37 protein-coding genes and 2 riboswitches (1 of these 39 running past the window's edge) are annotated in these 57,671 nt (G+C 61.4%); of the genes, 23 read left to right on the plus strand and 14 right to left on the minus strand.

Annotated features, from left to right (window positions below; translation table 11 throughout):
- Positions 1-2,077: glycosyl hydrolase (locus M9890_00455; GenBank protein MCO5175441.1), on the minus strand; the 2,077-nt coding region annotated here is incomplete at its 3' end.
- Positions 2,078-2,440: 363 nt separating this feature from the next.
- Here M9890_00455 and M9890_00460 point away from each other — a divergent pair.
- Positions 2,441-3,055, plus strand: coding sequence for an NAD(P)H-dependent oxidoreductase (locus M9890_00460; protein ID MCO5175442.1), 615 nt, complete (start codon positions 2,441-2,443; stop codon positions 3,053-3,055).
- Positions 3,056-3,137: 82 nt separating this feature from the next.
- Here M9890_00460 and M9890_00465 read toward each other — a convergent pair whose 3' ends face one another.
- The 4 genes from M9890_00465 to M9890_00480 form a co-directional block, all read right to left on the minus strand.
- Positions 3,138-3,674, minus strand: coding sequence for a hypothetical protein (locus M9890_00465; GenBank protein ID MCO5175443.1), 537 nt, complete (start codon positions 3,672-3,674; stop codon positions 3,138-3,140).
- Between the two features lie 176 nt (positions 3,675-3,850).
- The gene (locus M9890_00470; GenBank protein ID MCO5175444.1) at positions 3,851-5,509 is read right to left on the minus strand and encodes an FAD-dependent oxidoreductase; all 1,659 of its coding nucleotides are present in this window, start codon (positions 5,507-5,509) and stop codon (positions 3,851-3,853) included.
- Positions 5,510-5,556: 47 nt separating this feature from the next.
- Positions 5,557-6,984 carry an ATP-binding protein gene (locus M9890_00475; protein MCO5175445.1) on the minus strand — a complete coding sequence of 476 codons (1,428 nt, stop codon included), beginning with the start codon at positions 6,982-6,984 and terminating at the stop codon, positions 5,557-5,559.
- Positions 6,985-7,319: 335 nt separating this feature from the next.
- A complete protein-coding gene (locus M9890_00480; protein ID MCO5175446.1) occupies positions 7,320-7,916 on the minus strand; it encodes a GNAT family N-acetyltransferase in 597 nt (198 codons plus the stop codon).
- Between the two features lie 244 nt (positions 7,917-8,160).
- On the opposite strand from M9890_00480, the gene M9890_00485 reads away from it, so the two are divergent.
- On the plus strand, positions 8,161-11,331 hold the full coding sequence (locus tag M9890_00485; GenBank protein MCO5175447.1) for a glycosyl hydrolase: 3,171 nt from the start codon (positions 8,161-8,163) through the stop codon (positions 11,329-11,331).
- Between the two features lie 317 nt (positions 11,332-11,648).
- Here M9890_00485 and msrB read toward each other — a convergent pair whose 3' ends face one another.
- The 3 genes from msrB to msrA are packed head-to-tail and all read right to left on the minus strand — an operon-like array spanning position 11,649 to position 13,637.
- Complete coding sequence (gene msrB / locus M9890_00490) at positions 11,649-12,071, minus strand: peptide-methionine (R)-S-oxide reductase MsrB (protein MCO5175448.1); 423 nt, start codon at positions 12,069-12,071, stop codon at positions 11,649-11,651.
- A gap of 35 nt (positions 12,072-12,106) precedes the next feature.
- Positions 12,107-12,931 (minus strand): isocitrate lyase/phosphoenolpyruvate mutase family protein, encoded by an 825-nt coding sequence (locus M9890_00495; GenBank protein MCO5175449.1) that lies wholly within the window; start codon positions 12,929-12,931, stop codon positions 12,107-12,109.
- Positions 12,932-12,971: 40 nt separating this feature from the next.
- Positions 12,972-13,637: a peptide-methionine (S)-S-oxide reductase MsrA gene (gene msrA, locus M9890_00500; protein ID MCO5175450.1), complete on the minus strand. Its 666-nt coding sequence runs from the start codon at positions 13,635-13,637 to the stop codon at positions 12,972-12,974.
- A gap of 464 nt (positions 13,638-14,101) precedes the next feature.
- Between msrA and M9890_00505 the strand changes: the two genes are divergently transcribed.
- From M9890_00505 to M9890_00520, 4 genes are all read left to right on the plus strand, one after another.
- Positions 14,102-14,647, plus strand: coding sequence for a hypothetical protein (locus M9890_00505; GenBank protein MCO5175451.1), 546 nt, complete (start codon positions 14,102-14,104; stop codon positions 14,645-14,647).
- A 75-nt stretch (positions 14,648-14,722) separates the two neighbouring features.
- Positions 14,723-17,356 carry a S8 family serine peptidase gene (locus tag M9890_00510; GenBank protein ID MCO5175452.1) on the plus strand — a complete coding sequence of 878 codons (2,634 nt, stop codon included), beginning with the start codon at positions 14,723-14,725 and terminating at the stop codon, positions 17,354-17,356.
- Between the two features lie 223 nt (positions 17,357-17,579).
- Positions 17,580-18,467 (plus strand): hypothetical protein, encoded by an 888-nt coding sequence (locus M9890_00515; protein MCO5175453.1) that lies wholly within the window; start codon positions 17,580-17,582, stop codon positions 18,465-18,467.
- A 28-nt stretch (positions 18,468-18,495) separates the two neighbouring features.
- On the plus strand, positions 18,496-20,448 hold the full coding sequence (locus M9890_00520) for a chloride channel protein (GenBank protein MCO5175454.1): 1,953 nt from the start codon (positions 18,496-18,498) through the stop codon (positions 20,446-20,448).
- A 35-nt stretch (positions 20,449-20,483) separates the two neighbouring features.
- Here the strand turns inward: M9890_00520 and M9890_00525 are convergent, their stop codons facing one another.
- The gene (locus tag M9890_00525) at positions 20,484-20,624 is read right to left on the minus strand and encodes a hypothetical protein (GenBank protein ID MCO5175455.1); all 141 of its coding nucleotides are present in this window, start codon (positions 20,622-20,624) and stop codon (positions 20,484-20,486) included.
- A gap of 1,567 nt (positions 20,625-22,191) precedes the next feature.
- On the opposite strand from M9890_00525, the gene M9890_00530 reads away from it, so the two are divergent.
- The gene (locus M9890_00530; GenBank protein ID MCO5175456.1) at positions 22,192-25,896 is read left to right on the plus strand and encodes a PxKF domain-containing protein; all 3,705 of its coding nucleotides are present in this window, start codon (positions 22,192-22,194) and stop codon (positions 25,894-25,896) included.
- A gap of 121 nt (positions 25,897-26,017) precedes the next feature.
- Here M9890_00530 and M9890_00535 read toward each other — a convergent pair whose 3' ends face one another.
- Positions 26,018-26,602: a nitroreductase family protein gene (locus tag M9890_00535; protein MCO5175457.1), complete on the minus strand. Its 585-nt coding sequence runs from the start codon at positions 26,600-26,602 to the stop codon at positions 26,018-26,020.
- A 202-nt stretch (positions 26,603-26,804) separates the two neighbouring features.
- On the opposite strand from M9890_00535, the gene M9890_00540 reads away from it, so the two are divergent.
- The 3 genes from M9890_00540 (at position 26,805) to M9890_00550 (ending at position 34,969) form a co-directional block, all read left to right on the plus strand.
- The gene (locus M9890_00540) at positions 26,805-27,050 is read left to right on the plus strand and encodes an AbrB/MazE/SpoVT family DNA-binding domain-containing protein (protein ID MCO5175458.1); all 246 of its coding nucleotides are present in this window, start codon (positions 26,805-26,807) and stop codon (positions 27,048-27,050) included.
- Between the two features lie 3 nt (positions 27,051-27,053).
- Positions 27,054-27,377, plus strand: coding sequence for a PIN domain-containing protein (locus M9890_00545; GenBank protein MCO5175459.1), 324 nt, complete (start codon positions 27,054-27,056; stop codon positions 27,375-27,377).
- 368 nt (positions 27,378-27,745) lie between these two features.
- On the plus strand, positions 27,746-34,969 hold the full coding sequence (locus M9890_00550; protein ID MCO5175460.1) for an Ig-like domain-containing protein: 7,224 nt from the start codon (positions 27,746-27,748) through the stop codon (positions 34,967-34,969).
- Between the two features lie 12 nt (positions 34,970-34,981).
- Here M9890_00550 and M9890_00555 read toward each other — a convergent pair whose 3' ends face one another.
- Positions 34,982-35,506 (minus strand): hypothetical protein, encoded by a 525-nt coding sequence (locus tag M9890_00555; protein MCO5175461.1) that lies wholly within the window; start codon positions 35,504-35,506, stop codon positions 34,982-34,984.
- Between the two features lie 66 nt (positions 35,507-35,572).
- A riboswitch (FMN riboswitch) is annotated at positions 35,573-35,711 on the plus strand.
- A 437-nt stretch (positions 35,712-36,148) separates the two neighbouring features.
- On the opposite strand from M9890_00555, the gene M9890_00560 reads away from it, so the two are divergent.
- The 5 genes from M9890_00560 (at position 36,149) to M9890_00580 (ending at position 43,138) form a co-directional block, all read left to right on the plus strand.
- Positions 36,149-36,721 (plus strand): ABC transporter permease subunit, encoded by a 573-nt coding sequence (locus tag M9890_00560; protein MCO5175462.1) that lies wholly within the window; start codon positions 36,149-36,151, stop codon positions 36,719-36,721.
- Positions 36,722-36,729: 8 nt separating this feature from the next.
- Positions 36,730-37,827 (plus strand): ABC transporter substrate-binding protein, encoded by a 1,098-nt coding sequence (locus M9890_00565; protein ID MCO5175463.1) that lies wholly within the window; start codon positions 36,730-36,732, stop codon positions 37,825-37,827.
- Between the two features lie 184 nt (positions 37,828-38,011).
- Complete coding sequence (locus M9890_00570) at positions 38,012-38,695, plus strand: nitroreductase family protein (protein MCO5175464.1); 684 nt, start codon at positions 38,012-38,014, stop codon at positions 38,693-38,695.
- 248 nt (positions 38,696-38,943) lie between these two features.
- Complete coding sequence (locus M9890_00575) at positions 38,944-41,823, plus strand: S8 family serine peptidase (protein MCO5175465.1); 2,880 nt, start codon at positions 38,944-38,946, stop codon at positions 41,821-41,823.
- A 121-nt stretch (positions 41,824-41,944) separates the two neighbouring features.
- The gene (locus tag M9890_00580; GenBank protein ID MCO5175466.1) at positions 41,945-43,138 is read left to right on the plus strand and encodes an MFS transporter; all 1,194 of its coding nucleotides are present in this window, start codon (positions 41,945-41,947) and stop codon (positions 43,136-43,138) included.
- On the opposite strand, the gene M9890_00585 is transcribed toward M9890_00580, so the two are convergent.
- Positions 43,135-45,225: an APC family permease gene (locus M9890_00585; GenBank protein ID MCO5175467.1), complete on the minus strand. Its 2,091-nt coding sequence runs from the start codon at positions 45,223-45,225 to the stop codon at positions 43,135-43,137. The genes M9890_00580 and M9890_00585 overlap by 4 nt on opposite strands.
- A gap of 438 nt (positions 45,226-45,663) precedes the next feature.
- Here M9890_00585 and M9890_00590 point away from each other — a divergent pair, with 438 nt between their 5' ends.
- Positions 45,664-47,784, plus strand: coding sequence for an acetate--CoA ligase family protein (locus M9890_00590; GenBank protein ID MCO5175468.1), 2,121 nt, complete (start codon positions 45,664-45,666; stop codon positions 47,782-47,784).
- Positions 47,785-47,827: 43 nt separating this feature from the next.
- Positions 47,828-49,543, plus strand: a complete 1,716-nt coding sequence (locus M9890_00595; GenBank protein MCO5175469.1) for a serine hydrolase — start codon at positions 47,828-47,830, stop codon at positions 49,541-49,543.
- A gap of 21 nt (positions 49,544-49,564) precedes the next feature.
- On the opposite strand, the gene M9890_00600 is transcribed toward M9890_00595, so the two are convergent.
- On the minus strand, positions 49,565-49,885 hold the full coding sequence (locus M9890_00600) for a multidrug efflux SMR transporter (GenBank protein MCO5175470.1): 321 nt from the start codon (positions 49,883-49,885) through the stop codon (positions 49,565-49,567).
- A 130-nt stretch (positions 49,886-50,015) separates the two neighbouring features.
- A riboswitch (guanidine-III (ykkC-III) riboswitch) is annotated at positions 50,016-50,081 on the minus strand.
- 55 nt (positions 50,082-50,136) lie between these two features.
- Between M9890_00600 and M9890_00605 the strand changes: the two genes are divergently transcribed.
- Both M9890_00605 and M9890_00610 read left to right on the plus strand, forming a co-directional pair.
- Entirely contained in the window at positions 50,137-51,342 is a 1,206-nt protein-coding gene (locus M9890_00605; GenBank protein MCO5175471.1) for an esterase-like activity of phytase family protein, read from the plus strand.
- A 356-nt stretch (positions 51,343-51,698) separates the two neighbouring features.
- Positions 51,699-52,382 carry an SdpI family protein gene (locus M9890_00610; GenBank protein ID MCO5175472.1) on the plus strand — a complete coding sequence of 228 codons (684 nt, stop codon included), beginning with the start codon at positions 51,699-51,701 and terminating at the stop codon, positions 52,380-52,382.
- Positions 52,383-52,403: 21 nt separating this feature from the next.
- On the opposite strand, the gene M9890_00615 is transcribed toward M9890_00610, so the two are convergent.
- Positions 52,404-53,588 (minus strand): FAD-binding oxidoreductase, encoded by a 1,185-nt coding sequence (locus tag M9890_00615; protein ID MCO5175473.1) that lies wholly within the window; start codon positions 53,586-53,588, stop codon positions 52,404-52,406.
- Positions 53,589-53,780: 192 nt separating this feature from the next.
- On the opposite strand from M9890_00615, the gene metG reads away from it, so the two are divergent.
- The 4 genes from metG to M9890_00635 form a co-directional block, all read left to right on the plus strand.
- A complete protein-coding gene (gene metG, locus M9890_00620) occupies positions 53,781-55,544 on the plus strand; it encodes a methionine--tRNA ligase (protein ID MCO5175474.1) in 1,764 nt (587 codons plus the stop codon).
- Positions 55,545-55,690: 146 nt separating this feature from the next.
- Positions 55,691-56,482: a hypothetical protein gene (locus M9890_00625; protein MCO5175475.1), complete on the plus strand. Its 792-nt coding sequence runs from the start codon at positions 55,691-55,693 to the stop codon at positions 56,480-56,482.
- Entirely contained in the window at positions 56,482-57,297 is an 816-nt protein-coding gene (locus tag M9890_00630; protein MCO5175476.1) for an ABC-2 family transporter protein, read from the plus strand. The genes M9890_00625 and M9890_00630 overlap by 1 nt, the downstream gene beginning before the upstream one ends.
- A gap of 6 nt (positions 57,298-57,303) precedes the next feature.
- Positions 57,304-57,671 carry the start of an ATP-binding cassette domain-containing protein gene (locus M9890_00635; GenBank protein ID MCO5175477.1) on the plus strand. Its footprint extends 655 nt past the window's final position, so 368 of the gene's 1,023 nt are visible here — the first part of the coding sequence; it begins with the start codon at positions 57,304-57,306; the stop codon falls past the right edge of the window.

The raw sequence follows: 57,671 nt of genomic DNA on the forward strand, positions 1-57,671 counted from the left end.
AGCGCCCGTGGGTGCCCACGACCAGCTCGTCGCCCTTGATGATGAGGTCGTGGACCGGCACGACCGGGAAGTTGCCACCCAGCCGATGCCACGAATCACCGGCGTCCCACGACACGTAGATGCCCGTCTCGGTTCCGGCATACAGCATGTTGGGTCGCTTCGGGTCCTCGCGGACGACGCGGGTGAAGTCATCCAGCGGAATGCCGTTGGTAATCTTCGTCCAGGTCTTGCCGCCGTCCGTCGTGCGGAAGAGGTATGGGGCGAAATCGTCCAGCTTGTAGCGCGTCGCGGCCAGCCAGGCAGTCTGGTCGTCGTGCGGGCTCGCGTCGATCAACGAGCAGAGCGACCAGTCCGGCAGGCCCTCCGGCTGGACAGCCTCCCATGTTCTGGCGTTGTCGCGGGTGACATAGACGAGGCCGTCGTCCGAGCCGGACCAGATCACCCCTTCGGTCACTGGCGATTCGGCGATGGTGAAGACGGTCCCGTAGACCTCAGCACCGGTGTTGTCCTTGGTGATCGGGCCGCCGGAGGGGCCGAGCGTTTCGGGGTCTCCGCGAGTCAGGTCGTCGGAGATGACGTCCCAGGACTGGCCCTCATCCGCCGAGCGAAAGATAACGTTCGCGCCGGTCATGAGGATGTCCGGGTTGTGGACGGAGAGAATTGTTGGCGAGGTCCAGTTGAAGCGGTATTTCATGTCCGCTGCGGCATTGCCGAGGAAGTTCTCTGGCCAGACGCTGATGTTGCGCAGTTGACCGCGACCGTGGTCGTAACGGGTCAGGAAGCCCTGGAACGAACCAGCGTAGATGACGTCCGGGTTGTCGGGCCGGATCGCGATGTAACCTGACTCGCCACCGCCGATCTCGTACCAGTCGAGAACTGTGATCGCGTCGTAATTCGAGCGACTGGGCAGCGACATTGTCGTGTTGTCCTGCTGCGCGCCATAGATCCGGTACGGCGATCGGGAGTCGGTGATCGTGTGATAGAACTCGCCGGTCGGCTGATTGTAGAGCGTCGACCACGAGACGCCGTTATTGAAGCTGACCGTCCCGCCGCCATCGTTCCCCAAAATCATACGGTCCGTGTTGTGCGGGTCGATCCACAGATCGTGGTTGTCACCGTGCGGGGCCGGCACGGTCTGGAATGTTTTGCCGGCATCGACTGACCGCCACATCTCGACGTTCAGCACCCAGACGGTATCGGCATCGCCCGGATCGGCGACGACGTGCGAGTAGTACCAGGCGCGCTGCCGCAGGTTGCGATCGTCGCTGACGCGCTCCCAGGTCTCGCCGTTGTCGTCGGAGCGGAAGACGCCACCGTCCTCGTGCTCGACCATCGCGTAGATGCGTCCCGGCTGTGGTGAGACGGAAACGCCGATCTTGCCCTTGATGCCGGACGGCATGCCCGGTCGATCTGACAGGTCCTCCCAGTTGTCGCCACCGTCGATGGAGCGGAACAGCCGCGAGCCGGGGCCGCCGGAAGACAGGTAGTGTGGACCGCGGTCCGCCTCCCACGACCCGGCGAAAATGATGCGCGGGTTCGAGGGATCGAGCGAGACGTCGTTCACTCCGGCGCGGTCGGAGACGAACAGGACGTTGTCCCAGGTCTTTCCGCCGTCCTTCGAGCGATAGAGGCCGCGCTCCGGGTTTGGCCCGTGAGCATGGCCGAAAGCAGCGACGTACACCAGGTCAGGGTTCGTTGGGTGAATCCGCACCTTGCCGATGTTGAGCGTTCGCTCCAGCCCGCAGTGCTGCCAGGTCACGCCGCCATCGGTTGATTTGTAGACGCCGTCGCCGTGCGAGACGTTGCCGCGAATCGTCGACTCGCCCATGCCGACGTAGATCACGTTTGGATCAGACTCCGACACGGCCATCGCGCCAACCGACGCACGCTTGAAGTAGCCGTCGGAGATGTTCTTCCAGTACTGGCCGCCGTCGTCCGACTTCCAGATGCCGCCGCCAGTCGAGCCGAAGTAGAACGTCGCCGGACTGGTTGGATGGCCAGCGACCGCAACGACGCGCCCACCGCGCGTCGGTCCGATGCTGCGCCACTCCAGCCCATCGAGCAGATTGCGATTCATTCCCATCCCTCTCGTGACCACCTCAGTTCGTTCCGGGGAGTATAGGCTGGCGATGCGGTGCCGGATATCTCGCAGCGCGAGAGATTCGCGTTGGCGACCGCGTCTGGACTCCGTGCTAAGGTGTCACAGGTCAGTTTCAGTCCGCGCATGTTCTGCGTGGTTTCAGGGGTGCAGTCCAGTCGTCTGCTCATGATCCATCCCGGGCAGCGCCAATTGATTCCCGCCTGCTGACAATGAGATCTCCGGGCCACAGAAGCATCCTGCTCGTCTTCGGGAATAGTTGGCACGCAAATGGCGTCTTCACCCGTAGCCGGTACGAGGGACCCGGCTTTCTTGTCGTTTGCACATGGGAGGACGTCACGCATGACGGATAACGGAAGCTCAATCGGCGGGAGCCGACCGCGGTTGCTTGTTGTCATTGGTAGTACCCGGCCGGGGCGTATCGGCCTGCCTATTGGCCAGTGGTTTACGGTCCAGGCGGAGGCGCATGGCGGGTTCGATGTTGAGGTTGCCGACCTCGCCGAAATCAACCTGCCGCTTCTGGACGAACCGGCGCACCCGCGCTTGCGCCAGTACACCAGGCAGCACACGAAGGACTGGAGCGCAAAGGTCGAAGCCTCCGATGCGTTCGTCTTCGTGACGCCGGAGTACAACCACGCTCCGCCGGCCCCGCTGATCAACGCCATCGACTATCTCAACGCCGAGTGGGCTTACAAGCCGGTCAGCTTCGTTAGCTACGGTGGTGTCTCGGGCGGCACGCGCTCGGTTGCGATCCTCAAGCAGATTGTCAGCGTATTGAAGATGGTGCCGCTGGCTGAGATGGTGAATCTCTCGTTCGTCGCGCAATTCATGAAGGACGGCGAACTGCACCCGAACGACGTGACTGAAGGTGCCGCGACGACGATGCTCGATGCGCTCCTGCGCTGGGCGACAGCTCTGGAGACGCTGCGTGTAGAGACGGCTGCTACGGCAGGCTGATCATCGTGATTGAAGACTCTGGTTGCACAGACGCGCCGCTCGCTCGCATCGCGGTTGAGCGGCACATCTGTGTCCTGGGACGCTACATCGTCGGCACAACCTCCAGCGCAGCGGCAATGTCTTGCGCCCAAGCTTCGATGTCCGCCCAATCGCGGAAGTCGCCTTCAGGCAGGAGTTTGTCACTGCCGGGCATCGCGGCGATCAGGCGTTCGCTGAGGCCGAATCCTGAGCGGTCGAGGGCACCGAAGAAGATGCGGTGCTCACGCGGACGGAGCAACGCTTCGAGCTCAGCGTGCTGCTTCGGTCTGGTCGTCTCGCGCAGGTCGTTACCCTCGTCATCGGTCGTGCCACTCCCGAGCGGGCCGCTGCTGAACAGCCACAACGGCCGTGCAGAGAGTACTGGGGCATGTTGCTGGACGAACTTAAGCCCCAGTTTCATCCACGAACCAACGTAGACAGCGCTGCCGATGACATAGGCGTCGTATTGCTCGACTGCGCCGACTTCGTCGATCGGGAGCACGTCAACATCAGATCCGGCACAACGCAGTTCCATGCCGATTCGATCGGCGATCCCGGCAGTTGCCCCATGTTTGCTGGCATATGCGACAAGGATGCGCATCGGTGACCTCCTGGTACGCACCGGTATCGACGCAGAGCCTAAGTTGGCACTGAGCATCGATCCTCTGCGCACAGGCTAGGTCGTGTCCTGTTACAGGCGCATCATGCTGCGGAGCGCGATCGTCGCAGTTTCGTTACATCTGCTAGCGATGGGCAGCGATCGCCAGTGGCTCGCCGCTAGATGCCGCCGAGATACTGATGAACGAAATGAATCGCCATGGCACCCTCGCCGGTCGCCGAGGCGATCCGCTTGATTGACCGATGGCGCACGTCTCCGGCGACAAAGATCCCCGGCACGCTCGTCTCCAGCCAGAACGGCTGACGGCGGACTGGCCACGGTGTCGGGATGGTGCGCATCCGTTCGATGTCCGCACCGGTGGCCACGTAGCCCTGCGGATCTACGGCCACCAGGTCGGCGATCCAGTCGGTGTATGGCTTTGCACCGATGAAGATGCAGAGTCCCTGCGCCGGAACCGTCTCGACTTCGCCAGTATCGTCGTGGCGGATGGTGAGCGCCTCAAGGTGGTTGTCGCCAAGCGCTTCGATCACGTTCGACCGTAGCGTAACGTGGATGTTCTCAATCTGATCGATCTGATCAACGAGGTATTGCGACATACCGCTGGCGAGGTCTCTCCCGCGCACAACCATCGTGACCGTCCGCGCGTACTTGGAGAAGTGGACCGCCGCCTGCCCAGCGGAGTTCGCACCACCAGCGATGAAGACGTCCTCGCCCTTCAGGCTGACGGCCTCGGAGAGCGCGCCGCCGTAGTAGACACCTGCGCCGGTGAGCCGATCGATTCCCGGGACATCCAGCAATCGGTACTGCACACCCGTTGCGACGACAAGCGCTGAACAGCTCAATTGTGTGCCATCTACGAGATCGACGATCCGATAGTTGTCGTTGGTACAGACAGACTTGACTTCACTCGACAGGAATTCGGCCCCGAGTCGTTGCGCTTGGGCGACAGCGCGTCGCGCTAGATCCGCCCCGCTCAGGCCGGACGGAAACCCGAGGTAGTTCTCGATGCGCGAGCTGGTGCCGGCCTGTCCGCCCGGTGCTTCGCGTTCAATCACCAGCGTCTGCAGACCTTCGGATGCGCCGTAGACAGCTGCGGCGAGCCCGGCTGGCCCGCCTCCGACGATGATCAGATCGTAGAACGGCAGGTCGGCTCGCACACGCGAGCCAATCTTCTCGGCGATGTCATGGATCGCCGGCTGCACCAGCACACTGCCATCAGCGAAGACTAGTACTGGTAGTGCCGTGCTGTCGACGCCGGCCTGCGCCAGCAGCGCGACAGCTTCGTTGTCGCGCTCGACATCCAGCCACTGGTAGGGGATCAGGTTGCGGGAGAGATACGAGCGTGTGTCGTACGCAGCGGCCGACCAGCGATGGCCGATCAGCCGAATGCCCTCGAACGGTGGGAAGTAGGTCGCTTCCCAGTCTTCGAGCACATCATCAATCACTGGATAGAGGTTCTGCTCCGGCGGGTCCCAGGGCTTCAGGAGGTAGTGGTGCAACTGCACCTCGTTGATCGCCCTGATGGCCACTTCGGTGTCTGCGTAGGCGGTGAGCAGGACGCGGCGCGCGTCGGGAAAGAGTGGGCTCGCCTCGGCAAGCAGCTCGACACCGGTCATTCCCGGCATGCGTTGATCGACCAGCATGAGCGCGACCGGGTCGTTGGAGAGCTTGACTTCGCGCAACAGCGCCAGTGCCCGCTCACCAGAATCAACCGGGATCACGCGGAACCGCGCACCGTACTTGCGCCGCAGGTCGGACGCGATTGTCCTCAGGACCTCACGATCGTCGTCAACGGTCAGGATAATTGGCTTCTTCATCTCAGCACTCTGCTCCCTCTGTGTGGAATTTCCCTGCCTCTTCCGTGCTACTGGGATGCGGGACTGAACGGAAGACGCACGCGGAACACGGTCTTGCCGGGCTCGGACTCAACCTCGATCGTGCCGTGATGCTCGTCGGTCACGATGTGCCAGACGGACTCCAACCCAAGGCCAATGCCGTTGCCCTGTGTTTTCGTGGTGAAGAACGGCTCGAAAATGCGGGTCAGGTGCTCCGGAGGTATGCCCGGTCCGTTGTCTGCGATTTCGATCGCGACTTGCTCCTCATCGAGGTAGGTGCGGATCGAAACGACCCCGTGGCCATCGGTCGCGTCAATGGCATTGTCGAGGATGTTGGTCCAGACCTGATTCAGGCCGCTGCCAACCGTCCGAATCGGCGGCAGGTTGCGATCGAACTCGCGACGGATCGTCACATCGCGCAATCGATGCGCGAGGATGATCAATGTGTTCTCGATCCCTTCGTGGACGTCAGCGACCTGATCCAGGCCGCGATCCATGTAGGAGTACGCCTTGATCGCGTTGACCAGATCGGAGATGCGCTGCGTGCCGCGATCAATGACATCTGCTGCGTCGCGCAGCGCAATAGAAGAAGACACGCACTTCAGCGCAGGGCCGAGTGTTCCGGACGGCACCCGCGTTGCCACAGATTCAAGTTGAGTGCAGGTGATACCGGCAGAGACCAGCTCGGGAGCAAGATTCCAGCAGTCGGTCACGCCCTGGTCGGCCAGCCAGTTTTCCATCTCTTCTTCGCGGGCACTCACAGCGAGCGGGTCGTCGTGATCGTCGCTGGTCGCTGACCGTTGCTGTCCAGACGCCAGACTTGCCAGCAATTGCCACGCGTCGGCCGAGAGGCCCTGCGCTACGAGATCGACCAGGGCGGCGTCGCGCGAGGTGATGCCCTCGTCCAGGCCGGAGTTGGCGCGGCGGACGGCCGCTGCCGGCTTGTTCAGCTCGTGCGCGAGTCCGGCGGCGAGCTTGCCGAGCGCGGCCATCTTCTCCAGGTAGCGCGCCATGCTCTCGCGCTCAAGCTCCAGGTTGCGAACCTCAAGCTCCTGCGCACGAATGCGCTCGGTGATGTCGCGGAAGAATGCGTGGGTTGCGACGATTTCGCCGTCCACCTCGCGGATCGTGACGCTACCCTCGGCTGGTACCGGATCGCCGCTCTTCGTTTTGAATACGACGTCAACGTCCGTCATGGCGTTGCCTTCCATCACCTTGGCAAACATCGTTTGGCAATGTTCGAGCGAGGAGGGATGGATGACGTCCCAGATGATGAGATCGTCGACTTCTTCGACGGTGTAGCCGAGCTTGTTCAACCAGGATGGATTGACGAACTCAAAGCGGCCATCCGGCAGGACGCTCTGAACCATGTCCGACGCGTTCTCGATGACCGCGCGATAGCGAGCTTCGTTCTCAATCAGATGGGGATCGTTGTGGCTGGCGGGTTCGGCAAACACAGGCACCTCCACGGGTACGCGGGCGGATACGATCTACAGGTTTCAGTTCCCACCCCGGAATCGGCACCTATTGCGACTACATGTGTCATCGGCGGAGCGAACACACCTCGGAGGAACGCGTCTGCCTGTGGCACGAGCACGGCGGCGATGCGGGCGGGCGTGCAAAGACGTGCGCAAGAGCGCCCGTTTCCACAGTTGGACCCGAGTGAGCGAGGTCGACGTCTCATTCCCGCACACATGCTGTTCACCGTTGAAGGAGTTACAGTCCCGCAGCCGTTGACTGCGGGACAAACTAACTGAACTTTCATCCTGACCTGCGCTGGAGTGAGGGCTTGCTAACTGCTTGCGCGACGGCGCTCCCATTCGGTGCGGTCGAGAGCGTACTCAACGTCCTCACCGGGGAATGCCGCGACAGATGTCGCCATGTCGTAGATGCCGTCCTCAGACAATTCCTCGGGTGTCATCCGGTAGGTCCGCGCGAGCGTCATGCCGACCTTCTCCATGACGCGCCGTGAACCGGCGTTGTCCTGGTATGTGCTGGCAACGACGCGCTGAATACCGAGATCGCGAAAGCCACGATCGATCAACGCTTGTGATCCCTCGGTTGCGTAACCCTTCCCCCAAGCGCTCTGCCGCAAGCGGTAGCCGAGTTCGACAACATCATCTTCGTCGGTCGCTCGAAAGTGGAACCAGCCGAGGAAGTCGCCAGTGTCCTTCTCGATCGCCGCCCAGAAGCCGAGATCATTGCCACGCTCGTAGTGCCGCAGCCATGCCGGCAGAATCACCTGCTCGATTGCTTCTCGGGGTGTCGCCGGCCCACCGCTGATGTAGCGCATCACTACCGGATCGCTATCGAGCTGAACCAGCAGATCCAGATCGTCTTCCGTAAACCTGCGCAGGATCAGTCGGTCAGTCTCCAGGTAGACATGCATCGCGTCGCCTTCCGTGTGATGCCAGTCAACATTCATGATGTGAGGATGGTGAATGATACTGGGTTGGGCGGTCAAAGATTCCCGTATGTGGTGGTGTTGCATCGACCGGGTTCATAGCGAACAGCGCGATCTCGCGTCCCCATGAGCCCGCGCGACCGGGCCGATGTATTTGCTCTTTCCGCATCGCTCGACAAGAATTGCCGTCATAGCCCAGGACCTCGGACTGCAAAGACAGGGGAGTGAGATGAGCAGCCCAACAATCGATCCGAAGCTGTACGGTTCACTGGAGTACCGCAACATTGGGCCGCATCGTGGCGGGCGCGTCGTCGCCGTCGCGGGCGACGCGCACGACCGCAACGTCTTCTACTTTGGCTCCACCGGCGGTGGTGTCTGGAAGACGAGGGACGGCGGGAAGAGCTGGCGGAATGTCTCTGACGGCTTCTTCCAGTACGCCTCGGTCGGCGCACTGGCGGTGTCGCAGAGTGACCCGAACGTGGTTTTCGCCGGCATGGGCGAGACCAGTATTCGCGGTAATGTCTCGCGCGGCGACGGCGTCTACAAGTCCACCGACGGCGGCCGCACCTGGCAGCAGATGGGGCTGGCTGAAACGCGCAACATCGGCGAAATCCAGATCCATCCTTCCAATCCCGATATCGTCTATGTCGCGGCGCTCGGCCATGTCTGGGGGCCGAACGAGGAACGCGGCGTCTTCCGCTCCACCGACGGTGGCGCGACCTGGACCAAGGTGCTGTTCAAGAGCGACAAGTCTGGTGCCGTCGACATTTCGATGGACCCCAACAATCCACGAATTCTCTATGCGACGATCTGGGAGGCCGGGCGCGGTCCGCATTTCCTCTCAAGTGGCGGTGAGGATTCCGGCATCTGGCGCTCAACCGATGGTGGCGACACGTGGGAGGACATCTCCCGTCGACCGGGCCTGCCCAAGGAGGGGATTTACGGCAAGATCGGCATTTCTGCCTCTCCCGCCCAGCCGGGTCGCGTCTACGCGATCGTCGAGCATGAACAGGGCGCACTCTATCGCTCCGACGACTACGGCACGACCTGGACGAAGGGCAGCGAAGACCGCAACCTGCGCACGCGTGCCTGGTACTACCATCACATCATTGCCGACCCGCAGAATGCCGACACGGTCTATGTTCTGAACGTGAGCTTCTGGAAGTCGATCGATGCCGGGAAGTCATTCAGCGAGATCTCCGTCCAGCACGGCGATACCCACGATCTGTGGATCGACCCGCAGGACAATCAGCGCATGATCCTCGGTGACGACGGAGGCGCAGAGGTGAGTTTCTCCGGCGGACAGGGGTGGTCGACCATCTTCAATCAGGCGACCGCCGAGTTCTATCACGTCGTTGCTGACAATCAGATCCCGTATCGTGTCTATGGAGCCCAGCAGGACAACACGACCATGAGTGTGCCGAGTCGCTCTGTCAGCGGCTTCATCGGCATGACCGAGTGGTATACGGTTGGCGGTGGCGAATCGGGCTACATCGCCGTCAAGCCGGATGACCACAACATCATCTACGCCGGCTCGTACGGCGGTCTGCTCACGCGCTTCGATGCCAGCTCACGGCTGGCGCGGGCAGTGTCAGTCTGGCCAGAGATGACGCTCGGTTCGCCGACATCAGAAATGCAGTTCCGCTTCAACTGGACCTCGCCGACCGTCTTCTCGCCGCACGATCCGAATGTCCTCTATACCGGTGGCAACCACGTCTTCCGAACGACCAACGAGGGCAAGAGCTGGGAGAAGATCAGCGATGATCTGACCCGCGCCGATCCTGAGACGATGGTCGCGTCGGGTGGCCCAATCACAAAGGACAATACTGGTGCGGAGACATACGCGACCGTCTTCGCTATCGCCGAGTCGCCGGTCGAGGCCGGTGTCATCTGGACCGGATCGGATGACGGTCTCATCTACCTGAGCCGCGACAACGGCAAGACCTGGCAGAACGTCACACCCGGTCCGAACCTGCTACCGGAGTGGAGCCTGATCTCAATCGTCGAGCCGTCCCCTCACGACGCCGCCGCCTGCTACGTCGCTGCGACGCGATACAAGTCGGCCGATGAGACGCCGTACCTGTTCAAGACCAGCGATTACGGCGAGAGCTGGACACTGATCACGAACGGCATTCCGGAGCACGACTTCACCCGGGTGATCCGCGAGGACCTGGAAGTGCGCGGCCTTCTGTTTGCTGGAACCGAGCGCGGACTGTATGTCTCGTTCGATGATGGTAGCAACTGGCAGCCGCTGCAGCTGAATCTGCCGGTCGTGCCGATCCACGACCTGATCATCAAGGACAACGATCTCGTCGTCGCTACCCACGGTCGAAGCTTCTGGATTCTCGACGACATCACGCCGCTGCGGCAATTGGCACGCGGAGATGTGCAGCAGAACGGCACAATCCTCTACCAGCCACAGCCAACGCGTCGCTGGGCGTCTGCGCCGGGCTTCGGCGGTGGTGCCGTACCGGGTCGCAACTATCAGTCGGCTGGCGGTGTCGCGATGAGCGCAGAGCAGGTCACAACCGCTGAGGGTAAGACGAAGTCGATCTCGCTCGATGCGGGAGACAACCCGCCTGACGGTGTTGTCTTCCACTATTATCTGACGGCCAAGCCGAAGGATCCGATCTCCCTTACGATCAAGGACAGCGCCGGCAACGAGTTGCGCTCGTTCTCCAGCGCGGAGATCAACGAGGCGGACTACAAGGACAAGCCCGGCCTGAGCAAGCCGCAGGTCTTGCCGGCCGCGGTTGGCGGTAACCGCTTCGTCTGGAACTTCCGGCTGCCAAACGCGACGGAGGTGCCGGACGACACTGGGTCGATGGGCTTCGCACGCGGGCTGAATGGGCCGAAGGTGCCACCGGGTGACTACACGGTTAACCTGAAGATCGGTAGCAGCACCCTCAGCCAGCCGTTCGAGATCCTGCCCGACCCGCGCACTGGCTCGACGCAGGAAGAGTACGAGGCTGGTTACGAGCTCGCCAAGCAGGTGCATGCCAAGCTCTCGGAACTCCACGAAGGGGTAAACACGCTGCGGCGCGTTCGTAAGCAGATTGACGCCTGGTCCGATCAGCTCAACAAGGACGAGGTGACTAAGGCAGCCGACGAGCTGAAGTCCAAGCTGCGTGAGGTGGAAGACGGGCTGATCCAGTGGCGGGCCAAGGCTGGTCAGGACACGCTCAACTTCCCGGTCATGCTCAACGCCAAGCTGGCGGCGCTGATCGCCGGCATCAACGGTGCCGAAGGCAAGCCGACCGACCAGACGCGCGACCTGTTCGCGGACCTCGCGAAGCGCACCGATGCGCTGCTCGCTCGACTCAACGATGTCCTGAAGACAGACATCGCGCCATTCAACGCACTGGTGAAGCAGTCCGAGAGCGACGCGATCGTCGTTTGATCGAATGAGTCTTGCATGGGGGCGGGGCACGAAAGTGCCCCGTTCGCCGTGTGCGATGCGTCCTTGTTTCGCCGATCGTAATGAGTACTTCAGCCGGCGCGCCGCCGCCAAGATTCATCAAAGCCGCCGTCATCCGGTACGGGCGTCGCCAGGGCCCGAGTGAATCTTGGGCGTTGGAGTCCGGCGATGACAAGTCCCTACGAAGATGTCGGCGGCGACCGTGACCTGAACAGGCACCAACACCGGAGACACAGAGCGCGGCACCCAGTAATGGGTGCCGCGCTCTGCGCGATTGAGTTATCTGCAAACCGACGCGGTTAGTCGCCGGATGCACCGCGATTGAAGTCGAGCGCGACGCTGTTCATGCAGTAGCGCTGGCCGCCAAGCTCGGCTGGCCCGTCATCGAAGACGTGGCCGAGGTGTGAGTGGCAGCGGCCGCAACGCACTTCGGTGCGGATTCTGCCGAACGAGCGATCTTCGAGGTACTCGACCGCGTCCGGCGTGACTGTCTCGGCGAAGCTCGGCCAGCCACAGCTGGAGTGGAACTTCGCGTCGCTGTTGAACAGCAGATTGCCGCACGCGGCGCACCGATAGGTGCCGTCATCGAACACCTCGACGTACTCGCCGGTAAACGGCGCTTCGGTGCCGGCCTGGCGCAAGACGTTGAACTGCTGTGGTGATAGCTTTTCGCGCCACTCATCATCAGTGGTTGGAATGTCCTTCAACTCGACGTCTGCCATGTGCTCCTCCAATTCATCGCTTGCGCGATTCTGACTCAGCCTCGTCTCATATACGATAACGCCTCGGTGTGGGGTAACGCTCGCGAAGCGTAGGTGAACGTCCCCTGTTCGAGCACTTCACGGGCCGATCTGATGAACTCACCGAGCGCGGAGCGCGCCATCGAGCCACCGACGCTGATGCGTGTCACACCCACTTCGGCGAGTTGCTCCACTGTCCAGGTTGGGCCGCTGAGGCCCATGACGACGTTCACCGGGCAGGGCACCGATGCGCAGACCTCGCGGATCGCTTCCAGGCTCGGCAGTCCCGGCGCGTAGACCACATCCGCGCCCAGATCGGCGAACGCGCGTAGCCGCCGGATTGTGTCGTCCAGATCCGGCCGACCGTGCAGGAAGTTCTCCGCACGAGCGGTCAGGAAGAACCGACTCTGCTTGGCTGCTTCGACTGCCGCCGCAACCCGCTCGACGGCCGTTTCGAACGGGTAGATCGGGTCGGCTTCATTGCCGGTTGCGTCCTCGATCGACCCGCCGACGAGCCCGGTCGCCGCAGCCAGCCGAATCGTCTCTGTGCATGATTCTGGCGTGCCGCCGAACAGATCCAGCATGTCGGCTGAAACGGGCAGGTCGGTCGCCTCTACGATATCGCGAGCGTTCGCCAGCACGCCGTCGCGGGTGATCGATTCGACGTCGTCCGTGCGGCCAACCGAGAACGCATAACCGGCGCTCGTTGTCGCAAGTGCTTCAAACCCGAGCGCAGTCAATATGCGCGCGCTCCCGGCATCCCACGGGTTCGGGATGACGAACGCGCCGGGTCGTTCGTGCAGCGCCTTGAACGCCTCAAACTTCTCGTCACGTGTTGGCATGCCGCCTGGTTCCTCGTTTCCTTTACACTCTGCCCGAAGATCAGTCAGCGACCGCGTCGACAGCTGTCGGCAGCGGGCAGGTGACACCGGTGCCGGCCAGACCACAATAGCCATTCGGCACCTTGTGCAGGTACTGCTGATGGTACCCCTCGGCATAGTAGAACGGGCCCGCCACCTCGACTTCAGTCGTGATCGCCTGATAGCCGGATCGCACAAGCTCGGTATTGTATGCGCTGCGCACACGCTCGGCGGTTCGCTTCTGCTCGTCGCCGTGGGCGTAGATCGCCGATCGATACTGCGAGCCGATATCGTTGCCCTGCCGCAAGCCCTGCGTTGGATCATGCGCCTCGAAGAAGACGCGCAGCAGGTCTTCGTAGGAGATGGCCTGCGGGTTGTACACCACCTGGACGACCTCCGCGTGGCCGGTTCGTCCGCTGCACACCTCTTCGTAGGTCGGATTCGGACTGTATCCGCCAGCATATCCGGACGCGGTCGAGTAGACGCCATCAAGCTGCCAGAACAGCCGCTCCGCACCCCAGAAGCAGCCCAGCCCGAAGTGCGCAACCTCGAAGCCATCCGGGAAAGGTGGCTGGAGCGGAGAGCCAAGAACATCGTGGCGTGGTGGGATGGCGTATTGAGGCTTATCGTGGCCCGGCAGCGCCTCGGCACGCGAGATCATAGTCGCCTTCTTGCGTTGAAAGAACATGGATATCCTCTCAGTATGCGTTCGTCCGTTTCGGAACTCGGAGTCGAAGACCCTGCATGGAGTTTGCAGCACGTTGGATGCCGTCGCACACAGACTCATCTGGCTTCCGGAGCTACCACTATCTGTAACACACCAATCGCTCTATAGTTCCCCGATCCGGGGCGAATCTCGGATGACGATAGACGCGCTCGCGCGCCGCACACAGGCAATTGTGGTCGCCCAACCGCGTTGGCGTAGTTCTGCAGCATTTCGCGCTCCTGGGTGAGACCAGAACGCATATGGTGCCTACCATTCACAAGATTTGCGCAACGATTCAGAGTGCAATGTCATATTGACAGATTGCGTAGTCACGGTGATAGTAGGCGGCCTAGACGCGAGATTGAGAAGTCAGTTCTTTGCATGTTCGAGAGCCGACCCTACGCATTGATGTGCAAAGTTGTGAAGGCTTCTGGATGGATTCGATGATGTTCGGCCAGCGAATGCCACGAGGTGTGCTGCTACTTGGCGCAGGGATTGTCTTGCTGATCGGCACGGCCGCATGCGGGGGTGCGGAGGACGCATCACCGTCTGCTGACGGCGTGCCAACGCAAACTCCACGTGCCGCCGCGTCACCAGCGACTCCATCACCCGCACCGATGACGCCGTCGCCGGTTGCATCTCCGGTCGTCATCGACGATGCACTCTGGAAGCACGTGCAGGCCGAGGGGACGGTCATGGTCATCGTCACGCTGAGTGTCCCGTTTCAGCCGGAATCGCAGTTGAGTGGACAGGCGGCGATTGATGCACAACGTGTCGCCATCGCGAATGCGCAGGACGAGCTGGTCGCCTCACTGTCTGGGGGGCAGGTCGAGGTTGTCACGCGGATGAATGTGCTGCCGCAGATGGTGCTGATCGTAGACGAGTCGGCTCTGCAGCAGCTCGCATCTTCGCCGTTGGTCCTGGCGGTACAGGAGAATACGCAGGATTCGCCAACTGGTTGGCGAACAACCCATCAGGGAGGTCGCCCATAAGCGCCATCTATCCAACCACGAAGTGAAGACCCTACCCAATCTCACTGTGCGCACTCGAATTGTGGGGGTAGTTCGATGAGAAGGTTGATTCTTCCGTATGTTCTCCCGGCGTTGCTTCTTTTTTCGCTGCTGACGCCGCTCGCTGCTTCCGCGGGCGATGTGGCCATCAGCGGTCCTGACGCTGCGCTCATCGCCAAAGCAAATAGCGAAGGACCGCTGCTGGTCATTGCCACGCTGACTTCAGTTGCGGCGCAGCAATCGGTGCTTGATGCTCTCGATGGACAGGATGCGACGCTGCGCGTTCGCTATGAACTGTTCCCGTTGTTGGCACTGACTGCTGGCCCGGATGCGCTAACGACACTGGCGCGATCCGCTGACGTGGTGTCCATTACTGAGGATGTCCCCCAGGATCCGGGCCTCGCGTCAACAATTCCCGTGATCAATGGGGACGACGTTCAGTCGTTCGGCTGGACCGGTGCTGGGCAGACGGTTGCCATTCTCGATACTGGGATTGATGCAAACCATCCCTTCTTTGGTGGGCGTGTCGTCGAGGAAGCCTGCTATTCGCGCGCTGGCGGCGCAGGGACGGGCGTCTCATTATGTCCGGACGGTAACGACGCCCAGACGGGCAGCGGTGCTGCTGATGCCAACACAGCGCAATGCCTTGACGGCGCGACGAACATCTGTGACCACGGCACCCACGTCGCCGGGATCGCCGCCGGTAATGGCGCTGGCGTGAGTGGCGCACCGGGGAATGGTGTAGCACCCGGCGCGAACATCATTGCAATTCAGGTCTTTACCCGTCACAACACCGTTGCCGAGTGCGATCCGGATGATCCGAATTCGGCCCCGTGCGTCAAGACCTATTCATCGGATCAGATCCTCGGCCTGCAGCGAGTGCTAGCGCTGTCTGCATCGCGAACGATTGCCGCTGTGAACATGAGCCTGGGCAGCGGAATGAACACCACGTCTTGCGACACTGATGCGCGGAAGACGGCCATTGACGCGCTGCTTGCGGTTGGAATTGCCACCGTTATTGCAGCTGGCAATGAAGGCTATATTGATGCAGTGGGCACACCGGGATGTATCTCGACGGCGATCACCGTTGGCTCAACGACTGACGCCGACACAGTGTCGGGTTTCAGCAATCGTGGCCCGTTGCTCGATATCTTTGCTCCGGGTAGCGGCGTCGATTCCTCTGTCCCGGATGATGCCTGGGGCAATATGAGTGGCACTTCGATGGCCACGCCACACGTCGTCGGTGCGTTCGCAGTTTTGCGCCAGGTCTATCCGACGGCCAGTGTCGCGACGCTGCTCGAATACATGAAATCCACTGGCGTTCCGATCACGTATGCAATCGATACGGCGAATCCGACCACTATGCAGACGACTCCACGGCTGGATCTGCTCGGTGCAATCCAGGCTGGCAACGCAGCACCGATACTCACGGTGAACTCGTCATCTGTCACGACCAATGAAGGCAGCTCGGCAGGGAATGCAGGGACCTGGTCCGATGCCGACATTGACCCCGTAACGTTCACCGCGTCGGTTGGCAGCGTCACAGGGATTTCCGGCAACATGTGGATCTGGTCGTTCACGCCGGACGATGGGCCATCAGATAGCCAGGTCGTGACGATCACCGGCACGGACAACAAGGGCAGCACCGGCACAGTGACGTTCCAGCTGAATGTCGTCAATGTCGCACCGACAGCCTCAATTTCGGCTGCACCGACGACATTGAATGAGGGTGATCCGTTCACGGTCTCACTGACGAATCCAGCAGACGTTTCGGTGGCGGACACGACGACCGGGTTTACCTACTCGTTCGACTGCGCGACCGGCGGCGGCTATAGCGCGTACTCCGTGACCGCAAACCGTGTCTGTCCGACGACTGATAATGCGGTGCTCAGTGTCGGTGGTCGGATTCAGGACAAAGACGGCGGTGTTTCAACGTACAACACCACCGTGACTGTCCTCAACGTGCCGCCGACGGTCGGCGCGATTACTGCTCCAACCGGACCGGTCTTCGTCGGCAGCCTTGTGTATGCAAGTGCGCCATTCACTGATCCCGGTATCGACGACACGCACACGTCGAGCTGGAACTGGGGCGACGGCTCGGTCACGACGGGCACTGCTGGTGGCAATCTGGCGACCGGTAGCCACGTCTACACGTCTGCCGGGCTGTTCACGATTGTTGTGACGGTCACTGACGACGACGGCGGCTCGGGATCCTCCACGTTCCAGTATCTGATTAGCGTTGATCCGGCGGCCGGAACACTGCTTGGTGCCGGTAAGTTCATGTCGCCGACTGGTGCCTGGACCGAGCGGCCGACATCGATGGCTGGCGAGTTCCGCTTTAACATCTGGTATCCACGCGGTGCCACGGTACCGACCGGCTACTTTGAATATGAGCTCGGCGGTTCTGCGCGCTTCGAGTCCCCATTCCACTTCCGGTCCAGCACCTTCGATTGGCTGGTCCTGACGCCTGATGTCGGCTACGTCTCCGGCAGAGGCACGCTCAATGGGCGTAGCGGATTCGGGTTCTGGTTTGGCGCTAGCGATGGTCCGGACAAGTTGCGGGTCAAGATCTGGAACCTGTCGACCGGTGTTGTCATCTACGACAACCAGCCGGGTGACGACATCGCAGCAAATCCGCAACTGCCACTGAAGCTGGGCACGATCGTCATCACGCGCTTGCGCCTCTGGTAGCGTAGGAGCGAAGACACATGCGACCGGCCAGGGATCCACTCACGGATCACTGGCCGGTCCGCTTTTGTTGTCGAATCGGGTTTGGTGCGTTAGGTGACGGTGCCCCACCAAAATTTGACACGGTCCTGATACGAATCAGGCTTCGCTGTAGCCACCATTGCGACTAATAAGGCGCATGCTCACTGTGGGGCAGATCTACGCACTGCCTCGTAGGGAGTTGGACATGCGCACCGACCGACTGGCCGGTCTTGCATCGATGGCACTCGGTATTGGTATTGCCGCAGTCGCGCTCCTCGGACCGCTCTGGCTGGGAAAGATCCGGCAGCACGTCTCGGCCAATGTCGAGAACCAGGTCGTCGGCGCGGATGCCATCTCGCTGCTGCTCGTTGCGCCTCTCGCGGTCCTCGGCGGTCTGCTCTGGTGGCGAGGTCACCCGCTAGCTTCCTCGCTGACGTTCGGCCCAGCCGCATACGCGGTCTACATCCATTTCCAGTACATGGTCGGCTCGGAGTACGAGCGGTATCCCGGAAACAGTGAGCGCTACTTCGTGCTCTTCTACGCCATCGTCATGCTCGGCCTGCTCGTCTCCACCTTGTCGTGGTCGCAACTCAGCACACCGGCGCTGCCCTCACGGCGCGTCCAGGTGCTTGCCGCTGGACTGCTGATCGGCGTGAGCGCGCTGCTCGGTCTGGCGTGGATCACGGCGATCGCCGATGTGATCGGCGGCACGAGGACAACCGAATACCTCGAAGCGCCGGGACTGTTCTGGATGGTCAAGACGATGGATCTCGCGTTCGTCATTCCGGCTGCGCTGGCCACCGGCGTCGGTCTGCTGCGTCACAGCGCCCTCGCAGCGCGCGTCGCTGCCGGCCTGACCTGCTGGCTCGCGCTGATGATGGCCTCGGTCGCAGCGATGGGTGCTGTGATGTGGAGAAACGATGACCCGTCGGCATCGCCGCGCTTCGTCGTCGTGCTGGCACCGGTCGCCGCGATCATGGCCGTACTGACGACCACCTTGTGGAGGACGCGCGGAGCGTCGCCGAATGGCACGCCAGATCTGGCTCATCAGCACCGCCCGGAGCGGATGCCGCAATTGCGCGGTCGCGGATAGCTGCCGTATTCTTCCTTGAGGGGGGAGCATGGCACAACAATCTGACGACCCGGAAGATTCGCGCAGAATGCGAGCGATCCACTGGCTGAATTGGGCTCTGTTTCGCCGGTTGCTGCCGCGGAGCAGCGGTTTCGAGAGTACCCGCTACCTCGGTAAGTGGCTTCTTCTTGGCATTGCTGTCGGCATCGTCGCCGGACTCGGTTCGGTCCTCTTTTATCGCGCGCTAGAATTCGCGACGCAAGTCTTCCTCGGCGATATCGTCGGCTACACACCGCCGCTTCCGGTTGGCGAGGGCTCACCGGTGCGCGAGGCGATGGATCGGCCATGGCTCCTGCCGGTGGTAACTGGTCTCGGCGGACTGCTCTCCGGCCTCATCGTGTTTACGCTTGCGCCGGAGGCTGAGGGGCACGGCACCGACGCCGCGATCGAGGCGATTCACTACAAGCAGGGGCGGCTACGCGCGCGAGTCCCACCGATCAAGCTGATTGCTTCGGCGATCACGATCGGCTCCGGCGGCTCGGGTGGCCGCGAAGGACCGGCGGCGCAGATTTCGGCCGGCTTCGGCTCGATCCTCGGCCTCTGGCTGAAGCTCGATGCCCAGGATCGCCGCATCCTCGTGGCGGCAGGCATGGGTGCCGGCATCGGCGCAATCTTTCGCGCGCCGCTTGGCGGGGCGCTGATGGCGGCCGAGATTCTTTACCTCCACGACCTGGAAGTCGAAGCGCTCATTCCCAGCCTGATCGCGTCTATCGTCGGATACAGCGTCTTCGGCTCCTTCGAGGGCTTCACGCCGATCTTTGGCGCACAGCCGGGCATCGCGTTCGGGAATCCGCTGACGCTCGGCTACTACGCACTGCTTGGACTCCTCTGCGGCGCGGTCGGCATTCTGTACGCGCGTACGTTTTACGGCGTGACAGGCGTGTTCCATCGGTTCCATATCCCGCGGTTCCTGAAGCCGATGCTGGGCGGGGTGCTGGTCGGATTGATGGGCCTGGCCGTGACGGGTTCACTGCACACCGGCTATGGCTGGATTCAGATCAGCATGACCGACGAGTTGAAGACGTTGCCGCTCTGGCTGGTGCTGGCGCTGCCGTTCGCCAAGATCCTCGCGACATCGCTGTCGATCGGCTCGGGCGGCTCGGGCGGCATCTTCGGACCCGGCATGGTTATCGGCGGCATGCTCGGCGCGGCATTCTGGCGCATCGGCGACGGCTTCCTGCCGCTGCTGCCGACCAGCCCAGCGCCGTTCGTCATAGTCGGCATGATGGCGCTGTTCGGCGGGATCGCCCATGCGCCGCTGGCAGTTATGCTGATGGTCGCCGAGATGACTGGCAACCTGTCGTTGCTTGCCCCGGCGATGGTCGCTATCGCACTAGCCACGCTGCTGATCGGCGATACGACGATCTACACCAGTCAGCTACCGAACCGCGCATCCTCGCCGGCACACCGTCTGCGCTTCAGCTTTCCGTTGCTCTCGTCGCTCTTCGTCCGCGACGCGATGTCACCGGTGTCGTTTGGCCAATCATGGTCGCAGACCGAAAGCGCAGCGTCGCTCGAGCCAGACCAATCCCTCGATAGCGCGCTGGAGCTGCTGGTCGAAGGTGGGGTGTCCACTATTCCGGTGGTAGATCAGGGCGTGGTCGTCGGGCAGATCACGCATCGCGACATCGTCGCGACCTACAAGGCGATGCTGGCGCGCGGGGTACATCGGGCGCGCTCGTTGCCGGAAGAGACGGCACTGTTCGAAGTGCGGCTCGGCCCGACCTCACCGTTGGTCGGTCGCACACTGCGTGATGGCGGCATGCCACGCGGCACGCTGGTCGTATCGATCATCCGCTCCGGTGAGACGATCTTTCCCAGCGCCGCAACCGAGCTGGAAGCCGACGACGTCGTCATGGTCGTTGCCAGCCCCGAGAGCGAGGCAGGGCTGCGCTCGTTCCTGGCGGGCGACGAGGCGACGAACGACGATGGCGAGGCGTGAATTGCAGCGTTGGCTTTCACGCGCGTGTAATCCGGTCAGGCATTGCTCAACGCAGGCGGTCGCGGATTGAGCGGGATCGGCGTTGCCTCGATCGTCTTTCCAGATCGGTCGAGCATGCGGATGATCGCCTCGCCAGACCAAAGCACCGGTGATCGAAGTGGCGCGTAGATGAGCACGCTCCTCAAATCCTCTCCATTGCTGCCTCTGATCAGCGTGCAAGAACGTGGCTCTGCGGCATAAACCACGATGAATCAATGCATACGGATCCGCAAACATGAATGTACTGATCTGAGTCTCCTCTTGCTAACGGACTACAGATGTACAGAGCGTCATGTGGGAATCCTGCGTGTAGCGCCGACTTTCTGACGCAAAGATGCGTCGCGTTGCTATACTACGTCTCAGGATTCCTGTCATAACTGTCGTTTCAGCGTCGCCTGTGCGGTCAGCATCGCTGATGACCAGGAGAGGTGCCCGGACGGGTACCAATCTTGACTCGTGGCGAGCGTTGCGCTCTGGCTGATCTCAAACGATTCGTGTGGCTGGCTGCACGTAAGCAGATTGGATTCTTGACACCGATTGTACAGGGAGGCATGTACCATGCTCGGTTTCGCGATCCGCACCTCAGCGATGCTCGCGCTGCTTGTGAGTATCTTTGTTTGGTCAGCGAGACCTGCCCATGCCGCAACGATCGACATATGCCCGGCAGACTGGGTGGCTCTTGATACTGCAATACGGGATGCTGGACCTGGCGGCGTCGTACGGTTCACCTGTTCCAAAGCACTCGACTCAGGGGCTCAGATCGAGTTGGCGAACGTTACGATTGATGGCAACGGGTTCTCGGTGATTTTGCGAGCGGTAGCCGGAGATCGGCTGTTTCGGATAACATCTGGCGTCGTCGCATTGAACGGCTTGACTCTTCTGGGTGGACTCGCCACAGAAGGGGCCGCAATCTATGTGCAGACAGCAGCCAACCTGTCGATCTCGAACAGCACAATCGGCAATAGTTCCTGGCCCTTCAATGATTCAACGTTTGAAGGAGGGGCGATTTATAATCGTGGGACGCTACTGATTAGTGACAGCGTGTTCACCCAAAACTACGCTGCATACGGCGGGGCGATTTCGAACCGTGACGGGAATCTCAAGATTCGCCACAGCACGTTCTCCCGGAACGATGCGAGCACCGGTGGCGCGATCTATTCGACGGGTGGAGTCCTCGATATCGAACGAAGCAGCATCACACGTAACACCGCCGGGAACGGTGGCGCAATCGAGAGTAGCAGCACAACAACGCTAGTCAACAGTACTGTTAGCAACAACGAATCCGATATCTACGGCGGAGGAATTCGAACGATTGGAGGAACCTTCGTCAGCATAAACAGTACCATTGCATATAACAAGTCGATTTATGGCGCAGGCATTACCGTCATGGGCGATTCAAACGTGTTTTTTCTCAACACTATTCTCGCAAACAGCGACGGTCCCAACTGTACCTTACTATCCCCACCTGAGTCCGACTATGCCGTATTTCTCGGTGGGAATCTCTCGACAGACGCCACGTGTCCCAATGTGACCGAGGTCACGTTAGCCGATCTCAAACTGGGTCCACTGCCAGACCTCATCACTCAGGAGCTGATCCATAAACCTGGGGCTGGTTCAGTAGCGATCCGTGCTGGCGTCCCAGGTGTTTGTGCAGCGCCGCCTGTGAGCGGTATGGATCAACGTGGCAAGCCGCGTGGAACTGTGGTGTGCGACAGCGGCGCGTACGATACAAACAGTGGGCCGGCCTTCACTCCGCCGATCATTACGCCACTACTCAACCCCGCGCTACCATCCGGGGCAAACGGCTGGTACACCGGCGACGTCACACTGAACTGGATAGTCACCGAGCCCGACGTACCCGAAACGCTGGCAATGACTGGTTGTGAAAGCCAGTCGGTCTTGACGGATCAGGTCAAGGTTGATTATTCGTGTCAGGCCAGTTCCGCCGATGGCGATACGGGGCCAGTGGTTGTGACGATCGGCCGAGACACGACGCCGCCGGTTGTCGCCGTCACCGGCGTTACTGATGGTGCGACCTACGCGCTCGGCGCAGTCCCAACGGCGGGTTGCTCGACAACCGATGCGACGTCCGGCGTCGCGCTTCAGGCACGATTGCTGACAGATGGCGGCCCCCTCGGAGAGGTGACTGCGACCTGCGTCACTGGCGTGGACTATGCCGGGAACATCGCCTGGGCATCGGCGACCTATACGGTGAAAGAGAGTGGCACTTCTTCTCCAGAAATTGAGTACACGCTGGATCCCGCGACACCAACGGGCAGTAACGGATGGTACGTCGGTGATGTCTCGCTGCACTGGACGATACCTGATGTCGATTTGCCAGACTCCGTAGTGCTGACAGGGTGCGAGGACCAGACGATCACCGCTGATCAGGTGAAGACAACGTACACATGCGCTGCTACGTTCGAAGGTGGCGCTGCGGGGCCTGTATCCGTCGAGATTGGCCGTGACGCGACTCCACCTGCCGTCACGATCACCGGAGTAACCAACGGTGCGACCTATCCGCTACTCGAAGTCCCGTCGGCTGGTTGCGAGACAGCGGACGCTACGTCCGGTGTGGCGACCGAGGCAACAGTATCGACACAGGGCGGGCCGTTTGGCGTGATCACGGTGCGTTGCAGCGGCGCGACCGATCACGCTGGAAACAGCGGCTCAGCGGAGATGACGTACACGGTCGTGGATGGCACGCCGCCGACAGTTTCGTATTCGCTCGATCCAGGCAGCCCGACCGGCAGTAATGGCTGGTACACGGAGGATGTGACCCTGACGTGGATCGTCACTGAGACTGATACTCCGGACACTCTAACGCAGGTCGGATGCGCAAACCAGGCAATCACGGCGGACCAGTCGAAGACGACGTATTCCTGTCAGGCTACCTCGGATGGTGGCTCTTCGAGCGTGGTCAACGTCGTCATTGGCCGTGATACCGTGCCGCCTGTCGTCACGGTAACTGGCGCGACCGATGGAGCGACCTATACGGTCAGCTCTGTTCCGACCGTCGCCTGTACGACGACGGATACGACCTCCGGCGTGTTGTCCGAGGCGACGATGACACACAGTGGCGGTCCGCTCGGTATGATCACAGTCACGTGTGCTGACGGTCAGGACGATGCTGGCAACCTCAGTTCGGCGACAATCAGCTATTTCGTCACCGATGACACGCCCCCGGTCATCACCTCGACGATCAATCCAGAGACTGCAACCGGCGCGAACGGTTGGTATGTCGACGATGTCACGCTCTCCTGGACGGTTACGGAGACTGATTCGCCGGAGTCGCTCGTTCTGAGTGGTTGCGCGGATCAGGAGATCACGTCCGATCAGCTGAAGATGACCTACACGTGCGCTGCTACGTCCGATGGCGGTGTCGCGGGGCCAGTATCCATCGAGATTGGCCGTGATGCAGCGCCTCCGGTTGTGACCGTTACCGGGGTGGCTGATGGGGCAACCTATCCGTCCGACGCTGTGCCGGTTGCTGGATGTGCAACGAGTGACGCGACATCTGGCGTGGCAACCGAGGCAACATTGGTAATCACTGGTGGCTTGATCGGTCAGGTCACCGCGACCTGTTCAGGTGCGCTCGATCTTGCCGGTAACACAAACACCACATCGGTCACCTATACCGTTACCGATGGCACCCCACCAACCATCAGCTATCATCTCAGCCCCGAGACGCCTGACGGCAGCAACGAGTGGTACACCAGCGATGTGACTCTCACCTGGAGTGTGAGCGACCTCGAATCTCCCACATCGATTGTCCTCGACGGTTGTGAAGATCAGACGATCGTTGCTGACCAGGCGGAGACGACATATTCGTGCGGCGCCACCTCTGATGGCGGTGTGGCTACACTGATCGTCGTCGAGATTGGTCGAGATTCGACCCCGCCGACCGTCACAATCACCGGTGTGAATTCCGGCGCGACGTATACCTCGGACGCCGTCCCGTCCGCTGGTTGCACGACCAGTGACGCCACGTCCGGCGTCGCACACGAGGCTTCGCTATCGACGAGCGGAGGCCCAGTCGGCCAGGTGACAATCACCTGCTCGGGTGCCCAGGACGTTGCGGGCAATATTGGATCTGCCACGTTGACCTTCACAGTCCTGGCGGCCGATACCACAGCGCCAGAAGTCAGCTTCACACTCAACCCTGTCGCGCCCGATGGTAGTGAATCCTGGTACGTCAGCGACGTGACGTTAGGCTGGATCATCATCGAGCCGGAATCGCCAGACACGCTGAGCCTGGAAGGGTGCACCGATCTGGTGGTGTCGGCTGACCAGCAGAAGACGTCATACTCATGCATCGCAACCTCTGCTGGTGGTTCGTCGCAGCACGTCAGCGCCGTTATTGGCCGTGATGCGACGCCCCCGACAGTGACAGTAACAGGAGTCGAAGATGGAGCGACGTACACGTATAGTGCGGTTCCGGCGGCTGGCTGCACAACGACTGACGCACTGTCCGGCGTTGCGGCTGACGCGACGCTGTCACTCATCGGCGGACCTGTCGGGACGGTGAGAGCGACATGTGCCGGAGCGGCTGATCACGCTGGCAACTCTGGATCAGCTGAGGTGACCTACAACGTTGTCGATGACACACCGCCGACCATCAACTACTCGCTGAACCCCGAGACACCGAAGGGCAGCAACGGTTGGTACACCAGCGATGTCCTCCTCCATTGGACGATCTCCGAGTCACAATCGCCTGACTCGGTCATCATCACGGGCTGTGAAGACCGGACGATCAGCCTCGATCAAGTGAAGACGACCTACTCCTGTAGCGCGACTTCCGACGGTGGCACGGCTGCACAGGTTGATGTTGTCGTTGGCCGCGACACGTCGCTGCCAACAGTAGTCGTCACCGGCGTTGAGGATGGTGCAACGTACGTCTACGGTGCGGTACCAACGGTCGGTTGTTCTACCACCGACGCTACTTCAGGTGTTGCAGTCGATGCGACGCCAACGAGTGTTGGTGGACCAGTCGGTGAAATCACGGTCATCTGCGACGGAGCTGTCGATCATGCCGGCAACCCGGGATCGGCAACAGCCACCATCACCGTACTCTATGACTGGCAGGGTTTCGCCTCTATATCGAATGGTCCGCGAGGCCCGCGCAAGGTTCTGGCCGGGCAGGCTATGAGTATTGTCTTCACGATACGCGGGAATGTTGGGTTGGACGCCGTGACGAGCATCACGACGATCGCCTGCAATGCAGGACCGACTGTTCAGCCGGTGCCCGCACAGCCTGCCGGGAATCGCGGCGAGCTCCAGACAACCGCTAATGGTCAATACCTGTTCCAGTGGCAGACGTCACGGGCCTGGGCTGGATCATGCCAGATTCTGCAGGTGAATCTGACTGACGGTACTACCCATGAGATGCGCGTAGAGTTCCAGCGGTAACCGCGCCAACGCAACAGCCATCCGTCCAGACGGATGGCTGTTGCGCGTATACGAGGCGGTACGGAGCATTGATCCAAGAGCCTGCCGACTTCGAATGCAGTTGTTGTGTTGCCCGTTGATCCTACCAGCGTCCCCAGTGCACGACCTGATCCGGCTCCTTGCGGCCTCGGCGGGCGGGCTTGGATGGCACCGGGTAGCCGACCGCGATCGCGCCAATCGGGTCGAAACCGTCTGGCACGCCGAACGCTTCGCGGAGCGGTGCAGGATCGCGGACGCTGAAGAAGATCGCGCCGAGACCAGCGTCGACGACGCTCAGCAGCATGGTCATCGAGGCGTACGCGGTGTCGACGTACCAGTGCGGTATGCGCCAGCGTGCCTCGTAGTTTGCCGGGAAGCCCTTGTCCGGCTCGGCGTAGCGGTCGAGATACGCCTGCTTGTGGGCGAAGGGTACGATGATGACCGGCGCGGTATGCATCGATGGCGAGCCGGTTTCCTCTTCCTGGCCCGGAAGGTTCGTAACCTTCCAGAACGTTGCACGGTCCTCCGCCGACTCCAGCACCAGAAAACCCCAGCCCTGACTGTGGCCAGCCGACGGCGCACGCGTCCCGTTCCTTACGATCCGCTCAACGACTTCACGCGGCACTGATCGCTCCGGATCGAACTGCCGGTGCATCCGTCGCTTGCGGACAACTTCCTGAAATTCCATTGCCTCTCCTCGCAGCATGGATGCGTCTTGGCTCGAGCATTGTAGTGCGCTCGCTCCGGATCATCGCAGATGTGCGAGCGCAGGTTAGCTGAACAGGTACCTGGTTGATGCCATATGCGCCGATTGAATCGCGCCAGGTGGATGAAATCCTTACACTGCATTCAGTGCCTACCAAAGGTAGAAAGTAAGACAGGAGGGGCGGATGCAGACGGCAACACTCTCGTCCAAGGGGCAATTGACAATCCCGAAGCACATTCGCGATCAGTTGAGTCTCCGAGAAGGTGACCGGGTCATCGCGACAATTGAGGACGGCAAAATCGTTCTCTATCCGGTCGCGCGGGCTGGAGTTCGCGGGTTGCGTGGAGCGTTCGCCGGATTGCGGCCGTACCCCGGTCGCGAGGTTAAACACGAGGCTGCGAGCGAGGCTCGGCGACCCGTGGGGGAATGACGCATGCCGACGGGTCTCGTTGACGCCAATATCATCCTCCGCTATCTCACAAACGATCCGCCTGAAATGTCCGACCTTGCTACTGCGCTTTTCGATGCCGTTGCAGAGGGTCGCGAGTCCGTCTGGCTTGAGGACGCCGTACTGGCCGAGGTCGTCTGGACGCTGCGGTCGTCTTATCGTGCCGACCTGCGCGACATCGCAGACCGTCTGCTGGATCTGGTGGCGGATGACCACGTCCTCAACCATGACTCCTCGACGCTGATGGCAGCGCTCACGCTCTATAAGGAATTCAACATCGGGTTCGCCGATGCCATCCTTGTAGCATGATCGCTCACTCACGAGGATCTTGACGTCATTTCGTTCGATCGTGGCCTCGACCGCGTGCCTGGTATGCAGCGCCGTGAACCCTCCTGATGGATCAGCGACCACCAACTGTTTCGGCGTTTGCTCTCTGCGCTGGTGCGCGTACCCCCATCAGTCTTCCCAGATCTTTGCCCAACTTACTCGCAATCTTGCCCTGTACATATTTTGTCACTCGTGGTAGTCTGAGCCAGCGATATTTCAATGAGGTCAATCGGTACGGGGGATCCAGCGAAGCTGCGAGCACGCGCGGCTGCGGTGGTGCGCACGGGGGATGACTATGCCCGCCACGCGGGATAGTTGCCTTCGCCTGAACACGAGTTGGGGTGCTGTCGATGGTGGAGACCAGATGGAGCTCGCCGCTCGTCGGCGCTGCATTTCGTGTGCTGCTTGTTGCTGCGATGGTTCTACCGCTGCTGAATATTCACGCGGCTATCGCAAGCGCTCCGATCGTCGCATTTCAAGCGACATGGCAACGCACTGATCTTCCAGTTGCAAACGGAACTGTTCAACGGACATGGATGTGGGGGCCAGACGCACATGGCGATGCGATAGCCGAGCCGTATCTCGAAGCGGACGGGGCAAGCCGCACGGTCCAGTACTACGACAAGTCACGCATGGAACTGACCGATCCAGACGCAGACGTTACGTCACCGTGGTACGTGACGAACGGACTCCTCGTCGTTGAGCTGATCTCTGGTCGGATGCAGATTGGCGACAATACATTTGTCTCGATGACACCATCGTCTGCAAATGTCGCCGGTGATCCAGATGATCCAAATGGCCCTACCTATGCATCTCTGGCTGGAATTCTCTCCGCACCGCCAGCAATGTCGAACACTATGTTGACCGATCGTCTCCTCCGTGATGGTTCAGTCGTTCCAGATGATGATTTGGCTGCTCAACGTGTCCGCGCAGCGTTCGTTGATGATGTGACGCATCACGCCATAGCCGAACCGTTCTGGACGTTCATGACCTCGACCGGAACCATTTGGGACGGCAATCTGGTTGAAGATCAGCTCTTCGAGAGTCCGTTCTATGCGACCGGACGACCGATCACCGAAGCGTATTGGACGACTGTTCGGGTGGGCGGGGCGGCGCGCGACGTGCTGCTGCAGTGCTTCGAGCGCCGCTGCCTGACCTACACTCCGGACAATCCGGCTGGCTGGCGAGTCGAGGCCGGCAATGTTGGCCTGCATTACTACTCGTGGCGCTATGAGTCGGGACATGACGTCACGATCGAGTCGATCGCGCGCGATTCTGCTGCGTTGGTCCAGCACCCTGGTGGACCAACGCTATCGATCCCAGCGTTTGCAACGAGTGCCAACGGCATCATCACGATTGCTCAGTCGCTGAATGCGCAGCCACAGCCTGACTATGCGCTGGTCGGTAGCGCCTGGGATATCTCGCTGATCGGCGCGTCAGTCGACGCACCGATTGAGCTGGCGCTTGGAACGCACCTGACCGGCAGCGACCTCGATGATGCGCTGGTGGCGTATTTCGATGAAGATGCCGGAGTCTGGCAGCCGGTGCCGACCACGATTAATGCCGAGACCGGTCAGGTCCGCGTCATCACAACTCACTTGTCAACGTGGGGTGTCTTCGTGCCTGCCGATGACTCGGAAGTCACTCCGCCAACTCCACCCGATCCACCGTCTCCGCCTTCACCGCCATCTCCTCCGGACGAATCGCCGAATGTGCCTCCGACGATCGACCTGAACGGGCCGGACGGTGCCGGTACGTCGGTGGCACTGGGCGTAGTTGGTGGGGCAGAAGCGGCGCTCGTTGCTCCGGGTGCGACGCTGTCCGACGAGGACGACACGTCGTTGGAGTCGATGGTCGTCAATCTGCTGGACGCGCAAGATGGCAGCGAAGAGCAGGTGTCGGTGGACGCAGCGCCGGGCATTGTCCTGAGCCGCGATGCCGACGGTCACTCTTTACAAATTCAAGGCCCGGCCACGATCGGCACATTCCAGGCGATCCTCCGCACGCTCACCTATCAGCACGCCAGCCGCGATGCATCGCCCGGCGAGCGTCGCATCGTCGTGCGCGTTCACGATGGTAGCGACGAAAGCGAGACTGCTTCCGCAATCGTGACGGTTGAGCCGGATCCTAACCACGCTCCGGTTGCAGAAGGCGATTCGGTCACCACCGATGAAGATACAGCCGCGAGCATCGCGCTTGTTGCCAACGATCTCGATGGCGACACGCTCACCTGGTCGATTGAGAGCCCGCCTGCTCATGGTGTCTTGAGTGGCGTGGCACCAGACCTGACGTATACACCAGCAGTGGATTTCCACGGCGTGGATTCGTTTACCTGGAGCGTCAGTGACGGCGAGTTCTCGTCGGAGATCGTCGCTGTCTCAATCATGATCACCTCGGTGAACGACGCGCCGGTCGCGCATCCGCAGTCGGTGGCGACGTTGGAAGACGAGCCAGTTCAGCTCACGCTGACCGCTGAAGACGCGGACGGCGACGCGCTGACTTATGCGACGGTTGAACCGCCAGCCCACGGCACGCTGCTGGGAAGTGGACCGGAATACACGTACGTTCCAGCTGCCAACTTCGCCGGCGCGGACCTGTTCTCGTTCAGTGTCAGTGACGGAACCGTGCAGTCTGAACCGGCAATTGTGACGGTTACCGTGTCCGCAGTCGATGATCCGCCGGTAGCGCAGAGCCAAGTGATCACGACCGACGAAGATCAGGCGGTCGACATTACGCTGAACGCGGTCGATGACAGTGAGACGCTGATCTTTCGCATTGTCGCGTCGCCGAGTCACGGTGCGTTGACTGGCGATGGGCCGACCGTCACCTACACGCCAGCTGAGAACTATTTCGGGGACGACGCATTCTCCTTCGTGGCCTTTGATGGTGTCGCGGATTCAGAACCAGCGACTGTTGCGATTCAAATCGCGCCGGTAAACGACGCTCCGGTCGCGTCGTCACAGCACGTGACGCTCTCCGAAGATGGCTCGGTCACCATCACGCTGGTGGCCACCGATGTCGACGGCGACGCTCTTTCGATCGCGCTGGGCGACGAACCGCCAACACTTGGAGTCGTGTCTGGTATAGATGACGTTGCCTGCTCTGTTGCGGGTGCAGTCATGATGTGCTCGCTGCAGGTCAACTACGTTCCGAACGCAAACCTGTTTGGCGATGACGCGTTCTCGTTCACGGCGAGCGACGGTACGCTGACGTCTCAAGCGCAGATTGACATCACCGTCTTGTCGGTGAATGATCCGCCAACGGCGCGGGATGACTCCATGGAAGGCGTTCACGAGGATGCCGCAGATGTCGAAATTGACGTACTGGCGAACGACTCGATTGAGCCGGATCAGGGCGAAGCGCTGACGATTGTCGGCTTCTCGGAGTTCAGCGCGGGAGGAAGTGCGCGCATATCCGGTGGTCGCGTGCTGTACACACCAGCGGCGGACTTCTTCGGAACCGAGACTTTCCGCTACTCCATATCGGATGGCAATGGCGGATTGGACAGCGCCACAGTATCAGTCGAGGTTCTTGGCGTAAACGATCCGCCGACAGCGGTTGACGACGCCTATGAATTGAACGAAGACGGTGGCCCACTCGTTCTCGATTTGATGGCGAACGACAGTATTGCTCCGGATGTCGGCGAGACACTCAGGGTCTTCTATTGGGAGACGCCGTGGTTGGGAACGATTTCGGTCGATCCGGATACCGGCGAAATGCTCTACACACCTGAGCCGAACGCCAATGGTGTTGATACGTTCAAGTACGGCATTGAGGATAGCAACGGCGCAATCGCCGATGCGCGAGTAACGATCACGCTAGTCCCGGTGAACGATCCGCCGACAGCCTCCGATGACACAGCGCAGATGAATGAAGACAGCGACACGATCAGCATTGACGTACTGGCCAACGATACCTTTGCGCCCGATCAGGGCGAGACGCTGATTATAACGCTCGTTGGATCGGCGACACTCGGCACGGCTGCCATCGCGGACGATGGCCTGAGCGTGTCCTATACGCCGATCGTTGACGCGTTTGGAACTGACTCATTCACCTACACGATCACTGATGATGGTGGCGCGACCGCTGAGGCGACCGTCACGGTCGAGATCGCGCCAGTCAATGATGCCCCGCAGCTCGCTCAAGCCACCTCCGCCGTAGCGTACGTTGAGAACGCACCGCCGCTGGAGATCGCCGCTGACCTTACCGTCATCGACGTTGATTCACAGATTGTTGGGGCGACAATCTCCCTCGCTGCGCGACCGGACGGCGCGTTCGAGGTGCTCTCGATTGAAGCAAGTGGCGGGATCGCCAGCAGTATGAATTCGACAACCGGGGCTATTACGCTGTCCGGCTCGGCGTCGCCAGAGATGTATCAACAAGTCCTCCGGACGTTGCGTTATGTCCACGAATCGGACGTGCCGACATCTGGGGATCGCACCGTAACGATCTCCATATCGGATGGCGAGCATCAGGCAGCGATATCTGTTATGGTCACGGTCACGGCGGTCAATGATCCACCGGTGCTTGGGTTTGGCGGGACGGTCGTTCTCGACGGCGCGCCCGTCGTCCTTGATGACGACGCGACGGTCATCGATATGGATTCGCCCGATCTGGCCAGTGGCCAGCTCACAGCCACGATCTCCATCGGCTTTGCGACCGGCGATGTGCTGACGATCACGCCGTCAGGACCACTCAGTGTTTCCGGCGACACGCTCACCTGGAATGATGATGCACCAGTTGCCGTTGGCACGATCACTCGGTCGGCCGAACAGTTGGTAGTGACGTTCACGGACAGCGCAACGCCGGATCGTGTTGCGGCAGTCGTCCGCGCACTCACGTTTTCCTCGACGTCAGCGACGAGCGCCAACCGCGCTGTGGCGGTTGTAGTTACCGATGGCGACGGCGGCACCAGCTTGACCGGCGTCGTGACGGTCGGCGTCAATCGCGCCCCGGACGACATCTCGGTCGACGGCACTGCGCTCACTGAGGGAATCCACGACGCCACCACAGTCGGTGTAGTGACCGGCTACGATCCAGATGACGATGCTCTGACGTTCTCGCTCGCAGCGGGAAGCGATTCGCGCTTTGTGCTGGTCGATGTCAACGGCGATTGGTCGCTACAAACGACAAGTGCCGCCACGTTTGATTTTGAAACCGAACCGTCAATTGATGTCGAGATCGTTGCGAGCGATCCGTTCGGTCGCACCTACTCCGAGGTCGTGACGATCTCAATTACTGATATGAATGAAGCGCCGACGCTTGTCATGCCGGCATCCGTTGAGCTTCCGGAGAACAGCCCGATTGACACGATTGTAGCGACAGCAGGTGTCAGCGATGCGGACGCGGGACAGACGCATACGTTCACGATCACCGCAGGAAACGACACTGGCGCATTCCAGATCGATGTGACAACTGGAGAGATAACTGTCGCTGACTCGACCCCGCTGGACTACGAATCCGTGACGAGCTTCGTTCTGACTGTCTCAGTAACCGATAGTGGCGCACCGTCACTAAGTGCTTCGGGCACACTGACCGTCGTCATTACCGATGTCGATGAAGTGGTCGCTGATACGCAGCCACCGACGATCGGAGCGCTTTCGTATGGGCCGCTGCTGGGGAACCTGCGATTGACAGCCACGGCCGCAGACGGATTTCTGAGCACATCAGTTGATCCCGAAGGATCGCCTGTCTCGCTGGTTGCGGCTGAACCGCTCTCTGGGGCAAATTCCGGCTCACTGACGTGGGACGCCGATGGGAGTTTCACGTATCAGCCGAAGACCGGCCTGCGCTCAACGACCGTCACCTGGCAGATCACGGTTTCCGATGTTGCCGGAAACACCGTCTCGGCGAATGTGAATTTCGAGATCTCTAGCAGGCTCGTCTGGTACGTGGACCAGACATACAGCGGCGGCGCGTCGGATGGCTCCTGGAGCTCACCGTATGTCGCCATGTACGAAGTCACCAACAACTCGGCGGTCAAGGTGAACGACATCATCTACGTCGCCGCCGGAGTGTCGCCGTACGCTGGACCGGTTGAGCTGAAGCCGGGGCAGACCCTCGTTGGACAGGGCGCTGTGGCCGATAGCTTCGCAGCACTTGTCGGTGCGCCGGAGCTTACGTGCGGCACCTATCTGGCACCGGCGATCAACGGCGCTCGCCCGACGATCACGGCGACCGGCGGAGCCGGCATCAAGCTGTCGACCGGCAACGTTGTCCTTGGCCTGACAATTGGAGAGACACGGGACGCGGCGATCCAGGGTGCCGGAGCGTCGAACGACGTTGGACCGACAATCCGCGATGTTGAGATCACGGGCACTGGCGCGAATCTCGGACCGGCTCTGTATGTGACAGGTTACAGCAGTGCCTCCATGTCGTTCGTCAGCATCGAGCGCAAGACATCCCGAGCCTCGGGTGCGCTCGGAGTCGTCCACATAGCTGGCCGATCGGGCGCGGACTGGACGTTCATCGTCGAGGGAGATCTATCGCTGACAAGCTCGGCCGTGCGCGGATTGATGCTCGAGCGCCTGAGCACGGTAGATCTGCGTGGCGCAGTCACGATCAACACTGAAAGCTACGAAGGCATCTACATCAACGCGACAGCACTTGAGCTCTCGGGTGCGCACACGCACTCGGTGACAACCGCGAACGCTGCCGGTGTTTACGTGCGCAACGAATCTCTATTCGCCGTAACAGCAGGTAGTCTGGCCGTATCAACCTCGAACAGCAACGCACTCGACGTAGCCGAATCGCTAGTGGAAATGCCAGGCCCGGGCAACACGCTCAGCGCAACCTACGGCGCAGCCCTGTGGTTCTATGGTGTGGCTATCGGATCGGCCGGCGCGACCTTCGACAGCGTCAGCGCCGCATACGCCACGAACGGCATTGCGATTGACGGGTTGACCAGCCTGGGGCCGCTTGTCATTGGTCCAGCCGGGGGCGCGCACGCGTTCGGGGATGGTGGCGTCATCACGTCGATGAGCGGACCAGCCGTGCTGCTCAGGTACGCGAGTAACGTCACGTTGCGACATCTGGTGATTGGTGAGTCCAGTGCAACGGTCGATGAAGCGGCTTCGAAGTCCCGCGCGACGGACGGCGCTGGTATTGATGCCTACTACGTCTCGAATCTCACACTCGATCACGTCAAGATCGCGCGGACCGGCAGCCACGGGATCCGCGGTCGCGAAGTCACGAATTTCGCGATGCGCGATAGCCAGATCATCAACGCTGGTGACGTAGGTGGCGAGCATGCGTTGTCATTCCAGGGCGGCGACGGAGACTCGCTGAACGGTGCTGCGGGAACATTCACGATCACCGACAGCATCATCGCCAGCTTCTGGGACACGGGCATCTACATGGCCAACTACCCGGATGCCGCCACGGAAATGGCCGTCACCATTACCGGAACGAGATTCTCCGGGAACGCGGTCGCTGGTGGAGGGGTCTACATCCTGGCTGCCAGCAACTCGACGATCCACGTGGACGTGGCAGATTGCACATATGTCAACCTGCAGGGGCAGGAGCTTGTGGCGGCTTCGACCGGGACTGGCGCGATCGTCCTGCCAGAGCCATAGGTTGGATCGACATCAGGATGCGACGATGGTGAGTCCGGCAGGTGTTGTTCGCACCTGCTGGATTCGCGTTTCCCATTCGAGATCGATGTTCCTGGCTTGCAGCAGTGCGCTGACATCGATGTCGATCGACCGCGGGCCGGATTGACGCAGACCCGGCTGTTGATTGACTGCACTGAGCACGAAATCCAGCAGCCAAGCAGCCCCGAGTCGCCCGACCCGCAAATCGCTGATCGTTGCGGTCAGATCGCCGGAGCTGGATGGACTCAGCTCGACACGGGCGGTGACGTTCTGATTGATGATCGATCGCCGGACGCGCATGACCATCTCCAGCGCCCCGTCGTCGAGGCTCGCCGAGACGTAGGTCAGGGTCGCGCCGCCGATTTCGAGCGGTTCGGACAGCACGTGCTCGATGATGCGAATGAGCCCCGGGCTTGTCAGCGTCACCTCGCCTCCGACGATGGCAGGTCGCAGCTTGTCACCTGCTGCCCGCAGCTGGATAATCGCGTTCGTGATGATGATGTCATCGGTGCTTCGCATGCGAGTCTCCTGTCATGTCGATTACTCCTTGAATGTTTGCAGGCGTCGTATACTATGGACGATAGCGAGGTCCTTCGGGGCAGGGTGCGGGACGTGTAGTCTCAATTCCCGATCGGCGGTACAGCCCGCGAGCGACGTGTGTAACGTTGCATGACCCGGTGTAACTCCGGGGCCGACGGTATAGTCCGGATGAAAGAAGGCTCGCGGTAGTCTCAGGCTATGGTGTCTCCGACCCTGTCGATTAATCGACGGGTGTTGAAGGCCAGCCACCTGACACTGCTTACCCCGAAGGCATACCCCGCCTTCGGGTTTGTTGTGTCTGGGGAAGACTGCATGGAGATCAGCCGCACCTCTCAATCCATCACTGATGTCCCACCTGCTGAGTCTCTTCGCCCCGGCGAGGCGGCTGAGCCTGCGGAAGCCAGTCGTTCTCCCCGACGCTCGACTGCCCTCCGACCCCTGCGCTCGTTTGTTGGCTGTATTCCAGCTGTTCTGCTGGGTCTTTCAATCTTGCTGGTTTGGGACCTGCTGGTTCGCACCGGCAGTGTCTCATCATTCCTCCTGCCTTACCCAGCCGATGTCGCGCGCTCGTTCTGGAACTCTGTGCGAGGCGGGCTGTTCTGGGAATATGCGCGGACGACGCTGACCGAAAGCATGCTGGGGTTCGGCGCGGGCGCGGCCATCGCGCTCCCGATCGGCTACGGGATCGCGCGAAGCCGCGTTCTGGCGCGGACTCTTGAGCCGTATCTGGCAGCCAGCCAGGCGATGCCCTCGGTTGCCATCGCGCCCATCCTCGTCATCTGGCTCGGTTACGGGCTGAAGGCTGTCGTCGTCCTCTGCGCGCTAATCGTCTTCTTTCCGATCGTCGTCAACACCGCGCTGGGTCTGCGCACGATTGATCGCGATGTCATCGACGCCGCGCGGGTCGATGGTGCCCACGGCTGGTCGATGTTGCTGCACTTCGAGGCACCGCTCGCGATGCCTGCTGTGCTGACCGGCCTGCGCACCGGTTTGACGCTCTCAATCATTGGTGCCGTCGTTGGCGAATTCATTCTCGGCGATCAGGGGTTGGGTGGATTGCTGACGATCGCGCGCAGCAATTTCGACACGCCGCTGGTGTTTGCCACGCTGTTCATGCTGATGCTGCTGGCATCGTCGCTTTATGGGGTTGCCCGGTTTATTGAGGCGCGCTTGCTGCGCATATTGGGGGAGTGATCCAAGGTATGGAGACGATCGAGTCGCTGTTTTCGAGCCGCCGGGGCCGCGGTTCATCTCGTTTGGCGCTGCTGGCAGTCGCGCTGCTGCTGTTGCTTGTGCCACTGCTGACGGCGTGCGGAGGCGATGACGACGGAGCACCTGCCGCCGCGACATCGACGAGCGCTGAAACTTCTACGTCGCCCGATGCATCGAACAGCGCTGAGCCGCGCGATACGACCATCGGTCTTTCATTCGTTCCGAATATCCAGTTTGCACCCTTCTACGTCGCGATTGAGAAGGGCTTCTATGCTGATCACGGGCTGAACGTTGACCTGAACCACCATCAGGCCGGCGCGGACCTGTTCGGCGCGTTGGTTGCCGGGCAGGAAGACGCCATGATGGCTGGAGGGGACGAAGTCCTCTCCGCACGGGCGAAGGGTGCCGAACTTGTTTACGTCGCGGAAGTCTTCACCACCTACCCGATTGGCCTGATCGTTCCTGCGGATTCCGGCATCGAGTCCGTTGCCGACATCAAGGGCAAGAAGGTCGGCATCCCGGGACCATATGGTGCGACCTACATTGGGCTTCTCGCACTGTTGGCAGGCTCGGGCCTGACTGCGGACGACGTGCAGGTTGAGAGCATCGGCTTCACACAGGCGGCGGCGTTGTTGGCCGGGCACGTTGACGCGGTGATTGGTTACGTCAACAACGAACCGCTCCAACTGCAGAAAGCCGGCATGGAGACCCGAACGTTCCCGGTTTCGGAGGTACGACCGCTGATCTCGAACGGCATTGTCGTGACTGAAGCGATGCTGAACGATAATCCGGACGTTGCGCGCGCGATCGTTGCCGCGACTCTTGAAGGCGTGCAGTACACGCTCGATCACCCCGACGAGGCGCTGGAAATCGCCAAGAAATTCGTGCCAACCCTGACCGATGCCCAGCAGGTCGCCGACGCCAAGGCCGTGCTCGAAGCGTCGCTGCCGCTCTGGCAGCCGACGACCCCGCCGGGCGCGAGCAATGCGGACGACTGGCAAAGCATGGCCGAATTCCTGACCGAGAACGGCCTGCTGGATGGCGAGGTTGACGCCTCAGCGGCATTCACCAACGACCTGGTTGAGTAGGTCGCCGCATTGTCCCAAACGAAGTGTCAACGGTACGGCGTCGAATCAGCAACGCCCCCTTGTGACGGCCATTATGAGTGCGTTGTCAATGGCAGGTTGGCTGCCGTGGGAACAACTTGACATTGACAGCGCACTCACAGCGTATCCTTCTCCCGAACAGGTTGTATGAACGCGGAGAAGCATGATGATCGACGATCCGGATTGGATTCCAGCACCCGAATCCGCGCCACGCGAGCCGCTCGATCCTGGGTCGCTGGCTGACTTTGTCGAGCTCGTACGCGGCAGGCGGTCGGTGCGCCGTTTCGGGTCGGAACCTGTCGCCGACGAGATCATCAATCGCGTGCTCGATGCCGGGTTGTGGGCTCCGTCTCCCCACGGCACTCAGCCCTGGCGCTTCGCCGTCCTCCAGTCCCTTGAGACGCGGTCGCGTCTGGCAGTTGCGATGGCGGCGAGCTGGCGACACAACCTGGCAATGGACGGAGACCCGGAGGACGTCATCCAGGCACGGCTCAGCGGATCGCACCGTCGCCTCGTTGAGGCTCCGACGCTCATTCTGGTTTCGCTCTACACTCAGGATCTGGATCGTTACCCCGATGCTGAACGCGCCGCAGCCGAGCGGACGATGGCTGTCCAGAGTCTCGGTGCGTGCGTCCAGAATATGCTGCTGGCTGCCTACGCAAACGGCATCGACGCCGGTTGGATGTGTGCCCCGCTCTTCTGCCCCGAGGTCGTTGTTGCTGCCCTTGATCTGGATGAGGCGCTCGTGCCGCACGCGCTCATTGCGCTCGGACACGCAGCCGCCGATCCGAAGCGTCGCCCGCGTCGCTCCCGAGACACATTGATTGTCTTTGATGACCGCAGGCAATGACGACTCAATCAGAGAATCCATATTAACCTGTACAAACTGTCATGTATCGCGTATGATGTGCATGCTTGCTGTGCATGTCTGATTTGCGGGTGTGACGCACCTGACAACGTACGCCATTTTGCTGGGTGACGGAGTGTTGCCGGGCGGATGTGGTGTGCCTGGTGTGCGCGCGAGCGTGCGTCAGTTGAGGGGAGAACGGGCGGTCGGACCTGTTCCGCCGAATCTCTCCGTCGTGTCAGGATCGTCGCATGCCACGAGGTGTTGTGCTGGTATCGGTGGTTGTCCTTGTCGCGTCGCTTTTTGCAGCGCTCACACCGACGCCGACAAGCGCGCGAAGCTCGCAGGCCGAGTACGTGTCTGGTGAGCTCCTGGTCAAGTTCCGCAAGGGGACAGATAGCAAGCTGATGACAGACGCGCACCGCAACGCACGTGGAGTGCTCAAACGCAGCATTTCCAAAGTCGGTGTTGATGTCGTCGCCGTGACTCCCGGGCAGGAAAGTGCGCGGATCGCTGATTACCTGCGCAATCCCAACGTTGAGTTTGCTGAGCGAAACGGGATCTATTCCGCAGTCGCAACGCCAAATGATCCGCGAGTCAGCGAACAGTGGCATCTGGAGAATGGCGGACAAGGCAGCGGAATTGCCGATTCGGACATTGATGCCTACGCGGCCTGGGATGTAACCAGTGGCTCCGTCGCAATTGCGATTCTCGATACGGGCATCGACACGTCACATCCGGACTTGTCCGGAAAAATCTCGAAGTCAGTGAACTTCAGTAGCAGCCCGTCAGCCCTGGACGTTAACGGGCACGGGACGCACGTGGCTGGCATTGTTGCTGCCAGGACTGGCAATGGTGTCGGTGTGGCCGGCGTCTGTCCAGGCTGCACCATCTTCAATGTGAAAGTCCTGGCCGACAATGGTAACGGCTCGTGGGCCGGTATCGTCGAAGGAATCTATTGGGCTGTCGACAACGGTGCCAAGGTCATCAACATGAGCCTCGGCGGGACCGCGTCGTCGTCATCACTGTCGTCAGCGATCAATTACGCCTGGAGTCGTGGCGTGGTCGTCGTGGCCGCTGCCGGTAATGAAAGCTCGACCTCCGCGTTCTATCCTGCCTATCTGCCGAACGTCATCGCTGTGGCGTCAACCAACAATCGCGATCAGAAGTCGAGCTTTTCGAACTACGGCACCTGGGTCAGCGTGGCTGCACCTGGCGAGTCCATCCTCTCGACGGTACGCGGCACCTCCTACGGACTGAAGAGCGGCACGTCGATGGCCTCGCCGGTCGTCGCCGGACTGGCCGGACTGGTCTGGTCAACACCCTACGGAACCAGCAATACCGCCGTGCGCAACCGAATTGAACAGACCTCCGAAGCGATCAGTGGCACCGGCTCGCGGTGGCTGAACGGTCGTGTCAATGCATGCAAGGCCGTCGGTGGTGTCTGTGACGGCGTCGCTGGTGGGCCGGAAGTGACCCTCGTCTCGCCGCGTGAAGGCGCGGTCCTGACGGCTGACGGCTCGACGCAGCGGCTGCAGCTCCGTGCGGTCGACCCGACGACGCCGGAAGGATCGCTGAATGTCCAGTTCCGCATAGATGGCGGTAGCTGGAATGCAGCGACCTACAACACTTCCCGGCAACTCTATGAGTGGAACTGGGGACTCGATGGCGTCAGCGTCGGCAGCCACCAGGTGGAAGCTCGCGCCACGAACGGATCGGGCGGCTCGACGCTGAGCGCGCCGTCGGGTGTCCGCGTCACGCATCAGTTTGCGCTCCCCGGCTCCTTCGAGGCCGAGGACTACCATCGCTACTTCGACACGACAGCCGGAAACAGCGGCGGCGCGTACTGGGTCGACGATGTCGACAAGACGACGTGCGCAGACGGTTCCGGCTGTATCTCCGTCACCGACATTGAGTCCGCCGAGTGGCTGTCCTACAAGGTCAGTGTCCCTGCAGCAGGTGACTACGTCTTTACGTTCCGCACTGCCACGCCGCGAACCAACGCGACGCTGACTGTGCTGGTCGACGATGTCGATGTGTCCGGCGCGGTTTCAATTCAGCCGACTGGCGGCTGGAGCACCTGGGGCGACACGACGTCTGCGGCAATTCGTCTGCAGTCTGGCGCTCAGATTGTGAAGTTCCTGTTCGGTCACACCGGCACGAACCCGGGGAGCTTGCTGAATCTCAACCGCGTCAGTGTTGCGCTGGCCGGTGATCCGATCCCGAGCGAACCGACTGATGCGCCGCCGACGGTGGCGATCACGAGCCCGACGCATGGAACGACGATCGTCGGTTCTGCCAGCCTCGTCGCGAGTGCAGATGATGACAACGGCCTGACGCAGGTCGAGTTCTTCGTCGATGGTGCGTCGGTTGGCAAAGACACGAGCTCGGCCGGCGGTTGGGCTGTCTCGTGGAACTCCGCCGCTGTTGCCGATGGGTCGCACGTCCTGACGGCGGTGGCGACGGACTCCGCCGACCAGACGACGATCTCAGCTGCCGTCACTGTCAATGTCGACAACATCAACGAGCTGCCGGTTCCGCAGCTTGGCGCGACCTGTAACGAGCTCGCTTGCTCGTTCAATAGCAACGGCTCCGCCGACCCGGACGGCCAGATCGTCTCGTATGCATGGACATTCGGAGACGGCGGAACGGCGGTCGGGCCGAGCGCGACCCATGTGTATGGCGGGTCCGGCTCGTTCACGGTCACGCTGACCGTCACCGACAATCGCGGTGGCACGGCGACCAAGAGTCAGAGCGTGAACGTCACGGCAGCACCGCCACCGCCGCCGCCGCCGTCGACACTCAACATCGCCGATCTGGATGGCAAGCTCACCAGTTCGCGATCCGGTGCAAGCGTCACGATCACGATTCAGGTCGAGTCATCGACCGGCGTGGCTGTCGCAAATGCGACGGTCACCGGGACAGTGTCATATGGCCGCTCGTCAAAGACGCTGTCGTGCCAGACGAGCTCGTCCGGCGTCTGCACGGTGTCGATCCCGTCGTTGACACCGAACGCCACTGTCGTGACGTTTGAGGTGACCAACGTCACACATGCGACACTCGCCTACGCGCCAGCAAACAACCATGATCCCGATCGTGATAGTGATGGGACAACGATCACCCTTCGCTAGCTCACTACCGTAGGAACGAACGCGCCAGCCGCCCGGAATCTCTCGGGCGGCTGGCGCTCGTTCGATAGACCCGTATAATGTCCCCCCGCCGACGAAACGGCGTGGTTGGGGAGGGGTTCATGTGAGCGAGGCCGAGGCGGCATCACTGAGCGACCGCACGCGCGGTCGATCGGCGCTGATGGTCACATCTGGCATTCACCTCACCAACGACGCCTGCTTCGCCCTCCTCTATCCGTTGTTACCGTTCATCTCAGATGACCTGGGACTGTCGTACGCGCAGGTCGGCTTGATGAAGGCGGTCTTCTCTGGTGCGTCGAGTGTGCTGCAAATCCCGGCCGGCGCTGTGGGTTCGCGGTATGGAGAGATGTTCGTCCTCCTGCTCGGCAATGCCTGGGTTGGCCTGGGCTTGATCCTGATGGCGCTGACCGGCGGCTTCTTGACGTTGCTGGTTGCAGCCGGGCTGGGCGGGATCGGCGGCAATGCCCAGCACCCACTTGCGTCGTCGCTGGTCTCTCGCGCTGTCCCGCCACGGCAGATGGCGACTGCGCTCGGAACGCTGAACTTCAGTGGCGATGTCGGCAAGCTCATCGGCCCGTTCGTCGCCGGCATTGTCGCGACACAATTCGGTTGGCGGATTGCGTTGGGAAGTGTCGGCGCATTCACCGTGCTGTTCTCGCTGGCGTTGCTGTTGCGCGGACGCACCAATGGACAGCAGCGTGAACGCCGCAAGACGACGGGCGAGGCAGAGATACGGAGTCCGTTCAAGCGCGGCTTCACGAATGTCGTCGTCGCGGGCGCGCTGGATACGGCGACACGCGGCGCGGCGCTGACCTTCCTGTCCTTTGTGCTGGTCAACAAGGGCTTTAGTGCTGCTGCAGTCAGTGCGCTGTTCGCCGTGATCTTCGCAGGTGGTGCGGCGGGCAAGTTCCTCTGCGGCTGGATGACCGATCGCTGGGGCGCGTTGACGGTCATCGTCCTGACTGAGTCGGTCACGGCTGTGGCGCTGATCGCCATTTATCGTGGCCCGGTCTGGTCGACCATTCCGCTGGTTGCTATCCTGGGATTCATGCTGAACGGCACATCGTCGGCGCTCAACGTCAGCGTCGCGCAATTCGTTCCGTCGACTGAGCGTGCGCGCGGCTACGGCGTCTACTTCACTGCTGCGCTAGTCAGCTCGTCCGTCTCTCCATTGGCGTTCGGTGTGCTCGGCGATGCCGCCGGACTGGGTGTCGTCTTCGCGGGCATCGCGCTAATGACGATCGCGGTTATCCCCGCTGTCCTGCCGGTGCGCAACGGTCTCGATCCCGTGATCTAACCGACGTGAACCGCCGGCCGACGCTCCGGATCAGGCTCGGCCTTACGCAGAATTTCGTGTGTGAGCGGTGCGATATCACCCTCACCAAAGAGAATAAACCGCGCCAGATATTTCAGCGGGTTCCCCTCCGTCCAGCCAAAATAGACGTGCGGGATTGAGCCGGTACGATCTCGCGCGTAGAGCGAAAACGCGGCGATTGCGTTCGGCACTGCTGCCGCACGGGCGCGCAGCACGTGGTAATCGCCGATCATCTCGCCGCGTATATCGAGCGTTGGCGCGAACTCGGAAGCGTCGCCGATCTCAACCTCAAGGAAGAGCGCCGCTGCCCCGCCGGGGATGTGGTGGTCGGCGCGCTGCTCGCGTAGCTTGAGCAAGTAGGCGCGCGGCGTGCGGGCGTCCGGGTGGTTGGCGATGAGACGTACCGGTCCGTGCATTGCCGCTTCCAGCAGCATGCGCTCGGCGGCAGCGTCCAATTTGACCTCATCGACACGCAACTCGGTGGCTCGGAACACACGCGAGAGGAGCGACGTCACGATAATCGCGCCGATGAAGAACGAGGCGATCTTGACGCCGTCTGGTCGCTCGAACACATTGACGATCGTTGTGTAGATGAACACGATCATGATCGCGCCGAAGACGATCGTGCGTGGACGCGAGGCCTTTCGCAGCTTCAGCAGGAACACGGCAATCGCACCGGAAGACATCAGTACCAGCACGCCGGTGGCGTAGGCACCGCCCTGGGCATCGACGTCGGCACGGAACCAGATGGTGACGGCGAACGCGATAGCGGTGAAGACCACGACGAGCGGGCGGATGGTGCGCGCCCAGTCGGGTGCCATGCCGTAGCGCGGCAGATAGCGCGGCACGATGTTCAGCAACCCGGCCATCGCCGATGCGCCGGCAAACCACAAAATCAGGATCGTGCTGATGTCGTACACGGTGCCAAAGCCGTTGCCGAGGTACTCGTGCGCCAGGAATGCCAGCGCTCGACCGTTCGCTTCGCCGCCGGCTTCAAACTGTTCTTCCGGGATGAGCATGATCGTCGTGAAGCTACTGGTGATCAGAAAGAACGTCATGATGAGCGCCGCCGTACGCAGCAGCTTGCGCGTATTGCGAATGCGCCCAAGCGGGCGTTGTTCGGTGTCGCTCGGATCGCCCTTGACCAACGGCATCACGGCCACGCCGGTCTCGAAGCCGGACAGGCCAAGCGCCAGACGCGGGAACAGGATGAGCGCAATCGCAATCATCATGAGCGGATTGCTGTGCTCCAGCGTCAGCCGATTCCACCAGTCGTTGACCAGCGTCGGATGATCGAGCAAATGCATCAGGCTGACCGCAATGACCACGACATTCAGCGCCAGGTACGCAACGACAAGAACGACCGCGATCCCGATCGCCTCAGTGAAGCCCTTCAGGAACACCGCGCAGAGGACTGAGATGAGCAGCAGCGTGATCAACACCTGATGCCCGGCAAACACGTCGAGCATGTAGGGGTTCTCGCGGATGTGTGCTGTTGCGTCCGCTGACGACAGCGTGATCGTGATGATGAAGTCGGTCGCGGCGAATCCGAGAAGCGCCAGAACGAACAGCTTCCCCTGCCACCAGGCGAGCAATCGCTCCAGCATCGCAATCGAGCCCTCGCCGTGCGGGCTGCGCTCAGCGACGATGCTGTAGATCGGGTACGCACCGAGCAGTGTCAGCAGGATGAGGACGAGCGTGGCGAAGGGGGCCAGCGCCCCGGCGGCCAGTGCTGCGATACCGGGCTGATAGCCGAGCGTAGAGAAATAGTCCAGACCGGTGAGGCACATGACCTTCCACCACGAATGGATTTCCTCGGCGGCGGTTGTTGAGCCTTCCTCAGCGGCGGGCGATTTCAGCAGCCAGCGACCAATACGCGTCTGCCGCGGACCTTTGCGCGTTCGGAGAAAGGTTCTGTTGCCCTCCTGCACGACAATGTCGTCGGACCGCAGTACACGAATGCGTCGGTCGCCTGGCCGTGTTCCTTCGCGCTCAATGTAGTGAGCCTTCCGCTTGTGGCGGAAGTCGTGTGGTGAGTTCGATAGGTCCGGTTCGTCAGCGCCGTTCATGTCGATAGCGCCCGTACTCGATGCCCCCGGCGAAATTGCGGCAAAGCGGTGTCACGCATCGATGTAATAGCGACGACCTTCGCAACCATCATGTTTACCCCCCCACGCGCACACATATATCGCAGAGCGATATAGACCAGTAGTATACGCGCTCTGTCATCGATCGGACGGCACCATGGAAACGCAGGCTGGCCCACGTTGAGATAGCCACATCCTCGTCCCGGATGATCCGACAATGGATGCGGAGTGTTGCACCAGCCATACACAGCGTCAACTGTCCTTTGACACATTCTGCGGGCGTTCACCGGCGTTGCTCGTTGACGATCTGCATCATCGTTGTTACCTTCTGCAGCCAGCGTACCAACGCGAAACTGAGGCTGATTCGGTCGCTCCATCTGCGGCCGAGGACGTTCTGTGTGGAAAACAAAGAGGACAAGAATGAGCCACCGGCTGCAGCGGTTGTTTTCTCCCGTTTCGGTTGCGGTTGTCGGCGTGTCGCCGAAGGGTGGTTATGGGCTGGGCACGGTCAGCAACCTTGAGCGGTTTGGATTCCCAGGCCGCATCTATCCAGTCAACCCGCGCTACGACGAAATCGACGGGCGGCAGGCGTGGCCGAATCTGGCGAGCTTGCCCGAGCCAGTTGACGCAGTCGGGATTTCCGTCCCTGCGCTGGCAACCCCGTCGATCATTCGTGAGGCGATTGAGGCGGGTGCCGGTGGGGCGGTTGCGTTCGCGGCCGGATTTGCCGAGGTCGGTGAAGAAGGCGCAGCGCTCCAGGCTGAGATCGCCGCAATGGGTCGCGAGACTGGCTTCCCGGTGATCGGCCCGAACTGCCTCGGCGTCGTGAACTACCTTGATTGCGCGCCGCTCTGGAGCATCACGCCGGGTGGTCGCACGGAGCCCGGCTCTGTCGCGCTCGTTGGGCAGAGCGGCAACATCCTGCTCTCACTCATGTCGTCGATCAATTGCCCGCCGCTGGCGTACGCTGTGTCCTGTGGCAACCAGACTGTTGTCGACGCGGTTGAGATCATGGACTACTTCCTCGAAGACGCGCGCGTCCGCGTCATCGTCGCTGTGCTGGAAGGCATTCGTGACGTGCCCGGATTTCGGCGGATGGCCGCGCGGGCGGCTGAACGCGAGGTGCCGATCGTTGCGCTGAAGCTCGGACGCTCCGAGCGCGGCAGTCGCGCGGCCATCGCCCATACCGGCTCGATGACCGGCGCGTCGCATCTCGTCGAAGCGCTGTTTGCGGAGTGTGGCGTCATTCGCGTGGATGACCTCGGCGAGGCCGGTGCCACCGCTGCCCTGCTCGCGGCTCCTCGGCGTCCGAACGGCATGGGTCTGGGGGTGACGGCGAGCTCGGGTGGTGAGTGCGGTTTAGTCTCTGACCTGGCAACTGAGGCCGGACTTGTCCTACCCGAATTGCAGGCTGCGCAGCGTGAAAAGGTCGTGCCCCTCCTGCCATCATTCGCGCGTCCATCCAATCCACTCGACATTACCGCTGTCGGTTGGGGTGTCCGCGAGATCTCGCGTGAGACGGTGAGTGCCCTCGTGAATACGCCCGGCGTCGATCTTGTCGCCAGCATCGGACAGGCGTCGACCTACTCGGGTCCGATGGCCGATATCGGATGGGAACCGATGGTCGCTGGCCTTGGCGACGCGGCAGCCAACGGTAACGTGCCGGTTGTCCTGATTAGCACCATCACTGATGTTCAGGTGGAACTTGCGCAGGCGTTGGCCGAACACGACATTCCGGTTCTGGCTGGAACACGGACCGCCATTCGGTCGATTGCGAACGCCGGGCGCTACGCCGTCTGGCTCCGCGAACGTGCTGCGCCAGCCGAGCCACATGCGATCGACGAGCAGCGTCGAGCCAGGGCGCTCAAGCTGCTACAACCTGTCGGCAGCGGTGGCGTTTCGGAATCGGTCAGCAAGCAGATTGCAGCACTCTACGGCATCCCGATTCCGGAGGGCGAGCTGGCGATATCGCCCGAGGCAGCCCGCGACATCGCCGAGCGGATCGGTTTTCCGGTAGTTCTGAAGATCGAGGCTGAAGACCTGCACCACAAAACCGAGGTCGGCGGTGTTGTTGTTGGTGTCTCGACGGGTGACGAAGTCATGGCAGCGTATGAATTACTCACGCAGCGCGTCGCCGTTGCGCGTCCGGACGCGGCCATCACCGGCGTCAGGGTCGAGCGGATGGTTGGCGGCGGCGTTGAGCTCGTCGTCGGTGGTACTCGCGACGAGCTGTTTGGCCCGGTCGTCGTCATCGGAGCTGGCGGCATTCTCGTCGAGGTGCTGCACGATACCGCCCACCATCTCGCGCCGGTGGACGCGCCGACTGCGAAGCGCATGTTGCAGGGCTTGCGCAGCCGAGCGCTGCTGGACGGCTATCGCGGTGCAACACCAGCCGACGTTGACGCTGTGGCCAGCGCTATCGCCGGAGTGTCTGCGCTGCTGACCGAGCTGCCGGAAGTGCGTGAGCTCGACATCAACCCGCTCGTTGCGCTTGAGAGCGGGAAGGGGTGCGTTGCGCTCGACTGTCTACTCGTTGTGTAGTTTTCGCGTCTTGAAGGGCTATACTCTTCCGCTGGGAGGGAACATGGTTCGTTCAGGATGGGAAAAGCGCGACGAGCGGCGTATCGCTTCGCGAATCGCATACGGCCTGATTGCACTCGCGCTGCTCGCTGGTGCGCTGAGCCCATTGACGACACAAGCAGCCGGGATCAGCTTTTACGATCCGACCGGCCACTCGCTCAGTGGTCCGATCCGCGATTACTGGGAGTCGCGCGGCGGGTTGTGGCTGTTCGGCTATCCGATCTCCGAGCCGTATGAAGCAGTGTCCGAAGACGGTGAGTCGATCGTCGCTCAGTATTTCGAGCGAGCCCGACTGGAATACCATCCCTCGCTCGATGCCACGCCGTATCGCGTGCTCGGGGGGCGGCTTGGCTACGACCTGACACTCGGACGGCAGTCAGAGCGCTCGTTCCTCCCGATCAGTCGTTCTCAGGCCAGCTCCGGTTGCGAATTCTTTGAGCCGACTGGCCACAGTCTCTGTGAACCATTCCGTGATTGGTGGTATGCCAAGGGCGGACTCGCTATCTTCGGCTACCCATTGTCAGAGGTCATGACCGAAGGCGGCTACCAGGTTCAGTACTTTGAACGTGCCCGGTTCGAGTGGCATCCCGAAAACATCGGAACCGACTGGGTGGTCGAGCTCGGCCATCTGGGCGTCGATGCAGCGGGTCGAACGGGAGTCGCAAGCACTGCTGCATTCAAGAATAGTCAGGCGCTATCGACATCGTTGCGTGTTGACATCACCGCTGCTGACGGGCCGAACGGATCGCCGGTCGGCACGCTCACTGCCGGTGAGATTGTTCGCGTCGTGGACGGTCCTCGCAATGACTGGTATCTCGTTTCAACATCACGGTTAACCGGCTGGGTGCCGTTCTCAGCGCTGAACTGGACCCGCACTCCAGACCCTCGGGCTGCGTCGGTCGAATCACTCGAAGCGTTCGACTCTGACGTAGCGGCGGCTGTGCGTCAGAACGACGCCTGGATGACAGTTGGCATCTATGACACGTCAACCGGCCGGCTGTATGGCGGTGGTTCGGGCGGGCTGATCGGCTCGGCGAGCCTCTCGAAGACCGTCGTGCTGGCGGTTGCGTTGCATCAGGTCGATACAGGACGCATCAGCCTGGACGATATTCGCGGTCTGATCGAGCCCATGATCATGTACTCGGACAACGACGCGACCAACACGATGTGGCGAATCATTGGGCAGGACGTCGGCGTCGTGGATGCGCTCAATGAGATGGGCGTCAGTGGATTCGCTATTCAACACCCCTGGGACTGGGGCCAGACTGCCGCCAGCGGTGCCGACTGGGCGCGCTTCCTGGCGCTGTTCGGTAGCGGTCAGCTCGTTTCCCCGGGTCTCACATCGCTCGCGCTGGGGTTGATGCAGGATGTCACGCCCGCCCATCGCTGGGGCGTCAGTACGCAGGGGAGCGACCGCCTCGCGATTGGGAAGAACGGTTGGTACGTTGACGACGATCCGTACCAGTGGCGCATCGCTAGCGCAGGGTTTGTCTCAGGGCGTGAAGGCGCGCCGGGAGTCGCCCCGCTCGTCGTTGCGATCATTACGCGCTATCCCGCCGAGCTCGGCGAAGGCTGGGGCATCGCGAACGCAACCAATCTGACGCAACAGATCATGGATCGTAGCGGCTTGATCTGGTCGACGCAGTACCTGGTCAACACGCGTAACCTGAGCGCGCTGCCCCGCAACGGACGTGCGCTTGGCGTTGGCCCACTCCCGTAGGCGCTGACAGCAAACCGGCGCCTATTCGCCGCCGGCGAGCCGTAGCAGCACAACGCCACCGATGATCAGGATGATGCCGCCGAGCCGAGCGAGATCACGCGACTCGTTGAGGATAAGCATCCCCAGGATCGCCGTCCCGGCAGCGCCGATGCCAGTCCAGACAGCATAGGCCGTACCGACCGGCAACGTCCGCAGCGCCATCGAAAGCAGTGCAAAGCTCGTAATGCCCAGCACGAGGAACAGTGCGGTCGGCGTGAACTTCGAGAATCCCGCAGATTCCTTCAGCGACAACGCCATACCAATTTCGAAGCAACCTGCCAGCACCAATAGCAACCACGCCATAGCATCACCTCAGGTTGTGGTCGGCGATTGCGCGCACGACAATGTCGAGTGCGGCGTCGATTCAGCCGATCTCACATTCAGTACTGATACCAATTGGTGGATTGCGGCAACAGCGTGCACGGTCCACCCGGGTGCGTCGTCTTTGCGTCCCGGGTACGGCGCACGTCTCGTCCGGAGCTGACCGGCGTCAACTGTCGCAGATTTTATCATCGCTGATTCTGCATGGCTCGCATCTGGTAGGCTCCTGCGTCATGTGCCACCTGAGCGCTGCGCGTCTGCGCCCCTGTTTCCAACGCCTCGTTTGTCTGCTCGTCCTGTCGACGATTCTGCTGATCGGCTGTAGCGGACCCGATGCTTCGCGCCCCGAGGCAACCGGCACTGCTGCTCCAGACACCACGCCGCTGGAGTCTGCGACGGCGACTGCTGCGCCACCCACGGTCACGACCGCGACTGATGCTTCCACGCCGACAGAGCCGTCTGGGGCGTCATGTGCTCCGGGCGTCGACATCCTCGGTTTCTCGGACGCGCTAGATAAGCTGCCGGTCGGCGATCACACCGTTGGAAACATCTCGGCCATCGCGTGGGCCGGTGGCGACAGTTACCTTGGCGCTGCTGACCGTGACGGCGTGATCTACCGGATGACGTTCCCGCTTGACAGTTCACCGCAGGTTGACGATCTGTTCCGCCTTACTGACGAGAACGGCCAGCCGTGGTCGGGCGATGCGATCGACGTTGAGGGCCTTGCCATCGACGGCGACGACCTGCTGGCCGCCTCCGAGGTCGGCCCGACCATCCGGCGATTCAATGCGTCTGGCCAGCTCCTTGACGAGTACGACGTGCCAACCCGATTTCGTGTCGCGTCGGAAGGCGATGGCGGGTTGAACGAGACATTCGAATCCCTGGCAATCGATCCGGCTGGCGCAAGCCTCTGGACGGCGAACGAGAAGCCCCTCGGTTCAGACGGCTTCGACAGCGACGGACGCGGTCGCGTCCGCCTGCTGCAATTTCAGCGCGACGACAGCGGATTCATCGCCGGCACTCAGTTCGCGTACCTCACCGAGCCAGAGCAGGGATTGTCCGAATTGCTGGTCGTAGACAACACTCACCTGCTGGCGCTGGAGCGTGGCTTCTCCCTGCTCGTCGGCTTCACCGCCAGGGTCTATCTGGTCTCGCTCGACGACGCTACGGATGTCAGCGCGATTGACAGCCTCAGCGATGCGGATGTCGTGCCGGTGACGAAGCGCCTGCTCGTCGACCTCGGGCAATGCCCGGTGACGCCGGACGGTGGTCCGCCCGGCGACTTCAGCCCACTGCTCGACAACTTCGAGGGCATGACGTTCGGCCCGACTCTGCCCGATGGACGACGTTCGCTGATCCTCGTCAGCGACGACAACGGGCAATCGCTGGAAGTCACACGTCTGATTGTGCTGGCAGTCAATCCGGATTCGCTGCACTGAGCTAAGGCGATTGTCTTCAGATGCTGCCTCATCGTATCATTATTTCGGTGAGGGACGAAATAATGGAGCACGTGGTGGACACCGTTTACCGGGCGTTAAGCGATCCAAATCGGCGCGCGATTCTGCGGATTCTCCGGCGCGGGGAGATGAGTGCCGGAGCCATTGCAGATGAATTGCCGATCGCAAAGTCGACGTTGTCAGACACTCAACGTGCTCAAGATGTGAACCCGTTATCGCCGAACGCGATGGAACGACGATCTGGTACAGGCTGAATATCGCAGCCTACGAAGAGACTCTATTGCCGCGATCCTCGACTTGTTTGGTGTCGGCGAAGATCAACGGACGGGAGGCGATTGATGAACTTCCGACTGCGCTACGAAGTCCCGCAGTGGATTATGCTGGCAGCAATGTTTCTCGCCAGCGGCATCATCTGGCCGTCGACTCCGGACCGCGTCCCTGTACACTGGAACGCCGCTGGCGAGGTTGATCGCTATGGCGGCAAGCTTGAGGGCCTGTTCCTGCTGCCATTGATTTCAGTTGGTCTGTATCTGCTGCTGCTCTTCTTGCCGCGCATCGATCCCGGCAAAGCCAGCTACGTGCACTTCTCGGGCGCGTATGCAGCAATGCGCATCGGCACGACAGCGCTGATGGCGGGCATTCACGCGCTCGTCCTGCTCTGGATCAAAGACATCAAACCCAACGCAACGCTGATCGTCATGCTCGGGGTCGGACTGCTGTTCGTTCTGCTTGGCCTGGTGATGGGGAAGATTCAGCCCAACTGGTTCGTCGGCATTCGCACACCCTGGACGCTGTCGAGTCGTCGCTCCTGGACGCGTACCCATCGTCTTGGCGGCTGGCTCTTCATCGCCACTGGCCTGTTGATGATGATCGGCGGCCTGCTTCCACCGACCTGGTTGGTCCCACTGATCCTCGGTCCGACCATCCTTATGAGCTTGGTCCTGATCGTGTACTCCTACCTGGAATGGCGCAAAGACCCGGACCGCAGTCGGCCTGGAACACGGATCAGCAACGAAGGCTAGGATCACTGACTGATCAACCGGTTAGCGCGAGATCGTCTGCTGGGGCAGATCGTAATCGTGCTCATCTCGCCAGAGATTGCCCTCGGCGACCCGCGATGGCCGGAACGGCGTCAGGTCGACGGTCGATGATTTGCCCTCGGTGATCAGCTCACTCAGGCAAAGCCCGATGGCTGGTGCAGTCTTGAAGCAGGTCCCGCTGTCACCGGTCATCGTAAAGAGGCCGTCATATTGCTCGATCTTCCCGATCAGCGGCCGACCGTCCGGGCTCATCGACAGCACACCGGCCCAGTTCCCGCGCATCGTGCTGTGACGCATGATCGGGAAACGTTGCACGAGCTGGCCCCGCGTGGCATCAATCTGCGCTTGCGACAGCGACTCGTTGATGGTGTCGAGGTCGATCTGGCCGGTCTGCGCGACTTCGGCACCGCCGAGCGTCGAATTCCCGTCAGTCGGGCGTGCCCAGGTGCCGTTGATGTGGTCGATGTAGGTGAGGTGGCTCGGCGAACGATCGTACGCCCAGCGGAAAACCGCCACGCGCGCCGGGATCGGCCGCAGTCCAAGGTCGATACCAATCGGATCGAAGAGCTGGTTTGACCACGCACCGGCGGCGACGACAACCGTCGATGCCGCAATCTGCTCAGTCGCGGTCTGGACGCCGGTGACCTTGTCCCCGTCGATCAGGATGCGCTCGACAGGCGTATCGAGCAGCAGCTCGACGCCCATCTGTTCCGCCGCGCGGGCGAAGCCGAAGGTCGTCGCGTTCGGGTCGGCGTAACCGGACCCTGGTTCCCAGGCGACGGCGTCCACATCATCGACATAGAGCGACGGATCCATCTCCAGCGCATCGGCTGCGCTGATCAGACGCGTATCAACGCCGACTTCCTGTTGCATGGCCAGGTTCGCCTCAAGGTCGGCACGCTGGTCGCGAGCGACGAAGACAAGCAGGCCGATCGGCTTGAACCCGCAGTCGCCGCCAACGAGATCGCTCCAGTTCTGGAAATAGTCGAGGCTGACGCGAGCGAGACGAGTTTCGGGCTCGTTGGTGTAGTGCATGCGAACCAGTGCGCCGCTCTTGCCGCTCGCACCGGCTGCGACATGGCGGCGTTCGACAACGATGATTTTGCCCGCTCCTGCCTTGGCCAGATGGAAGGCCGTGCTCATCCCATTCACACCACCGCCGACGACGATAACGTCTGCACTCCGCATGGCTGTGTCCCTTATCGTTGCGACTCCGACAACCCTCTCGGCAACTCTACTTCAACTCAAACTACTACGCGTATTCAGTGATAGGCTCATGCATTGCAGCGTGCGGCGGGCCTTGCAATTCAGGCTATCCTTAACGATGCGCGGCGAGACTGCGCGTGCAGTCGTTAGGCGAAAAGTAGGCGGAAAAACAGAATGAACGAAACGATCAGCGTCTTCGTTGCTTGGCCGTACGTCAACGGCGATGCCCATCTCGGGCACATCGCCGGTGCCGAGCTGCCGCCTGACCTCTTCACGCGCTACCACCGCCTGCGCGGCAACCGCGTCCTGATGCTCTCCGGCAGCGACACGCACGGTACGCCGATCACCATCGGCGCGGAAAAGGTCGGCAAGACGCCACGCGAGTACTTCGAGTACTACCACCGACGCATTCTCGAGTCGTGGCAGAAGCTGGGACTGTCCTACGATCTCTACACGCACACCGACACCGAAAACCACTTCCGCGTCTCGCAGGACATCTTCAAGAATCTGCACGACAAGGAGTTCATCACGCTGCAACCGGTGCAGCAGTTGTATTGCGAGGTCGACAAGCGCTTCCTGCCCGACCGCTATGTTGAAGGCACGTGCCCCTTCTGCGGCTACACAAGCGCGCGCGGCGACCAGTGCGACAACTGCGGTCGCACGCTCGACGCGACCGACCTGATCGATCCGCGCTGCAAGCTGTGCGGCAGCACGCCGGTGATCCGTGACACCGAACACTTCTTCTTCGATCTCCCGGCATTCGAGTCCCGCCTGCTCGAGTACATCAACGAACAAAAGCACTGGCGGCCAAACGTGCAGAACTTTGTGCGCAACTGGCTCCAGGAGGGATTGCTGTCGCGAGCAGTGTCGCGAGACATTGACTGGGGTATCCCGGTCCCAATCGAAGGCTACGAGCACAAGATCATCTATGTCTGGTTCGAGGCGGTCATCGGCTACCTGTCGGTGTCCATCGAGTGGGCAGCCAACAGTGGCAAGCCGGAGGCCTGGCGCGACTGGTGGTACGACCCGGAGGCGCGCTCATATTACTTTCTTGGCAAGGACAACATCCCGTTTCATGCCATCATCTGGCCGGCCGAGCTGCTTGGGTACGACACCGAGATGAATCTGCCCTACGACATTCCGGCCAACGAGTTCCTCAATCTGGAAGGCAGCCAGTTGAGCACCAGCCGCAACTGGGCCGTCTGGCTGCCGGACTATCTCGAGCGCTATGATCCCGACCCTCTGCGCTACTACCTGACGGCGATTGCTCCCGAGACGCACGATAGCGAATTCACCTGGTCCGGCTTCGTCGAGCGCAACAACAACGAGCTCGTTGCTGCCTGGGGCAACCTGGTGAACCGCGTTGTGTCATTCGCGCATCGGCATTGGGATGGCGTCGTCCCAACGCCGGGCGAGCTGGACGATCGCGATCGTCAGCTGCTGGCCACGATCGAGGCCGGCTTCGCGACGGTTGCCGGTCACTACGAGCGGGTCGAGCTCCGCGAGGCGCTGCGGCAGTCGATTGCGCTCGCTCGCGAGGTCAATCGCTATCTCGACGAAACCGCGCCGTGGTTCGAGGTCAAGACCGACAAGGAAGCGGCTGCGACGAGCATCTTCGTCGCTCTGCGCGCTATCGATTCGTTGAAGATTATTCTCGCGCCAGTCCTGCCGTTCAGTAGCGAGCGCGTCCATCAGTTCCTCGGGTATGACGGCCGGCTGTCCGGAGAGATCACCATCGCGGAGTACCAGGAAGAGACGCGCAGCCACGAAGCGCTGACCTACCAGCCGCTGGAGATCGAAACCACGGTCGATCGCTGGAAGCCGAGCGAGCTCCCGGCCGGGCAGAAGATTCAGAAGCCGACGGTCCTGTTCCGCAAGCTGGACGACTCTGTTGTCGAAGAGGAAATCGCGCGTCTGGAAGCGTCGGTCAAGGCGTAGCAACCGCAGTACAACGAGCCGATCGGATCCGTTCCTGGAGCGAACGGGCCGGTCGGCTTTTCGCATGTGATATAGTCTCCGATCCTGCGCTGTTCGTAACGATTGATCTGAATCGACGGCGAGCGATTTCGTCGTAGGAGGCTCCTGTGCGTCTGTATCTGGAGATTGTCAGGCGCGCATTCTCACGGCAACTCACCTACCGTGCGGCGACGCTCGCCGGTATGACGACCAACTGCTTTTTCGGCATCCTGCGTTCATACGTGTTCATGGCCGCCTACACCGGACGGGTCGACGCGCGCGGTTGGGCTCTGGATGATGCGCTGACCTATGTCTGGGTCGGTCAGGCGTTGATCATGCCGGTCTTCATGTGGGGGTGGTGGGATATCGCGTTGATCATTCGCTCCGGAGATGTCGCGACCTATCTCAGCAAGCCGTTCGACTTCTACGGGTACTGGCTCAGTCAGGATACCGGACGAGCGATTTGCCACACCATGACGCGCGGCGTGCCGACAATGCTGACCGGCCTCATTCTGTTCGATGTCTTCCTGCCCAGGACCGTGACGACTGCGGTCGCCTTCGCCATCAGTGTCGTGTTGGCGGTCTGGATCAGCTTCGGGCTGCGTTATCTCGTAAACATCTCGGCATTCTGGCTGCTGGATTATCGCGGTCCGGGCATCCTGCTGATGTTCGCGACGAGCTTCTTTTCGGGCCTGCTGGTGCCGCTCGTGTTCTGGCCGGACTGGGCGCGGCAGGTCGCCGAGGCTTTGCCGTTCTCCGGGATGATCCAGGTGCCCGCCGATGTCTACCTCGGCATGCTGACTGGCGACGCACTCCTCGGCGCGCTGGCGTTCCAGCTCGCGTGGGCGGTCGGCCTGATGGTTGTTGGCCGTCGGCTCACGTCGCTCGCGATTACGCGAGTCGTGGTGCAGGGGGGCTGATGACGACGAGACTCCGCCAGGACATCAGCCTCTATATGACGCTCGTGCGCTCGCGCGTGCGCAGTCAGGCGCAGTACCGTGGTTCCTTTCTGCTGCTCACGTTCGTTACGTTCCTCGGTATGGCAACCGAGCTTGTTGCGCTCATCTTCCTGCTCGATACCTTTGGCGACATCGCAGGCTGGGACATTGGCGAGATCGCGCTGCTCTACGGTCTGGCCGGTGTCGCGTTCGGCATCTCCGAAATGATCGGCGCTGGGTTCGACATGTTCCGCGACATGATCCGGCAGGGCGAGCTGGACCAGTTGCTGCTCAGGCCGGCCGGCGTCTTCACGCAGGTGATGGCAGCTGACTTTCAGTTGCGGCGCTTCAGTCGTATCGGTCAGGCATTGGTCGCGCTGGTTCTGGCATTGCGCTGGACCTCAATCGACTGGACACCGGAGAAGATGCTGTACCTCCCGTTGGTGATCGCCAGCGGCGCAGTCATGTTCCTGGCTGTGTTTGTTCTCGGCGCAACACTCTGCTTTTGGACGGTTGAAAGCGTTGAGGTCATCAACACGCTGACGAACGGCGGCTCGGAAATGACCAGCTACCCGATGTCGATCTATCACGACCTGATGCAGCGCTTCTTCACCTTCGTGATTCCGCTGTTGTTCGTGTCCTACATCCCGGCGTTGTATCTGCTCGACCGCCCCGAGGCGAGCGATTGGCCGCGCTGGATTCCGCTGATGCCGCCGGTCGCTGCGGCGGGGCTGGCTGGTGTTGCCTACGTCCTCTGGGGCATTGGTGTGCGGCATTATCGCAGTGCAGGGAGCTGAATCGGCATGACAGGAACTGCGACCATCGTTGTCGAAGACTTGCAGCGCACGTTTACGGTACGCAAGCGCAATACCGACTCGGGTGCGCTGCGTCGCGTTCTCACACGCAGCACCAAGGTCGTGCAGGCAGTTGCTGATATCTCGTTTGCGATTCCGCGTGGCGACATCGTCGGTTATGTCGGCCCGAACGGGGCTGGCAAGAGCACGACGATCAAGATGCTGACTGGCATCCTCGTGCCGACGAGCGGCTCGGTGCGCGTGCTTGACCTGGTTCCGTGGCAGCAGCGCCGCCAATTGGCGTCACACATCGGCGTCGTGTTCGGCCAGCGTACGCAACTGTGGTGGGACCTGCCGCTGATCGAGTCGCTGGAACT

The sequence above is a fragment of the Thermomicrobiales bacterium genome, from assembly GCA_023954495.1.
In the GTDB taxonomy this organism is placed as follows: Bacteria; Chloroflexota; Chloroflexia; order Thermomicrobiales; family CFX8; genus JAMLIA01.

What these genes read in the sequence shown, in the direction of transcription:
- M9890_00460 (MCO5175442.1), top strand. Translation starts at nt 2,441, where the DNA reads ATGACGGATAACGGAAGCTCAATCGGCGGGAGCCGACCGCGGTTGCTT.
- M9890_00465 (MCO5175443.1), bottom strand. Translation starts at nt 3,674, where the DNA reads ATGCGCATCCTTGTCGCATATGCCAGCAAACATGGGGCAACTGCCGGG.
- M9890_00470 (MCO5175444.1), bottom strand. Translation starts at nt 5,509, where the DNA reads ATGAAGAAGCCAATTATCCTGACCGTTGACGACGATCGTGAGGTCCTG.
- M9890_00480 (MCO5175446.1), bottom strand. Translation starts at nt 7,916, where the DNA reads ATGCATGTCTACCTGGAGACTGACCGACTGATCCTGCGCAGGTTTACG.
- M9890_00485 (MCO5175447.1), top strand. Translation starts at nt 8,161, where the DNA reads ATGAGCAGCCCAACAATCGATCCGAAGCTGTACGGTTCACTGGAGTAC.
- msrB (MCO5175448.1), bottom strand. Translation starts at nt 12,071, where the DNA reads ATGGCAGACGTCGAGTTGAAGGACATTCCAACCACTGATGATGAGTGG.
- M9890_00495 (MCO5175449.1), bottom strand. Translation starts at nt 12,931, where the DNA reads ATGCCAACACGTGACGAGAAGTTTGAGGCGTTCAAGGCGCTGCACGAA.
- msrA (MCO5175450.1), bottom strand. Translation starts at nt 13,637, where the DNA reads ATGTTCTTTCAACGCAAGAAGGCGACTATGATCTCGCGTGCCGAGGCG.
- M9890_00505 (MCO5175451.1), top strand. Translation starts at nt 14,102, where the DNA reads ATGTTCGGCCAGCGAATGCCACGAGGTGTGCTGCTACTTGGCGCAGGG.
- M9890_00510 (MCO5175452.1), top strand. Translation starts at nt 14,723, where the DNA reads ATGAGAAGGTTGATTCTTCCGTATGTTCTCCCGGCGTTGCTTCTTTTT.
- M9890_00515 (MCO5175453.1), top strand. Translation starts at nt 17,580, where the DNA reads ATGCGCACCGACCGACTGGCCGGTCTTGCATCGATGGCACTCGGTATT.
- M9890_00520 (MCO5175454.1), top strand. Translation starts at nt 18,496, where the DNA reads ATGGCACAACAATCTGACGACCCGGAAGATTCGCGCAGAATGCGAGCG.
- M9890_00535 (MCO5175457.1), bottom strand. Translation starts at nt 26,602, where the DNA reads ATGGAATTTCAGGAAGTTGTCCGCAAGCGACGGATGCACCGGCAGTTC.
- M9890_00540 (MCO5175458.1), top strand. Translation starts at nt 26,805, where the DNA reads ATGCAGACGGCAACACTCTCGTCCAAGGGGCAATTGACAATCCCGAAG.
- M9890_00545 (MCO5175459.1), top strand. Translation starts at nt 27,054, where the DNA reads ATGCCGACGGGTCTCGTTGACGCCAATATCATCCTCCGCTATCTCACA.
- M9890_00550 (MCO5175460.1), top strand. Translation starts at nt 27,746, where the DNA reads ATGGTGGAGACCAGATGGAGCTCGCCGCTCGTCGGCGCTGCATTTCGT.
- M9890_00555 (MCO5175461.1), bottom strand. Translation starts at nt 35,506, where the DNA reads ATGCGAAGCACCGATGACATCATCATCACGAACGCGATTATCCAGCTG.
- M9890_00565 (MCO5175463.1), top strand. Translation starts at nt 36,730, where the DNA reads ATGGAGACGATCGAGTCGCTGTTTTCGAGCCGCCGGGGCCGCGGTTCA.
- M9890_00570 (MCO5175464.1), top strand. Translation starts at nt 38,012, where the DNA reads ATGATCGACGATCCGGATTGGATTCCAGCACCCGAATCCGCGCCACGC.
- M9890_00575 (MCO5175465.1), top strand. Translation starts at nt 38,944, where the DNA reads ATGCCACGAGGTGTTGTGCTGGTATCGGTGGTTGTCCTTGTCGCGTCG.
- M9890_00585 (MCO5175467.1), bottom strand. Translation starts at nt 45,225, where the DNA reads ATGAACGGCGCTGACGAACCGGACCTATCGAACTCACCACACGACTTC.
- M9890_00590 (MCO5175468.1), top strand. Translation starts at nt 45,664, where the DNA reads ATGAGCCACCGGCTGCAGCGGTTGTTTTCTCCCGTTTCGGTTGCGGTT.
- M9890_00595 (MCO5175469.1), top strand. Translation starts at nt 47,828, where the DNA reads ATGGTTCGTTCAGGATGGGAAAAGCGCGACGAGCGGCGTATCGCTTCG.
- M9890_00600 (MCO5175470.1), bottom strand. Translation starts at nt 49,885, where the DNA reads ATGGCGTGGTTGCTATTGGTGCTGGCAGGTTGCTTCGAAATTGGTATG.
- M9890_00605 (MCO5175471.1), top strand. Translation starts at nt 50,137, where the DNA reads ATGTGCCACCTGAGCGCTGCGCGTCTGCGCCCCTGTTTCCAACGCCTC.
- M9890_00610 (MCO5175472.1), top strand. Translation starts at nt 51,699, where the DNA reads ATGAACTTCCGACTGCGCTACGAAGTCCCGCAGTGGATTATGCTGGCA.
- M9890_00615 (MCO5175473.1), bottom strand. Translation starts at nt 53,588, where the DNA reads ATGCGGAGTGCAGACGTTATCGTCGTCGGCGGTGGTGTGAATGGGATG.
- metG (MCO5175474.1), top strand. Translation starts at nt 53,781, where the DNA reads ATGAACGAAACGATCAGCGTCTTCGTTGCTTGGCCGTACGTCAACGGC.
- M9890_00630 (MCO5175476.1), top strand. Translation starts at nt 56,482, where the DNA reads ATGACGACGAGACTCCGCCAGGACATCAGCCTCTATATGACGCTCGTG.